The organism is Ruegeria sp. AE4, assembly GCF_056542185.1.
Window position 1 is genome coordinate 1 of record NZ_JBQFZK010000017.1, and the last position, 56,254, is coordinate 56,254.

Here is a 56,254-nt window from a genome sequence, read left to right on the forward strand (position 1 = left end):
CTCGATCTCGTCGCGCTGACGACCCAGCTCAGACCGGATCGAGCCAAAAAGCTCAGGATCGCGGTCCGACAAGGACTGGGTGAAAAATCCGGTGTCACGAAGATTGGCGTTCATTGGCGCTCCACATGGCTGGGTATAAATCTTGCGGATTTCCTATCGGAAACGCCACATTCGCAAAAGGCTTAAAGCGACGATTTGGCCTGCTGCGGCGTCAAGACTGGCCTATTGGGGAAAGGTATGTTTGTTTCGGAACCAAATGTGCAACACCGGAAACCACAAAACATGAAAAAGAGAATCGCCTTTCTCGCCAGTGAGGTCAAAGTGGCGCAAACAGCGCGTGACACCCTGGTGACCAAATATGGTAATGTGGCACCTCGGGACGCAGATGTAGTGGTTGCATTGGGCGGCGACGGCTTCATGTTGCACACTTTGTACAATGTGCAGCATCTCGATACTCCGGTTTACGGGATGAATCGCGGCACGATCGGCTTTCTGATGAATGAGTATCACGAAGACGATCTGATGGCGCGGCTGGAGGATGCCGAGGAAGAGGTTATCAACCCGTTGGCCATGCAAGCGATGGACCAATCTGGAAAACTGCACGAGGCGCTGGCGATCAACGAAGTGTCATTGCTACGCGCCGGTCCTCAGGCAGCAAGGCTCAAGATCAGCGTAGACGGCCGGGTACGCATGGCCGAACTGGTCTGTGACGGGGCATTGCTTGCCACGCCTGCGGGATCGACCGCCTATAACTATTCCGCGCATGGGCCGATTGTTCCGATTGGTGCTGACGTTCTGGCCCTGACACCCATCGCAGCGTTTCGCCCACGGCGGTGGCGTGGTGCCTTGTTGCCGAAAATGGCGAAAGTCAGGTTCGATGTGGTCGAAGCTGACAAGCGCCCGGTCATCGTGGCCGCCGATTCCGTTTCTTTCCCGGATATCGACTGGGTTGAGATCAGGTCGGAACCAGCCATTGCGCACCGTATCCTTTTCGACCCCGGCCATGGGTTGGAAGAACGTCTAATATCCGAACAATTCACGTAAAATAGGCCATCCCCAAATTTTTCTCACGCCTGTGTGAAGCAGTTCACAGGAATTCCCTTAATGATTGGCTAATGTGAACTTGTCCGGAGAACACGCCAAGGTGGGAGTGAGTGGCCACCTAAACGGTGTTTTCGAATGGTTGCGCAGATTTTGCGCTGGCGAGGGTGGGTGGTGCTACGCTCGTCATCAGAAATCCGGGCTTATTTTAGCAGCTGGACCCCGGGCACAATGACCCGGGGTCTATTTTTTGTTACATGTGATCCCAAAGCGGGAAACACATCTGTCCCACGCGAGCTTCTATCGCGGCGGCGGCATCCACGGCCAAATCCTCGCGCCAGCGCTGTGCCGCGATCTGTACATTGATAGGTTGAGGCCCTTTGGGAAGGTTGGCCAATCGTGACGGAACGCAGGCTGCAGGCAGTCCCAGAAAGTTCATCGCATAGGAATAGACAGCGCATCCCAGAACATCATGCACGCCTTCCGCGCCTTCGGTGTCCCGGTCGGGTTTGAAAAATGGCTGTGGCAGGAAAGGGGACAAGACCAGCGGGTAGTCCTGCATAAACAGGGACCATTCACGGGCATAATAGCTGCGCTTGGCCAGCATCCGGACCAATTCTGTTTCAACGATGGGCGGGAATTCCTGAAAGTAGACGTCAAAGATGTCGCGGATGGTTTTGGAACCAGCGGCTTCAATGTCAGATTTCATCAGGGTCAGCACTTCGCCCATCAAGGTCCGGTACCCGATCCGGCCACATTCAAAGACATCGGGTGGATCGACCTCTTCAACGTCGTACCCTGCATCGACCAGCGCATCGCGCGCAGTGTCGAGGGCTTTTTCGACCTCGGGGTGCAGCGCATAGCCGAAGGTGTTCTTGGTGAATGCCACCTTGATCGGCTGGTCAAAACGCTCACCGCGCCAGGGCATTGGTACGTGGAACGGATCCCGCGCATCGGTGGCGATCAGGCTGGGCATGGACAGGTGTAGATCCGCAGCCGACCGAGTGATCAGGCCCTGAACCGACATTGATTGCGCCAGCAATCCGCGTTCGGCCTTCTGACTTGGGTTCCACGCGGGAACGCGTCCCAACCCCGGTTTCACCGTAACCGCTCCGATGGCGGCTGCCGGAAAGCGCAGGCTGCCGCCAATATCGTTGCCATGGGCCAGCGCACCGACACCTGCCATCACGGCGGCAGCAGCGCCACCGGATGATCCCCCGGGTGAAATGTGCCGTCCCCACGGGTTGAACGTGCGCCCATGCAGGGGGTTGTCGGTGTCGGCCCTGAAGGAAAACTCGGGCGTATTCGTTCGCCCGATCACAATGGCCCCCGCTTTTTGCAAGTTGCTGACCACCGGCGCGTCATCCGGAGCGATTACGTCCTTCAGCGCAATGACACCGTTGGTGGTGGCGTGGCCTTTCTGATCGACATTCACCTTGATTGTTACCGGAACACCATGCAGCGGGCCGGTCGGCTGACCACGCCCCCGTGCAGCATCTAGCGACTGCGCGCGTTCCAGGGCCTCGGTGCGCAAGTCTTCGACGACCGCGTTCAGCGCGGGGTTCACCGCGTCCATGCGATCAATCGAGGCCTGAACCGCCTCGGTCGCGCTCAGATCGCCGCGTCGGGTCAAGGTGGTCAGCTCTGTGGCGCTGAGACGCCAGATATCGGTATGTGTCATGGGCCCTCACTGTCTTACAGCGACAGTAGGGGCCCAGATTCAGGTTGCAAGGGCGGACATGACATGGGCGGCCTGTGCCACCCGATGGTTACTTGGCGTAACCAATTGTCTGCAACGCTTCTTTGATCTCATCAAGGATGGCAGGATCATCAATTGTTGCAGGCATTTTGTAGTCCTGACCGTCTGCAATCGACACCATCGTACCACGCAGGATCTTACCGGAACGGGTCTTGGGTAACCTGTCGACGACAACAGCCAGTTTGAAGGCGGCCACCGGCCCGATTTTCTCCCGAACCATTTTGACGACTTCCTGAACCACATCGCCATGATCCCGTGTGGCACCAGCATTCAGGCACAGGAAGCCGACCGGCATCTGCCCCTTCAGCTGGTCCGAAACTCCGATCACCGCGCATTCAGCCACATCGGGGTGGGCAGCCAGCACTTCTTCCATCCCGCCCGTCGACAAGCGATGGCCGGCAACGTTGATGACGTCATCGGTGCGCGCCATGATGTAGAGGTACCCGTCTTCGTCAATCATCCCGGCATCGCCGGTTTCGTAATATCCGGGGAAGTGTTCAAGATAAGATTTCTTGAACCGTGCTTCGGCATTCCACAGTGTTGGCAAGGTGCCTGGGGGCAGGGGCAATTTAACCGCGATGGCACCCAGTTCACCGGCCTTCATCGGGTGACCGCCTTCATCCAGAATTTGCACGTCATAACCCGGCATCGGTTTTGCGGGCGAGCCCAGCTTGACCGGAAGCTCTTCGATACCCAGCGGGTTCCCGGCAATGGCCCAGCCGGTTTCGGTTTGCCACCAATGGTCGATCACCGGAACCTTCAGCGCGTTTTGTGCCCAGATAATTGTGTCAGGGTCGGCGCGTTCGCCTGCCAGATAGAGGGCCTGTAGATGAGACAGATCGTATTTGCCGATCAATTCGCCCTTGGGGTCTTCTCGTTTGACGGCGCGGATGGCCGTAGGTGCGGTGAAGAAGCTTTTGACCTTATGTTCCGAGATCACGCGCCAGAAGGTGCCAGCATCCGGGGTGCCGACTGGCTTGCCCTCGAACACAATTGTGGTGTTTCCGTGGATTAGGGGTGCGTAGCAGATATAGGAGTGCCCCACGACCCAGCCCACATCGGAGGCTGCCCAGAACACGTCGCCTGGATCGACGTTATAGACATTCTTCATTGTCCAGTTCAGTGCCACAAGGTGTCCGGCAGTGGGGCGCACGACCCCTTTGGGTGCACCCGTAGTGCCAGAGGTGTACAGGATATAAGCCGGGTCATTACCATCAACCGGCACGCATTCAGCCGGTTCGACACCGTATTGGAAGCCATGCCAGTTGAAATCGCGCCCTTCAATCAACTGGGCGACCTCTTGTTCCCGCTGGAAGATCACACAAAAATCAGGTTTGTGGTTGGCCAGCTCGATCGCACCGTCAAGCAGGGGCTTATAGTGAACCACGCGACCGGGTTCCATCCCACAGGACGCGGCGATGATTGCTTTGGGTTTGGCGTCGTCGATGCGCACGGCCAGTTCGTTGCTGGCAAACCCGCCGAACACGACCGAATGCACGGCGCCGAGGCGGGCACAGGCCAGCATCGCCTCAAGCGCTTCGGGGATCATCGGCATGTAGATAATGACACGGTCGCCTTTCTCGACACCCTTTGCGCGCAGCGCGCCGGCCAGAGTGGCCACGCGGTTGCGAAGCTCGACATAGGATATCTCGCGCTTGGTGTGGGTAATGGGGCTGTCATAGATGATGGCGGTTTGTTCACCGCGCCCGTTTTCCACATGACGGTCTACGGCATTCCAGCAGGTATTGACCCGCGCGTCGCTGAACCATTCGTACAAGGGCGCATTGTCGTCGAACAGTGCTTTGCTGGGGGCCTTGACCCAATCGATCCCTTTTGCAGCGTTCATCCAGAACGCTTCGGGGTCAGTTTTCCAGCTGTCATAAACGTCCTGATACGCCATCTTGTCCTCCTCACAACGGCTTGGACATTGTGTTAGGTCGCGGAAAACAACCGAGCAAGCGCGACGCATGACGACGCGTCAGTTTATCGCAAAAAATTTGCAGATCAGCGGAATATGACTTGCAAATTTTTGCAAAATTACAGTTCTAGCAGAGTTCTTGCCGCTACAGTGGAAATATTTGCAAAATTGCAAACTTTCGTGTGCAAATTTTTCGCCCCTTCGGGAATCAGCTCAACCAGCCGTTTTGGCGTAACGTGGCAGCTTGTCCTGAAGGTTCAGCCAGGGCAGGTGGTCGGCGTGGAACACGTGAAACTGTGGCGGCAGGGTCTCGGGGTTGTCCAGCGTTGCGGTGTAAAGATGAATGTTCACCGTATCGCGCGCTGTGCGATAGGCCATCTGGGTTCCGCATTTGCCGCAAAACAGACGTTCAACCCCTTCCGATGAGCGATAGATCTTTGGTGCCTGACCCAACCATCTGACCGCCTCATGCGGCAGCCCGAAAAAAGCCGTGACCGGCGCGGCGCAGTTTCGCCTGCAATCTGAACAGTGGCAATAACAGCTCCACGCGGCTTGGGCATCGCTTTCCCAATGCACGGCGTTGCAGTGGCAATGTCCTTTCATGCGCTTCCCCCCCCCTGTTGGCAGGGGCGCCAGCAAGGCTGCCCCCGGTTAACCGTAATGCGCCACGGGTGTTCCTGCAATCGCCGCCATGTTCAGCAGACCGCGCGCGGTGATGGATGGAGTAACAATATGGGCCTTGTTGCCCATGCCCATCAGGATCGGGCCAACTTCAATCCCGTCCGCCTTCATCTTCAGAATATTGCGTACACCACTGGCAGCATCTGCGTGGGCGAATATCAGAACGTTGGCCGCCCCCTCTAGTCGCGACGCTGGGAAGATACGCGCCCGCAGGTCTGCATCCAAAGCCGCATCCAGATTCATTTCGCCTTCGTAGACAAAATCGCGCGGCTGCCGATCAAGGATTTCCAGCGCCGCCCGCAGCCGTTTGCCTGATCCTTCAGCCTGATTGCCGAATTGCGACTGCGAACAGAAGGCGATCTTGGGCTCGATCCCGAACCGGCGAACATGTCGCGCGGCGCCAATGGTGGTTTCGGCCAGTTCTTCCGGCGATGGCAATTGCCGGACATGCGTATCGGCAATGAACAGGGGGCCATCTTCCAGGATCATCAGGGACAACGCACCATGCGGGCGCAGTTTGCTGTCGTCCAACACCTGTTCGACATAGTTCAGGTGCCAGCGGAATTCACCAAATGTGCCGCAGATCATGCTGTCCGCTTCGCCACGATGCACCATGATCGCACCAATGGCAGTTGTGTTGGTGCGCATGATCGCCTTGGCCAGATCTGGCGTCACACCGCGGCGCTGCATGATTTGGTGGTAGGAAGTCCAGTAATCGTAATAGCGCGGGTCGTTCTCCGGGTTAACGATCTGACAGTCCTTGCCCGGACGAATGGTCAGCCCCAGCTTTTCACATCTGGTCTCGATCACATCGGGTCGCCCAATCAGAATTGGCGTTTCCGTCGTCTCTTCGAGAATGGCCTGCGCGGCCCTCAAAACCCTTTCATCTTCACCCTCGGCAAAAACGATGCGACGGGATGCGACGGCCGCGGCCTCGAACACAGGACGCATCAGAAGGGCTGATTTGAAGACCGACTGGTTGAGCTTTTCCTTATAGGCTTCAAGGTCCTCGATAGGGCGTTTTGCGACACCGCTTTCCATGGCGGCCTTGGCAACCGCCGATGACACCACGCCCACAAGACGTGGGTCAAATGGTTTTGGGATCAGGTACTCCGGACCAAAGGTCAGTTGCTCGCCCTTATAGGCAGCCGCCGCCTCGGCGCTTGTGGTCGCGCGCGCCATCTCAGCAATACCATCCACGCAGGCAATCTGCATCGCGTCATTGATCTCGGTCGCGCCGACATCCAGCGCACCCCGGAAGATAAACGGAAAGCACAATACGTTGTTGACCTGATTGGGAAAATCACTGCGACCCGTGGCGATGATTGCGTCTGGTGCTACTGCGCGCGCGTCCTCTGGCAGAATTTCCGGCGTCGGGTTGGCCAGGGCGAAGATGATCGGGCGGCTGGCCATTTTCCGGACCATATCAGGCTTCAGAACATTTGGGCCGCTGAGACCCAGAAACAGGTCGGCCCCACCAATCACATCGTCCAGCGTCCGCAAATCCGACTTCTGCTCGAACTGTGACTTGTGCGGGTTCATATCCTCGGCCCGTCCTTCGTAGACAAGCCCGTGAATGTCGCATAGCCATATGTTTTCGCGCTTCACACCCAGCTTGACCAGCATGGTCAGGCACGCGATCCCGGCAGCCCCGCCGCCGGTCGACACGACTTTGATGTCCTCAAATGACTTTCCGGCCACATGCAGCGCATTCTTGGCCGCAGCACCGACCACAATAGCGGTTCCATGCTGGTCGTCATGGAAAACCGGGATGTTCATACGCTCCCGGCAGAGCTTTTCGACGATGAAGCAATCAGGGGCCTTGATGTCTTCAAGGTTAATGGCGCCAAATGTTGGTTCAAGGGCACAGACGATATCCGCAAGCTTTTCGGGATCGGGCTGATCGACCTCGATATCAAAACAGTCAATACCTGCGAATTTCTTGAAAAGGACGGCCTTGCCTTCCATAACCGGCTTCGAAGCGAGTGCTCCGATATTCCCCAGGCCAAGCACCGCGGTGCCGTTTGAAACCACGGCGACAAGATTGCCGCGCGCCGTGTAACGTTCCGCATTGGCTGCATCGGCCTTGATTTCAAGGCTGGCCTCGGCCACGCCGGGCGAATAGGCGCGGGCCAGATCGCGCCCGTTGGCCATCGGTTTGGTAGCCTTGATCTCAAGCTTTCCGGGTTTGGGAAATTCATGATATTCGAGCGCAGCTTGTCGCAGGCTGGGGGTGTCAGACATCGGCGATTCAGCTCCCATTGAGAATTTGATTTAGCCTTAAACTATTTTTTTGGACTTGGCTACGCTACGTAACTCTGGCGTGATGTCGCAACCGTGAATTCGGATTGATATTGTCTGAGTTCATTTTCGCCTTTTCACATTGTGACGACCAAGATCACTCTGGCAAGGCCGTTGTGACATTCAGAACTGATGACCCGGCTGGTAACGAACGAGGGATCATTAGGTTGGATGTTGGTTGCAGCGGTGTTGGGCGGTTGTCGTCACCCAGATTTGGTCGAGTTCATCACGCTGAACGGCGGAGTTTTACCTGTGATTATTGAAATGCGCTTCTTCGTTATGGAAGAAATGCCGGAGATGTTCTTTTCGATTGGCATTTTGACCTCTGTTCTGATCGGATGGCCAAAGTTGCAATTCGAAGAGAATACTGATGACCAAGACATCCGATCTGGCGAAAACGCACGCTGAGATTCGCCTGCCCACACAGGAAATTCGCGACGACATCCCTTTTTACACAAAAAAACTGGGGATGAAGATGGACATGATTTATCCCGCTGACGATCCGCGCGTCGCGGTGTTTTCGGGGTATGGCGTGCGGTTGCGCATTGAAAAAGACGCACCGGAAAGTCCGGGAACATTGCGTATCCTGACGGATGATCCGTCTGATTTCGCGGGTGGTGAACGCGTTCTTGTAGCCCCGAATGGCACCCGAATCGAAATTGAAGAACGAAATCCGCCACTGGTGATGCCAGAGACCGTGCATTCCTTTGTCGTGCGCAGGCTCAAGGACCAGGCCCCCTGGATCATTGGCCGGGCCGGGATGCACTATCGCGATCTGGTCCCGGATCGGCTGGGCGGGTCGATTATTGCCAGCCATATCCGCATTCCCGATGGTGGACCGGTTCCGGACATGGTGCATTTTCACAAGGTCGGGTTTCAGCTGATCTTTTGCATCCATGGCTGGGTGGATGTGGTCTATGAGGATCAGGGCGAGAAAATGCGTCTGACAGCGGGGGACTGCTTTATTCAACCTCCGGAAATCCGGCACCGCGTTCTCGAAGCATCTGATAATGTTCAGGTCATTGAGATCGGAGTGCCGGCTGAGCATGTCACAGAGATCGACCATGACATGACACTTCCCACTCCGCACATCCGCCCGGACCGCGAATGGCAGGGGCAACGCTTTGTCTATAATCAGGCCAAGGGTGCCGAGTGGATGCCCTTCCGCCTGCCGGGGTACATCTGCCGCGACACCACGATTGCCGAGAACACCAAGGGTGTCGCTGGGGTGCAGGTTGTGCGCAAAGGATCGGGTGATCCGGAATGGGCCAGCCATGACACCGACATTCACTTTACCTTTGTGATGGACGGCGAGGTCACCCTGGAAGGAGAGGGGCGCGATCCCTACCGGCTGGAGCAAGGGGATGCTTTTGTCATTCCACCTGGGATGCGCACACGGCTGTCCGACCCAACAGACAATATCGAATTGTTGGAAGTCACCTTACCCGGTACCTTCAACACAACGCTGGGTTAAGCGAAAAACATGGGGCAGGGGCTTCAAATTCCCCGCCCTAATACGTTAGCGTGCAAATTTCTGACCAGATGATCAAAAATGAGGAATCGCCATGTCGCTGAAAGACGCTGCCTTGTCTGTCCGGGAAAACGCCTACGCGCCATATTCGAACTTCAAAGTTGGCGCAGCGCTTCGGTCTTCTTCGGGTCATGTCTTTTCCGGGTGCAACGTCGAGAATGTGGCCTATCCCGAGGGGACCTGCGCGGAAGCAGGTGCAATTGCCGCTATGGTGGCCGCGGGCGAGCAGGAACTGACCGAGGTCTATGTGGTTGCCTCCAGCCCTCAGCCTGTGCCGCCTTGCGGCGGATGCCGTCAGAAGCTGGCCGAGTTTGGCAAGCGCGATGTAAAGGTTACTCTGGCAACCGTCGATGGTGCGGAGTTTGAGACAACCATCGGAGATTTGCTGCCGGGTGCGTTCGACGCGTCGCACATGGAGGATGTCTGAACGCATGGACGCCCGTTCAATCATAGCCAAACTGCGCAGGCACGAAGTCCCAGGCCGCGACGAGCTTATCTGGTTCGCGCAAGGGTTGGCAGACGGCAGCGTCAGCGATGCGCAGGCCGGGGCGTTTGCCATGGCCGTCTGTATGGGCGGGCTGGGTCCTCAGGGGCGTGCGGACTTGACGATTGCGATGCGCGATAGCGGCGATGTTCTCGGTTGGGATGTGGACGGGCCGGTGATCGACAAGCACTCGACCGGTGGGGTCGGGGACTGCGTCAGCCTTGTGCTGGCTCCGGCGCTGGCGGAATGTGGTGCTTATGTGCCGATGATCTCGGGTCGGGGTTTGGGGCACACGGGTGGAACATTGGACAAGCTCGAGGCGATTCCGGGGGTCAGCACTCAGATCGGTCAGGACCGACTTGCGCAGATATTGCGCGAAACGGGCGCGGCCATCGTTGGCGCGACGGGCCAGATTGCACCGGCGGACAAGCGGCTTTATGCAGTGCGGGATGTAACGGCAACAGTCGAAAGTCTGGATTTGATCACAGCGTCGATCCTGTCCAAAAAGCTGGCGGCCAGCCCGGATGCGTTGGTTCTTGACGTCAAGGTCGGCAGCGGTGCCTTTATGAAAACAATTGAGGATGCCCGTAAGCTGGCCACAGCATTGACCGAGACAGCGAACGCGGCCGGGTGCCGGACTTCGGCGGTGATCACGGACATGAACCAGCCTTTGGCCCCGGCGCTGGGCAATGCACTGGAGGTCGCGGAAGTGATGAAGGTTCTGACCGGTCCTGACGCTTCGCCACTAGTGGACATTTCTGCCGAGTTGGGCGGCGTCCTGCTGGCTGATGCAGGCATATGCAACTCGGTCGAGGAGGGGCGCGAGCAGATCGCCAGGATCGTCCGTGACGGTCGCGCTGCTGAACGGTTTGGCCGCATGATGGCAGCGGTTGGTGGTCCTGTGAAATTTGTCGATACCTGGACCCGTTTCCTGCCTGAGGCGAGCGTTATTCAGGAGGTTCCTGCCCCCAATGACGGTTACATCTCCGCCATCGACGGGGAGGCGCTGGGCCTTGCGGTCGTCGCGCTGGGTGGCGGCCGCCAGGTCGAAAGTGATGAGATCGATCCGGCCGTAGGAATATCCAACATCCTCAGGCTGGGGGATCGTGTTTCAAAAGGTTCACCCATTGCCGTGGTCCACGCTGCACGGGAAGGCGCTGCACGGCGGGCAGCGGAAACTGTGCTGAGTGCGATGACAATCAGCGATACAGTTCCAAAGCTGCCCGATCTGATCCACGAAAGGATCAGCGTATGAGCCGAGCGTTTCTTGTCGTCATGGATTCCGTCGGAATAGGCGGGGCACCTGATGCAGACCGGTTTTTCAACGGTGATGTTCCGGATGCCGGGGCAAACACGCTGGCCCATATCGCCCAAGCCTGCGCGGAAGGCCGCGCATTAGATGGGCGCACCGGCCCGTTGCACCTGCCCAACCTGGACGCGCTGGGTTTGGGCGCGGCTGTGCGGCTGGCGTCTGGAGACGCCACTCCGGGCCTCGATGCCGAACCTGCTGGACTATGGGGCTGCGCGCGTGAGCATTCGCCGGGTAAGGACACGCCCTCAGGCCACTGGGAACTGGCGGGCCTGCCGGTGCCTTGGGATTGGCATTACTTTCCAAACACGGTTCCGGCTTTTCCAGCGGAACTGAGTCGCGCGGCAGCCGAAGCTGCTGGGACCGAAGGCATTCTTGGTGACTGCCACGCGTCCGGGACAGCGATCATAGCCGAACTGGGTGCCGAACATATGCGCACCGGTTGGCCGATCTGCTACACATCCGCTGACAGTGTGTTTCAGATCGCGGCCCATGAGGAAAGCTTTGGGCTTGAGCGGTTGTTGGACATGTGCCGCGCGCTTGCTCCGCGATTGCACCAGATGAGAGTGGGGCGTGTCATCGCGCGCCCCTTTGTCGGAACGCCTGAGACGGGGTTCGAACGGACGACCAATCGCAAGGATTTCGCCATTCTGCCCCCGGCACCGGTGCTGACCAGCTGGGTGCAGGATGCAGGGCGACGGGTTCATGCAGTGGGCAAGATCGGCGACATCTTCTCGATGCAGGGGATCGACACGCTGCGCAAAGGGTCGGATGCCCAGCTGATGCAGCATCTGTCTGATCTTGTGGGCGAGGCGGAAGAGGGCAGTCTGACCTTCGCCAACTTTGTCGAATTTGACAGCCTTTATGGGCATCGCCGCGACATCAGCGGCTATGCCCGAGCGTTGGAATGGTTTGACCGCGAGATCGGGGATATACTGAAGAAACTTCGACCAGGCGATCTGTTGCTGTTAACAGCTGATCATGGCAATGACCCAAGCTGGACCGGAACAGATCACACCCGTGAACAGGTTCCGGTTCTGATTGCGGGACAGGGTGCCGGACAAATCGGGCAAGTAGATTTTACCGATATCGCGGCCAGCATTGCCCACCATCTGAACATTCCGGCGCAAGGGCCGGGAAGGAACTTTTTATGAGCGTTGCAGACCTGCCCAAAATTGAACTGCATCTTCACCACGAAGGCGCGGCACCTCCGGCTTTCATCCGCCAGCTTGCCCACGAAAAACGCGTTGACCTGAGCGGTATCTTCAAGCCAGACGGATCTTATGATTTTCGTGATTTCGCGCATTTCCTGAGCGTGTACGAAGCCGCTTGTGAAGTTCTGAAAACGCCCGAAGACTTCCGGCGGCTGACATTGGCCATTCTTGAGGAAAGCGCTGAAAATGGCGTGGTTTATTCCGAGACCTTCCTCAGCCCTGATTTTTGCGGCGGTGGCGACCTGCATGCGTGGCGGGATTATCTGAATGCCATTCAGGATGCGGCAGACGAAGCCGAGCGTGAATTCGATATCACCTTGCGCGGTGTCGTTACCTGTGTCCGCCATTTTGGTCCCGAACAAGCCAGGCGGAGTGCCCATTGTGCGGCCGAGACCGCCGGAAACTGGATCACCGGTTTCGGCATGGGCGGCAACGAAGCCATTGGCACGCAGGGCGACTTCAAATGGTCTTTCGATTGCGCCCGCGAAGCCGGGCTGCGCCTGACCACGCATGCAGGTGAGTTTGGTGGCCCTGACAGTGTTCGCGACGCTGTGCGCGATCTGGGGGTTGAGCGTATTGGGCACGGCGTCCGCGCCATCGAAGACCTTGATCTTGTTCGTGAACTGGTTGACCGGGAAATCACGCTTGAGGTGTGTCCGGGTTCGAATGTGGTTCTGGGTCTTTTCCCTGATTTTGCTGCCCACCCCATCGCGAAACTGCGCGATGCGGGCGTAAAGGTTACGATTTCCACCGACGATCCTCCGTTTTTTCACACGACCATGCGGCGGGAATATGAGATGTTGAACGCGGCTTTCGGCTGGGAGGCCGGGGATTTTGCGGCATTGAATGAGATGGCCCTGAACGCGGCCTTCTGTGATGATGACACCCGCGCGCGGGTCAAGAAAAGACTGGAGAACACATGAGCGAACACCTTACTGTCGTCGATCACCCGCTGGTGCAACACAAGCTGACGCTCATGCGGGACAAGGGCACCTCGACCGCCGGATTCCGGCAGTTGTTGCGTGAAATCACATTGCTGCTGGCCTACGAGGTCACGCGCGACATTCCCCTTACAACGCGCAATATCGAAACGCCGATGGAAGAAATGGACGCCCCCATACTGGCAGGTAAGAAAATGGCGCTGGTGTCAATCCTGCGCGCCGGAAACGGGATGCTGGACGGGGTGCTGGAACTTGTACCTTCAGCACGCGTCGGTTTCGTGGGGCTGTATCGCGACGAAGAAACGCTGAAACCCGTGCAGTATTATTTCAAAGCGCCAGAGAGCCTGAAGGACCGTTTGGTCATTGCGGTGGATCCGATGCTGGCGACCGGCAACAGCTCGGCCGCGGCCATTGACCTGCTGAAAGAGGCCGGGGCGACGGATATTCGCTTTCTGTGCCTGTTGGCGGCACCCGAAGGTGTCGCGCAGATGAAGGAAGCACACCCTGACGTGCGTATCGTCACGGCAGCGCTGGACCGCGAGTTGAACTCGAAAGGTTACATCATGCCCGGTCTGGGGGATGCCGGTGACCGGATGTTCGGAACCAAGTGATCCGGTTTATTCGCCGCAAATATTCTGTAGCCGGACCCAGTCGCGGTCCGGCAGCACCTGTTCCAGTGCCCTTCCCGCCATCGGATCCGCTTCGATCAGGCCAAGAACGGTTTCGCCGGTCACATCACGGGCATAGGCGTAGGGGGTTGAGGGAAGCGCGCTTTGCGAGAACATCGCCAGCAAGTCGTCGTCAGAAATGGCCGGACGAGGCTGTGACAGGACCTGCTCGGTATATGTGTCGATAATCTCGGGCGTCAGCCCACCGGTTGTCAGCAGCCTGAAGGCCGAGGTCGCGCCGGTTCTGTCCAGAAGGTCATCCAGCGGGTCCCAATGCGCGGCCCGCGCCCGTTCCGCAATCACATAGCCCGCTGCAACGGCAGGATCTTCGTAATCTTCTACCAAAGCACGGCTTAGCAGGACCGTGCCGCCAGGCAGGCTGAGGCTGTCCTGAACGCCTGCTGGCAGAATGATGATCTGCCGTACGCCCGTGCGCCGGGCCAATTGTTCCAGTGAATCCCGTGCATCCCGCGACGTACAGGCCTGGCCCGAGACGCGCTCGATCCGATGCAGGATCATATCGCCGATCTCTTGCCGCTTGACCTGGGGCACGACCGAGACAACGTGGTTTTGCAGTGCACCCGGCAGCCAGAACAGCAACAGGGCCAGCACGGCGGCCACGACGCCTCCGACACTCAGCCAGCGCAAACGCCCCGGGTGGGGGCGGGACCGATCAATAGCGCGCTGCAATCGGTCGATCGCTTCAAGCATCGTGGTTTCGGATTCGGCCAGCTCAAGCGTTTCATCCGGATCACCGTCCGGGTTGAATATGGCCGGAAAGGAACCAGGGTTCTGGCGTTCAAGTGCTGCCAGCGACCAGTGGGTCAGCGCCCTGTCATTGAAATCGGAAATGGTCAGGGTGGCTTCACCGATAGACACCACAACCTCGCGCCGCTGTTCATCGGGCGAGGGGCGCCACAGACCGGTGGCTTCGATCCGCTGGTACTGTTTCAGGGCCGTCATCTGGGTGGGTCTGCTCGAATTTGTTTTGCTGCAGCTTAGCATGGTGAAATCGCAGGGCGCAAACCTGTTGCGCAGTCATTGCGAATTGTGCTGGATACCCGAAAGGATCGAGACTGTCGGTCCAAGATCACAATCCGGACACGACTTCATGCAGGCGCATTCCTCATCTTCTGCTGTGCTGGCTTCGGCCCTGATGGTCAGTGCGATGGCAATTGTCGGCGTTATCGACAATGTTGTGATCCTTTTGGCTGAAACCGTCGGGCTGTGGCAGTTCCATCTGACCCGTGCGCTTTTGATGCTGCCGCTGATCGTCGGCCTGTCGTTTCTGGGGCTGGGCAGGTTGAGGCCCGTGCGGTGGGTCCCTGTCATCTTGCGCAGCGTTTTGATTACCATGGCAATGTTGTTCTATTTTGCATCCCTTGCCATGATGCCAATTGCACAGGCGCTGGCAGGGTTGTTCACCTCACCGATTTTCGTGCTGCTGATCTCCTCTCTGGTGCTCCGACAATCGATAGGGCCGTGGCGCATACTGGCCGTGCTGATTGGATTTACCGGCATCCTTCTGGTGTTGCAGCCAAACCCCAGCGATTTCGACCTGCGCACGTTAGTGCCTGTGGCCGCAGGGTTTTTCTATGCCTTCAGTTCGATCCTAACGCGTACGCATTGTTCTCAGGAAAGCACTGTGGCCATGCTGGCTGTCATGGTCATAACAATGGGTCTGGCCGGGGCGTTGGGGGTCACGTTCCTGACAATCGCGCCGGTTGTTACGGCAGACGGTGCCGAGGGGTTTGTTACGCGTGGGTGGGTCTGGGATATGGGGCCAGCCATACCGTGGTTGGTTACTCAGGCTGTCGGTTCAACAATCGCGGTTTTCATGCTGATCAAGGCATATCAAGTGGGCGAGCCGTCTTATGTGGCGGTGTTCGAGTATTCTGTTATGATCTTCGGCCCGCTTTTCGCTTTTGTGGCCTTTGGGCAAACCATTGGCGCCTTTCAGATTTCGGGCATCCTTATGATTGCGGCAGCGGGTCTGTTGCTGGGGTGGCGCGCCAGCCGATCCTCTGAACAGCAAAAAGTCGCCTGACGCTATTGGGTCGTATGCACGCCTAAGCCACACCGTTTCGTTACTTCCGTATCCGGTGAAACGCCGTGGATTCGGTGGATCGACAAAAGGCATTCGTTTCAGAAATGGCAAAAATGTCGGATGAGAGTCCTGGAGTGTCCACGAAAACCATCGGCAATTACGCGGAATTGGTCAAAATTGGGCGCAAATATGTCTGAAATGTGACGGGCCGAATTTTTGGTGTTAGCTCATTGGCATAACCGTTTTGTGCCAAAAGGGGGTAGGGCACGTGTCCGAAGTAACTAGTATTTCTGTTTATCTGGATCAGCTGCCAGAAGTTGATCGAACCAACACAAAACAGGCGGTAAATGCGCGCCGTGGCGGGTTTTTGCACGGCACCAAGATCGCCACGACTGCCGGGTGGAAGCCGGTCGAACGGATCACGGTAGGTGATTTGGTTCGAACCCTCGATCACGGGTTCAAAGAGGTGCGGCGCATCTCGATAAGCGTTGTCGTCATTCCGGCCGATGAACGCCGGGTCGAATTCCTGCCGGTCCTCGTGCCTGCCCGCGCCGTATATAACGGGCGACCTGTCTGGTTGATGCCCGAACAGGGCATGGCGCTGAACCTGTCCCGGATCAATGTCACGGCCGATGCGCCTTCGGTGGTGCCCGCGCGTTTGCTGAACGGTGCCGGTCGCCTGACGTCACAGGCACCGGGGTCGTCTTTTGAAGTGTTTTCCCTGTTTTTTGATGATGATCAGGTGATCTTTGTCGAAGGCGGATTGCAGGCTTATTGCGCGTCCGGTCGCTTCAATATGCGCGGCGCAACGACAGGAACACGGTATGAAGTCGCGACCGAAGAGGTCGCCTCCGACCTGATCCATACACTTATAAGCAGGGGTGATATGTCGGCCCTTGCCAACCCATTGGGTGCGCTGCCTGCACCCATTCCCCAGGAACCGATATTTCCGATCCGCCCGCCATTTGGGGTCAGGCGACCGGGTCGACCGGGACGCCCAAGCGCGCCGGTTCTGTTCCTGCGGCCCGAATGGCAGATCTAACCAAACACTGACAAGAACGATGCGGGCGCATGGTGACATGCGCCCGCATCATTGGATTAAGCGGCCTTTGCTTCGGGGTTGAAGCGACCGTAGAAGCTCTGACCTTTTTCTGCCATCTCGCGCAGCAGTGGCGGGCAGGCAAAGCGTTCACCGTATGTCTCGGCCAATTGATCACAACGCTCGGCCGCATAGGGTGTGCCGATGATGTCCAGCCAGCTGAACGGACCACCCGACCACGGGGCAAAGCCCCAGCCCAGAATTGCACCGACATCGCCCTCGCGAATGTCTTCCAGAACACCCTCTTCCAGTGCGCGGACGGCTTCCAGAACCTGAGCAAACATCAGACGTTCCTGCACTTCGATCAGGTCAGGCTGGTCATCGGCAAGCGGATACTTCTCTTGCAGGCCCTTCCAGTATTCGACGCGCTTGCCCTTCTCGTCATAGTCGAAGAATCCGGCATTTGCCTTGCGACCCAGACGGCCCTGTTCCTCCATCCAGAAGATCAGATCGTCCGAGGGGCTTTCCGGATAGGCATCGCCCATCGCCGCCTTTGTCGCGCGGGCGATCTTGGCACCCAGATCAATCGAGGTTTCGTCGGTCAGCTGGATCGGGCCGACCGGGAAACCCAATTGCCGCGCGGCGTTGTCGATCAAAATGGGGCTGACGCCTTCAGTGACCATGCGCGCACCTTCGTTAATGTATGGAATGATGCAGCGGTTTGCGTAGAAGAAACGCGCATCGTTGACCACGATCGGGGTCTTGCGGATCTGACGCACATAGTCCAGCGCCTTGGCCACTGCACGATCCCCGGTTTCCTTGCCCTTGATGATCTCGACCAGGAACATCTTTTCGACCGGTGAGAAGAAGTGAATGCCGATGAATTGGTCAGCCCGTACCGAGGCTTTGGCCAGATCGCTGATCGGCAAGGTTGAGGTATTCGACGCAAAGATACAGTCTTCGGGGATGATCGCCTCGACCTTCTTGGTCATCTCAGCCTTGACGCCCATGTCTTCAAAGACCGCTTCGATGATCAGGTCACACCCTTTCAGGTTGTCCAGATCCGGCGTCGCGGTGATGCGACCCAGCATGGCCTCTTTTTTCTCAGCCGTGACCTTGCCGCGCTTCATGCCTTTGTCCAGATAGGTCTCGGTATAGGCTTTGCCTTTGTCGGCAGCCTCCTGATCGCGGTCGATCAGAACCACTTCCATACCGGCCTGCGCCGATACCAGAGCGATACCAGCCCCCATCATGCCTGCGCCCAGAACGCCGATCTTCTTGACGGACTGATCCGGAACGCCTGCAGGACGCACGGCACCTTTTTCCAGTGCTTCCTTGTTCAGGAACAGCGATCGGATCATCGCACCAGACGACGGGTTCATCAGCACGGACGTGAACCAGCGCGCTTCGATTTTCAGCGCGGTGTCGAAATCGACCAGAGCGCCTTCGTAAACCGCGCTCAGCAGAGCCTTGGCCGCCGGGAAGGCCCCTTGGGTTTTGCCATTCACCATCGCCGACGCGCCAACGAAGTTCATGAAGCCTGCGGGATGATAGGGGGCGCCACCGGGCATTTTATAACCCTTCGCGTCCCAAGGCTTGACCAGATCGGCGTCCTTGGCGCTCAGCACCCATTCCCTGGCTGCTGCCATTGGATCGGCTGCGATTTCGTCGATATAGCCTGCGCCCTTGGCTTTCTTGACGTCCAGCATTTTGCCTTCCAGCAACAGCGGAGCCGCCGCAATGGCGCCAACTTTGCGGACCATACGGGTGGTGCCGCCCGCGCCAGGGAAGATGCCGACCATGATCTCGGGCAGGCCGTACTTTGCCTTTGGGTTTTCGGCTGCAAAGATACGATGGGTAGACAGGGGCAGTTCCATACCGATGCCCGCAGCGGTCCCGGGCAGAACGGTAGCAATCGGCTTGCCGCCTTTCTTGGTCTTGGGGTCCATACCCGCCAGTTCGATCTTGCGCAGCAGGGCGTGCATTTTCATCGTGCCCTCGAACAGACCCTTGGCTGGATTGTCGCCCGCCTGTTCTTTCATCACCGCCAGCAGGTTCAGGTCCATGCCGCCTGCAAATGACCCTTCTTTGCCCGAAGTAACAATGATGCCTTTCACCTCATCGTCGGCCAGCGCCTGATCGATGCAATCGCTCAATTCTGCCAGCCCGTCAAAGGACATCACGTTCATGGTCTTCCCGGGCACGTCCCAGGTGATCGTGGCGACGCCGTCTGCGTCTTTGCTCAGAGTGAAATCAGTCATTGTCATCTCCAATCTGGTCAGCCGTCAGCGGGCTGCCATCCTTGCGGGTGAAGGAGAATCCGTTCTCATCAACCTTCACCATCATGTCCATGTCGCTGTAATAGCCGGTCTCGGTCGGGGTCCGTGTGCCCACCACCAGAAAGGTCATGGGCGCATCGGTGTTGTTCACAAGGTGATGGCCGTTGGCCTCACCTGCGGGCCAGGCGGCGCAATCGCCGGGCTGCATCTCGTGCTCGCCATCATCATCGACCAGCGTGCACGAGCCGCTGAGGATTATGGCAAACTCGTCCTGCTTCATGTGGTAATGGCGCAGCGATGACAGGCCCTGCGGATCCAGCCGCACGATGTTGACCCCGTATTGGGTCAGCCCGCCCGCATCGCCCACGCGCTGCGCAAAGCGACCTGTGGTCGCTTCGGCCAGCTTGCCGGGATAGGCCGAGCCGCCCTGAAACGGGATCTGAGAAAGATCCAGCTTAGGCATCAGACACGCTCGATAATGGTAGCCGCACCCATGCCGGATGCAATGCAAAGCGTGGCCAGACCGGTTTCCTTGTCCTGACGCTCAAGTTCATCCAGCAGCGTACCGATAATCATCGCACCCGTGGCACCCAGCGGGTGACCCATCGCGATCGAGCCACCGTTGACGTTGACCAGTGCGGGATCGACATCAAATGCCTGCTGGAACCGCAGCACGACCGAGGCGAAAGCTTCGTTCACTTCAAACAGGTCCAGATCGCTGATCTTCATGCCATTGTCGGCCAAAATCTTCTCGGTCACCGGAACCGGGCCAGTCAGCATGATGGTCGGATCAGTGCCAATCTTGGCGGTTGCTTTGATGCGGGCACGCGGCTTGAGGCCGTATTTCTCGCCAAATTCCTTGTTGCCGATCAGAACAGCAGCGGCTCCGTCCACGATGCCCGAGCTGTTGCCGGCGTGGTGGATGTGGTTCACGCGCTCAAGATGGGGGTATTTCAGCATCGCAACCTTGTCGAAGCCAGGCATCTGTTCGCCCATCATAGCGAATGACGGGTTAAGCGCACCGAGGCTCTGCATGTCAGTGCCGGGGCGCATGTATTCGTCGCGGTCAAGAATGGTCAGGCCGTTCTGATCCTTGACGGTGATCACGGATTTCTCGAACCGGTTGTCGGCCCAGGCTTCCGCAGCACGTCTTTGCGATTCAACCGCCAGCGCATCCGCGTCATCACGGGTAAAGCCATACTCGGTCGCGATGATGTCGGCCGAGATGCCCTGAGGCACGAAATAGGTCTCCATCGCCAGCGAGGGGTCAACAGCGATTGCTGCACCGTCGCTGCCCATGGCCACGCGACCCATCATCTCGACACCGCCCGCAATATAGGCATCGCCCGCGCCGCCTTTCACCTGGTTTGCGGCCAGGTTTACGGCCTCCATGCCCGAGGCGCAGAAACGGTTGATCGCGAGACCCGGGATCGACTGGTCGAGGTCGGATGCCAGAACGGCCGAGCGCGCAAGACAGCCGCCTTGCTCCATCACTTGCGTGACGTTTCCCCAGATCACGTCTTCGACGGCGTGACCTTCCAGGTTGTTGCGCTCTTTCACCGCGTTCAGGGTCAGGGCGGACAGGCGCACCGAGGTTACCTCGTGCAGGCTGCCATCCTTGCGGCCCTTGCCGCGCGGCGTGCGCAGGGCGTCATAGATATAGGCTTCGGTCATGGGTTTTCTCCTCAAGCTCGATCCGACGGGTTGCCGGGCATCAGGTCATAGGGGTGCTTCCAACCGGGCTGTTCGGACAAGCGGGTCAGCCAGGCGTCGATATGGGGCCAGTCGGCACGGTCAAAACCGAATGGTTCAGGGTAATACAGATAGCCGCAGCAGCTAAGGTCGGCGTTGGTCACACCATCACCAACGATCCAGTCGCGGCCGTCCAGGTGGTTGTTCAGGATTTCATAAGCCGCCTTCAAACGTCCTTTATTGAATGCAATGACATCAGGGTTGCGGTGCTGCACGGGTAGGAAATTGATCAGGAACCGCGTCAAACCTGCCATTGAGCTGAGTTTGTGATTGTCCCACAAAACCCAACGCAGAATATCGTAGTCTTCTTCCCGGTCCTTGCCACCGAACTTGCCGGATTTCTCCGTGACATAGGCCTGAATCGCACCGGATTGGCTGGTGTGAAAATCTCCATCGACCAGAACTGGTGCTTCACCCAACTCGTTTACGTCAGCACGATATTCCGGCGTGCGGGTTACACCTTTGAAGAAATCGACAAAGACCGGTTCCCACTCCAAACCGGACATTTCCAGAGCCAAAGCAGCCTTGTAGCTGTTTCCACTTTCTCCGAAGCAATGAAGTTTGATGGTCATGTGCTCGCCCCTCCCAAGGCGCATGTGGCTAGGCCGGATTTGAGTATTTTTGAAAAGATGAAGGGCAGTAGGTAACGTTTCATCAACCATCTTCGTATTCAGTGGTCGTGCGGTACAGGCTGGAGAGCCGATGACCGCAAAAGGTGAAGTCGTTCCTGTCCTGATGGCGAGTGTGCCCGGTGGCAGGGACGCATCGCCGCTTCATCTTTTCACAAATACTCCCGCCGGAGGCGTCCGGCATTCAAATTAAAGTCGCCGTTGAGTTTTCTCCGCAGCAGTTCACCTCTTCCGTGCCTCAAGTTCGGAATTGAAGATGCGCAGGCGGTGGGTCAGGTTCTCCTCATCAATCACGCTGTTGAAATTCTCGAACAAGAAAGACAGCGCCTCACCTTCGTCCAGACCGGCATCACGCGCGAACGCTTTGAGTTTGCGATACCCATCTTCAGTCATCGCAACCGGAAAGCGGCGGGTCAGGCGAAAACGTTTTGGCATTTGGTCTCCTCCGGTAAGCTGGGTCCGGGCGGTGTTGCCCGGACCCAGACTGAGATCAGAAGTTCGCCGCGTCCAGTGCCATTACCGTGTCCGCGCCGGTCTGGATTCGCGCCAGATGCATCGCTGTCGCGGGCAGGCGGCGGGCCATGTAGAAACGGCCGGTGGCAATCTTGGCCTCGTAGAATTCTTTGTCCGAGGCTCCACCATCCAGCGCTTCCTGAGCCGCTTTCGCCATTTGCGCCCACATCAGGCCCAGGCAAACATGGCCGAACATGTGCATAAAGTCATAGGAACCGGACAATGCGTTATTCGGGTTCTTCATGCCTTCCTGCATGAAATACATGCCAGCGGCCTGAAGATCCTTGGATGCGGCTTTCAGCGGTTCGATGAACGCCTTGTCGTATGCTTCGTTCTGGCCCGCGTTTTCCTTGCAGAAGGTTTTGACCATCTCGAAGAACGCCATGACGTGCTTGCCGCCATCCTGCGCCAGCTTGCGACCCACAAGATCAAGCGCCTGAACGCCATTTGCACCTTCGTAGATCATCGCGATGCGGGCGTCGCGGGTATATTGCGACATGCCCCATTCTTCGATGTAGCCATGGCCACCATAGACCTGCTGCGCCTGAACGGTCATGTCGTAGCCTTCGTCGGTCAGGAAGCCTTTGATGACCGGGGTCAGCAGCGAGATCAGCCCGTCCGCATCCTTGTCTCCCGCGCGGTGCGCCTTGTCGATCATGGTCGCGCCCCAAAGGATGAACGCGCGCGCGCCTTCGGTAAAGCTTTTCTGATCCATCAGGTTGCGACGGATATCAGGATGCACGATCAGAGGATCGGCCGGACCATCCGGGTTCTTGACACCGGTCACATCGCGACCCTGCAAACGGTCCTTGGCGTATTCCAGAGCATTCTGATAGGCCGCTTCGGCTTGCGACAGGCCCTGCATGCCCACCCCCAGACGCGCTTCGTTCATCATGGTGAACATGGCGCGCATGCCCTTGTGCTCTTCGCCCAGCAGCCAGCCGGTGGCTTCGTCATAGTTCATGACGCAGGTCGAGTTGCCGTGGATACCCATTTTCTCTTCGATCTTGCCGACCGATACGCCGTTGCGCTCGCCCAGGCTGCCGTCTTCGTTCACAATGAACTTGGGCACAATGAACAGCGACACGCCTTTGATGCCCTCGGGGCCACCCGAGATCTTGGCCAGCACCAGATGGACGATGTTGTTTGCCATGTCGTGGTCGCCAGCCGAGATAAAGATCTTCTGGCCGGAGATCTTGTAGCTGCCGTCACCCTGCGGTTCTGCTTTGGTGCGCATCAGGCCCAGATCGGTGCCACAATGCGGTTCGGTCAGGTTCATGGTGCCGGTCCATTCACAGCTGACCATGTTGGGCAGGTATTTGTTCTTCTGCTCGTCTGTTCCGTGCGCCAGAATGGCCGAGGCTGCGCCATGGGTCAGGCCCTGATACATGGTGAAAGCCTGGTTGGAGCCCGAGAACATCTCACCCACGGCTGTGCCGATCACGTAAGGCATGTTCTGGCCACCATACTCTTCCGGCATGTCGAGGCCAGTCCAGCCACCTTCCTTCATCTGCTCGAAGGCGTCTTTGAACCCGGTAGGGGTGTACACAATGCCGTTTTCCAACCGGCACCCTTCGGTGTCACCAACAACGTTCAAAGGATGCAGGACGTTGGTGGCAACCTTGCCTGCTTCTTCCAGAACTGCGCCGGTGAATTCGGGCTCCAGTTCGTCATAGCCGGGGATGTCCGACTGCGAGACTTTCAGAACATCGTGCAGAATGAACTGCATGTCTTTGGTTGGCGCGTTGTAAACGGGCATGTGAAGCTCCCTTAATTCATATGTCCGGAAGGCAGGGCGAGGTTACTCGGCCGCCTTCTTTTCCTGTTTCATCGAGGCGATGACTTTCTCGCCCCAGCGCAACTGCTCTTTCAGATCGTCGATGGCCTGCGTCAGCTCTTCGCGGCGCGATTCCATGTCAGCCAGACGCTCGCACGCGATTTCATATGTGCGATTCATCTGGGTGACCTGTTGATCGCCCACATGGTAGAGATCCAGCAGCTGTCGAATTTCCTCGAGGCTGAACCCGAATCTTTTGCCGCGCAGGATCAGCTTCAGCCGCGCCCGGTCACGTTTGGTGAACAGACGTTTTTGGCCTTCGCGGATCGGGAACAGTAGTTCCTTTGCCTCATAGAACCGCAAGGTGCGTGGTGTGACATCATAGGTCTCGCACATCTCGCGGATGGTCATCACATCTTCGGTCATTCGTCATACTCTCGTCACTGGCGTCATGAAACATGAGTTGCGCAGTTGGTGGGTGCTTTACAACATGTGAGTGACGTTTACGTAATCCAGACGCTGCGTCACTTTGAAGTTGACGTAACATCCGTGCACGTAAGGGGCTTTCGGCGTAATTTTGTTACCGTTACGTCAACTGATTTCCGGCATGAATAAACGGGTGCCTTGAAGGGGATGCGCACCGGTTTCGACAGGTTCTGCCACCTGCAATGCTTGATTATGAAATATCGGAAAAGGTTATTCCAGCGACTTGGCCGTTTGGTCGCGCAGGCTTTTGAGTTCGTCCATTGCCTCATCCAGTTGCTGTCGCTGCTGCTGAAGCTCACTCATCTGGCGGTCCGCCATTTCGACAAAGGTGGCCATCTGGGCCTCGTTTCCCTGATCTTCATAGATCAGTAGCCATTGGCGAATCTCTTCTAGAGGAAAACCAAACTTTCGGCCGCGCATGATCAGTTTCATCCGCGCGCATTCCCGGGGCCCGTAAAAGCGCGAACGCCCTTCGCGGTCCGGTTGCAAAAGCTCGATATATTCGTAGTAGCGCAGGGTGCGCGGCGTCACGTCAAACTCGGCGCACATTTCTTTGAATGACAAACGGTTGTTGGACATTCCCGGTCTCCTCGTCAGCAACCTAGGCGGTCCCGATCCCAAGCGCAACAGGTAGGCTTGCTCTTTACCGGAACACCGGCTCATAAAGGCGGTGCAGAGAACAGGACGCATACTTATGGTCGATAAGACAGTTTTAGCCCGCCAGTTTATCGAGGCGATCCCCCATGCGCGGGCATTGAACCTTACGCTCACGCAGATCGGCGAGGGTGAGGCAGAGATAACTCTGCCCTACAACAAAGACCTGATCGGGGATCCGCGTACAGGGGTGATTCATGGGGGCGCGATATCCACGATTCTGGACACCTGTTGTGGCGCTGCGGTGATGAGCCACCCATCGGCCCCCGGAGGAACCGCAACAATCGATCTGCGGATAGACTATATGCGCGCGGCGACGCCAGGTCAGACGATTACTGCACATGCCGTCTGTCACCATATCACGCGAAACGTTGCCTTCGTGCGGGCCACCGCAATGGACAACGACACGGACCTGCCGGTGGCGACAGCCTCAGGGTCCTTTACGGTTGAAGGGAAGTAATATGCCAAGACCTCGTCCCGAGCCGATGCAGGTGGTCAAGCAGCGCCGCGATGCAGCCCTGCGTGCGCTTGTCGACGGCGTACCGTATATACGTTTCCTGAACATCAGTTTTGACAGGCGCGGGGATGAGCTGACCGGCGTTTTGAATTTCGATGACAAGCTGATCGGCAATCCGTTTCTGCCTGCAATTCATGGCGGCGTGACCGCTGCCTTTTTGGAGGTAACAGCCGTTATCACGCTGAGCTGGGAACACATGTTCCCAAGTATTGAAAGCGGAGAGATCGATGCAGAGGCAATCGTGTCAGACGAAAGCATCCGGTTTCCCAAGACAATCGACTTTACCGTCGACTATCTGCGTTCGGGCTTGCCGCGAGACGCCTATGCGAGGGCGTTTATCAGCCGGTCCGGGCGGCGTTACGCCTCGGTACGGGTTGAAGCCTGGCAGGACAATCATGCGAAACTGTTTGCGCAGGCCTCCGGGCATTTCCTGATGCCGCAACCGCCTCGGGGCAAGAGCTGACCATGCAGGACGCCTCGGCGCCCATCACGCATCGACGGGTACTGAAGATCGCTGTGCCGATTGTCCTGTCGAACGCCACCGTTCCGATTCTGGGGGCAGTTGATACCGGCGTTGTCGGCCAGTTGGGGCAGGCTGCGCCTATTGGTGCGGTCGGGATCGGTGCAGTGATCCTGTCAACGATCTACTGGATCTTCGGTTTCTTGCGGATGGGAACCACCGGGATGGCGGCGCAGGCACGCGGGGCAGGCGACGCTGTTGAAACCCGGGCATTGCTGATGCGCGGCCTGATGCTTGGCGGCGCGGCCGGGCTGTTCTTTTTCCTCACGCAAGTGGCTGTGTTCGCCGGTGCATTCGCCCTTTCCCCGGCAAGTCCCGAGGTCGAAACGCTCGCCCGCGCCTATCTTGAGATTCGAATTTGGGGGGCGCCAGCAACTATCGCGCTTTATGCGGTTACCGGATGGTTGATTGCGGTTGAACGCACGCGTGGGGTTTTTGTTCTTCAGGTCTGGATGAACGGATTGAACATCGTTCTGGACCTGTGGTTTGTGCTTGGTCTTGGCTGGGGTGTCGAAGGGGTTGCCATTGCCACTTTGATTGCGGAATGGACAGGTCTGGCGCTGGGCCTTTGGCTGTGTCGGGATGGGTTCGAAGACGGAATCTGGCGCGACTGGGCCCGCATATTTGATGCCGCTCGGCTGCAACGGATGTTGCAGGTCAACGGCGATATCATGATCCGGTCGGTTTTGCTGACCGGATCCTTCACGACTTTTCTTTTCGTCGGTTCGGATCTCGGTGATGTCAATCTGGCGGCCAATCAGGTCTTGCTTCAGTTTCTAGAAGTCACAGCTTTCGCGCTGGACGGGTTCGCCTTTTCCGCCGAGGCTTTGGTCGGAAGCGCGGTGGGTGCCAGAGACAGGTATCAGGTGCGCCGTGCGTCTGTCATGACCTCGCAATGGGGTGTTGGGGGTGCCCTGTTACTGGGTGCGGTTTTCTTCGTCGCCGGACCGGCGTTGATCGACGTCATGTCGACCTCACCGCAGGTGCGTGAGGCGGGGCGTGAGTTTCTCGTATGGGCCGCGTTGGCACCCGTTATTGGCGTGGCAAGCTGGATGTTTGACGGAATCTACATAGGCGCTACCTGGACCCGGGCAATGCGCAGCGCGATGTTCCAATCGGTTGTGTTCTATCTGGTTGCGCTGTTTATTCTGGTGCCAAGCTTCGGAAATCACGGCCTGTGGGCCGCGTTGATGGTGCTTAATATCGCGCGCGGCGTGACTTTAGGATGGCGCTATCCCAAGCTCGAGGCGCAGGTGGCCTAGAGCAGCGTAAGAAGGTTTTCCGGTGGACGCCCGATGGCGGCTTTATCCCCCGCAATGGCAAGCGGACGCTCAATCAGGATCGGGTTTTCGGCCATGGCCCGGATCAGGGCGTCGTCTGGCGAAGCCTTTGTCAGCCCCAGTTCCTTGAACCGGGATTCTCCGGTACGCATCATCTCAACGGGCGAAAGCCCCAATGCGGATTGTGCCGCTCGCAGCTCATCGATTGATGGTGCATCCTCAAGATATTTGCGCACCGTGACCCGTGCGCCATTCTCTTCCAGCAACGCAAGACCGGCGCGGGACTTTGAACAGCGCGGGTTGTGCCAATATTCGATCATAGCCAGTCCTCTCGTTTGCTGCCGACGGCTTGGGCTACATTCTCAAAGCCGTCGCGGGCCAGCAGTTCATCCAGCCCGTTCGCAATGTCAGCCGCCAGAGAAATGCCGCCATACACCATCGCCGTATAGAACTGCACAGCAGATGCCCCGGCGCAAATCTTGGCATAGGCCTGTTCCGCATTGCTGATGCCACCCACGCCGATCAGGGGAATGTCACCTCCGGTCAACTGGCTGAGCCGTGCCAGAACACGTGTTGATTTCTCGAACAGCGGTGCGCCGGACAATCCGCCGGTTTCACCTTTGTGCGAACTGCGCAACCCGTCACGCGACAGGGTGGTGTTGGTGGCGATCACGGCATCCACACGGGTCTCGCGCGCAACATCGGCAATGTCCTGCAACTCGGCATCGGTCAGGTCCGGCGCGATTTTCAGGAAGATGGGCAGTGGGCGAGGCAGCGCATCACGGGTTTCAATCACACCGTTCAAAAGCGCGCTTAGCGCCGCCTTGCCCTGCAAATCCCGCAGCTTTTCCGTATTCGGGGATGACACGTTGACCGTGGCAAAATCCAGATGCGCGGCACAATGCGCCAGCACCTTTACGAAATCACACGCGCGATCCTCGCTGTCCTTGTTGGCGCCCAGATTCAGGCCGATCACCGCATTTTGGGGGCGATCAGCAAGCCGTTTTTCCATCACCTCCATGCCTTCGTTGTTGAAGCCAAAACGGTTGATCGCCGCTTTGTCCTCGGTCAGGCGAAACAGGCGTGGTTTGGGGTTTCCCGGTTGCGGGCGCGGTGTGACGGCCCCGACTTCGATGAAACCGAACCCTGCGCGCGACAGCGGCGTCAGAACTTCACCGTTTTTGTCGAAGCCCGCGGCCAATCCTACCGGGTTAGGCAGGTCCAACCCGGCAAGGCTTGTTTTCAGGCGCGGCGTTGTCACCGGCCCCGGCGCAGGCGCAAGCCCCGCCTTCAAAGCCCTGATCGACATCCCGTGGGCGGTTTCGGGGTCCATGCAGTGCAGGGCTGCAAGCCCGAATTTCTCGGTCAGTTTCATCCGAACGCTTTCCTGCTTTCGCTTGATCCGCACCGGATCAGGCGCGAGGTCTCTACCGCAGCCTGCCGATGGACCACCGCCGCCCGGTAGGCCGGATCGGTCACCATTTCAAGAAACGCATATGCAGTCGGATAGCGTGCGATAAAGACGGCATCCCATACCTCATCAGCCGGTCCGATCAGTGTCGTTTCAAAGACACCCCGCCATAGGATGCTTGCCCCGATACGGCCAATGATTGGGGCGGTTTCAGTCCCGTATTTCTGATAGGCCTGCGCCCCGGTCAACCCTGCGCCCGCCAATTCATGTGATTTGGGATACTGCGCCTCGGCGCGGAACTTCACCAGATTGAGCATTTCGATCGGCTGGTCGCGGTCCAGGGCCTTGAACGCCTCGAACTGGCCGCGATCCGGATCGACATAAGATATCATGCCATGTCCTCGGGAAACTGATGTGCCGTGCCGACAAAAGGCAGGGGTCGCGCCCAGACAACGTCGCTTAACCTGATCTGACGATACAGATGTGGAAACAGGGCGTCTCCTCGCGACACTTCCCATTTCAGGTCATCGCCCATGGCATCGGCATCACAGGCCAACAGCGTAAGCCCTTCAACGCCCGCAAAATGCTTGGCAGCGGTTTCAGCAGCTTGTTCAGCGGTAGAAAAGTGAACAAACCCGTCTGACACGTCAATGGGTGCTCCGTCTGTGGCGCCCAGACTTTGCAGTTCAGCCCATTCGACGGCTCGGAAAATCTTGTAGATCAGCATGATGACCTGATGCCCCGCACAGCGCTTGGAATCAAGCTGGATTTCTCCTTTGACTCTCGGTCGACATAAGCGCACGATCCCCGGCAATAATAACAGGGAGTTCCAAGATGTTGACCCGATTTTTAACTTCGGTCGCGGTGGTGGGCCTGACGGCGGGTGCCGCAGCAGCCGATTACAAGCTGACAATTCTGCACACCAACGATTTCCATTCGCGCTTTGAGCCGATCAACAAATACGACAGCGGTTGCGGTGAGGAAGACAATGCAGAAGGCAAGTGCTTTGGCGGATCGGCGCGCCTAGTAACGGCAGTTGCCGACGCGCGCGCACGGGCAGAAAATTCGATTCTGGTGGATGGAGGTGACCAGTTCCAGGGGTCCCTTTTCTATACCTATTACAAGGGCAAGGTCGCAGCCGAGTTCATGAACAAGCTGGGCTATAATGCCATGACCGTCGGCAACCACGAGTTTGATGACGGCCCCGAAGTGTTGCGGGGGTTCATCGACTCGGTCGACTTCCCGGTCCTGATGTCCAACGCCGATATTCACGACGAAGAGCTTTTGACAGACAGGATCAAGAAATCGACCGTTATCGAAGTAGGCGGCGAGAAGATCGGCTTGATCGGCCTGACCCCAATCGACACGGATGAGCTTGCCTCGCCCGGCCCCAATGTCACGTTTTCGGACCCGGTGCCAGCTGTGCAGGCCGAAGTCGATAAACTGACAGGTGAGGGTGTCAACAAGATCATCGTTCTCAGCCATTCCGGCTATGGCGTCGATCAGCGTGTCGCACAAGAGACGACTGGTGTTGACGTGATCGTCGGCGGGCATTCGAACACGTATCTTTCGAATGTGTCGGATAAGGCGGCAGGTCCGTACCCAACAGTGGTAAACGGCGTACAGATCGTTCAGGCCTATGCTTATGGCAAGTTTCTGGGCGAATTGAACGTCACTTTCGATGACGATGGCAAAGTGATCGAGGCAGCTGGCGAGCCTTTGATCATGGACAACGCAGTGACCGAAGATCAGGCCGCGCTGGACAGGATCGCGGAACTGGCGGTGCCTTTGGATGAAATCCGCAACAAGGTTGTTGCAAGCGCTGCAGAAGCCATTGAAGGGGATCGTTCAATTTGCCGCGTGCAGGAATGCCAGATGGGTAACCTGGTTGCGGATGCGATGCTGGCGCGTGTGGCGGATCAGGGCGTTCAGATTGCCATTGCTAACTCGGGTGGGTTGCGGGCTTCTATCGATCCCGGTGATGTTACCATGGGCGAGGTTCTGACGGTGTTGCCTTTCCAGAATACACTGTCGACCTTTGAAATCAGCGGACAGGGTGTCATTGACGCACTCGAAAATGGCGTAAGTCAGGTGGAAGAAGTGAAAGGCCGATTCCCGCAGGTCGCCGGTCTTAGCTTTACCTGGGACCCAAGCGTGGCACCGAACGAGGGGCGCGTCAGCGAGGTGATGATTGCCGAGGGTGACGGTTTTATTCCGATCGACCCGAACAAGACCTACCTGGTCGTCACCAACAACTACGTCCGCAACGGTGGTGACGGGTACAAGATGTTCGAAGGCGATGACAAGAACGCCTATGACTTCGGCCCGGACCTTGCGGATGTCACCGCGGAATACCTGGCGGAAAATGCGCCCTATCAGCCCTATGTAGACGGGCGTATCAAACAGAAGTAACTTGGTTTACGACAAAGACAAAAGCCGCATCCCTGTGATGCGGCTTTTTTGTTTGGGAACGGATCAGCTGAAATCATATTCCGGCCAGAGTTTCGGATCGAACCCGTCCAGCATCGGTTTGATGTGCTCAGCAACCCCGCGCCAGCCGCCGATAGACTTGGTCGAGATCTTGTTGCGCACCTGATCGATGCTTGCCGTACGTACCTGTTTGGTGTTTTTCTCGGGGTGCATCATCGTTTCGGTCCACTCCAAATCGCAGAACGCAGCGACCTGCTGGCTGTAGGTTTTCGGGTCGGCCACCAGTTCTTCGTAAGGTACCGTCAGAATACGATTTCCGAACACGGTATCCCAATGCGCCATATAACGACGATACATATTTGCCGAATGGGCGATGGCTTGCATATTCGAGGCATAGCGCATTCCGCCCGCAGGAAAACATCTGATCCATTTGGACAATCCAACATCACGCGGATCGCGCAGCATGTTGATAATCTTTGCCTTTGGGAAGGCAGACAGCAGGAATCCAATACGTTGATAATTGTGCGGCATCTTGTCGACAAAGGCGACAGAGTCGCCCGGAATGGGCGGCATCAATTCGAGGAATTCCCGCGCAAGCTCGGACGCTTTGGCAGCGTCATACTTCTGGCCTTTTTTCTCATACTCACGCGACAGATCGGCCCCCAAAGTCAGTTCGCCGCAACCGGAAATTCCGGGGGCTGAACTCAGCATCATTTCCATCAATGTCGTGCCCGAGCGGGGTTGACCCAGTACAAAGATCGGTGCTGGCCCCTCGGCAAAGCCGGACTCTGGTGCATCGGAATCGACAGGGAACAAGCTGGTGATCCGGAACAGTTTTTCCTCTTCATCCGCCGGGACATAGGGGTTGCCTTGGTGCTGAATTTCATTGGCCCGCGCATAATGCGGCATGGCGGCATTCAACCCGTCTAACTTTGAAATCAAATGCGCCTTGGCGAACTGGAGCTCCAGCTTATCACCTCCCTTTTCGGAGATGGCTTTATTTACGGCTTCCAGCAGTTCCGGAGCTTCTTCTGTGGTTGCAATTGCCGATAATTGCAGCAAAGCCGACATATGCTCGGGTTCGTTTTGAAGAACGCGCCTCAGTATTGCCTTGGACTCGTTCTTTTCACCCGTTTGGTGAAGGTTTACAGATTTAATAAGGGCAATCTTTGTGTTCTCGGGGTCCAACTCGTAGGCGCGGGCGACATCCCGCGAGTTTTCATCGTCAAAGCCGATATTGGCGTAAGCTCTGGCACGTTTTGCAAGAAGGTCCACATTGTCTGGATCGCTCTCCAGCTTCTTGCTCGCATGTTCGATCATCATGCGCCAGTTGGTGCCTTTGAGGTGAATTTCATCCAACACGCGGTTCAATTCCTGGTTGTTGGGGAATTGCTCCAGCTTTTGTTCGGTATAGTCCAGGGCTTTGGGAATTTGCCCGGTCTGCATCAATGCATTCGCCAGGTTTTCGACAAACTGCAGGTCGTCCGGTTTCATCCGCGAGGCTTCAACAAAATGCGGAATTGATTTCTTGTATTGCTTCATCTCGGTCAAAACAAAGCCGGCGATGGCATGATAATCCGAGTCTTTTGGGAATTTCTTGACACCCAGCTGGGCCTTTTTCAAAGCTTGCGGCAGCTTGCCTGCTTCCAGAAGCGCCAGTGCTTTGCTCTTGAGGGATTGCGTTGTCTGGTATTCCATGTGACCCCGTGAGATCCTGTGCCTGTATCAAGAATGTATCGGTGGTTCATTACCCATGTGCGGACGGTTTGCAATAACTCTTCCCAACGACGCAATGGCGCAGCTGTTTTCGGCGCGCCCGGCAAATGCGCTACCTGTGGTGCCGAATTTCAATGTTTGTCCGACAAATCAGGTACATGTCGTGCGTAGCGGCGAAACAGGCCGCCATCTGGATGCGCTGCGCTGGGGATTTCTGCCACATTGGTACAAGACCGAAACGGCGGGGCCGTTACTGATCAACGCCCGGGCCGAGACCCTGGCGGACAAGCCCGCCTTTCGCGATGCCTGCCGGACGCGCCGCTGCCTGATCATAGCGACTGGGTTCTATGAATGGACAAAAACGGAACAGGGAACGCGCCTGCCTTGGTATATCCACCGTCAGGACAAAGCTCCCATTGCCTTTGCCGGGGTCTGGCAGGACTGGGGCCCTGAAAGCGAACGGCAGGGCACCTGTGCTATCGTGACGACGGCTGCCAGCAAAAGGCTTGAGGTCATTCATCAGCGAATGCCCTTGATCGTAGAACCCAATGACTGGCCATTGTGGTTGGGTGAAGCCGGAAAAGGGGCCGCACGGCTGATGCAGCCGGGGAACGAGGATGTGTTGACCTTCCACCGGGTCGGGCCTGCGGTGAACTCGAACCGGGCCAGCGGGCCAGAGCTGGTCGAACCTTGTGACGCGTGACCTTTTCTTTGGAAACGCGGCAAGCTAGACCTTCGGCATGGCTCTGAAATTTCCTGACCTGACCCAACTTTACGCGCACAGGTATGATACCGTGATCGACGTTCGCAGCCCTGCCGAGTTTGCCGAAGATCATCTGCCGGGTGCAATAAACCTGCCTGTGCTGAACAACGAGGAACGCGCCCGGGTCGGAACCATTTATGTACAGGACAGCCCCTTTCTGGCGCGCAAGCTGGGCGCTGCTTTGGTGTTCCGCAATGCAGCCAATCACATCGAACACCACCTCAGCCATCATGACGGAGCGTGGCGCCCCTTGGTCTATTGCTGGCGCGGTGGACAGCGTTCCGGATCATTCACATGGATGTTGCAGCAAATTGGCTGGCGCGCCGAAGTGGTTGACGGTGGCTATCGTACCTACCGTCGATTGGTGAACGCTTATTTGTACGATGATCCTTTGCCACATCGACTGATCGCGCTGGATGGCTACACGGGCACCGCAAAGACCGATCTTTTGGCTCTGTTGCACGCACGAGGCGTACAGGTTCTGGACCTTGAAGCGCTGGCCAACCATCGCGGGTCCTTGCTGGGCGAAAGGCTGGGGGGGCAGCCAAGTCAGAAGGGGTTTGAATCTGCCCTGTCTGCTGCGCTGTGTTCAATGGATCCGGCGCGTCCAGTCGTGGTCGAAGCGGAATCATCCAAAATTGGCAGCTTGATCCTGCCGCCCAGCCTTTGGAACGCGTTGTGCAAGGCTCCGCGTGTGAACATTACGGCTTCAATTGAAGCCCGTTCTGCCTATCTGGTTCGGGCTTATGACGACATTCTGTCTGACAGTGACCGATTGCGGGACCGGTTGTCACCGCTGCGGTTCCATCGCGGGCATGAGGTCGTTGACGGATGGCTGCGATTGATTGATGCGGGTCAAAAACAGGCGCTGACACGGGCCTTGATGGAACAGCATTATGATCCCGCATACGCCAAATCCCGGCAATCCCGCCCGGTGCAGGTATTGGCCAGTTTTGATGTGGAAACTTTGGACAACACGGGGCTGAGCAACGCGGCCGCGCAAATTGAAAGCCTTCTGGATCAGCTTTGAAGGCGCAAACCCGGTGTGTCGGTCAGCTGGCCAATGATCATTGCCGTATATCCCGCGTCCAGAAGATCTTGCAAAAGGGTTTCGGCGTCCCTCGCATTCACGGCGGCCAGCAAACCCCCGGCTGTTTGCGGGTCAAAAAGCAGCGCCGCCTTGCCCCCGGACGGAAGATCGGGCGCAATCGCGTTGTTGTCGGCAAAAATCGTTGACCGGACCCCCTGATCCGTCAGCGCAAGCGCGCCGTCCATCACCTTTACCGCGTCCAGTTCAAGCGTAGCGCCGCAATGCGATGCGTCGCAGATGCCTTGCAGATGCCCGGCCAGACCAAACCCGGTCACGTCGGTCATCGCATGGGCGTTGGCCAAAATGCGGGCTGCATCGCCCTGGGGCTGTGTCATATGTTTGTAGGCTGCCGCGACCCAGGCCCCTTCGGCAAGACCAGCCATTTCCGCCGCCATCAGAACACCGCTTCCCAAGGGTTTTGTCAGGATCAGGCGATCCCCCGGCTGACCACCCGCCAATGTAATCGGAGTAGCCTTGCACAGGCCAGTCAGCGTGAAACCGACAGTCATCTCATCGCCCATTGAGCTGTGCCCGCCCACGATTTCCGCGCCCGCAGCCCGCATGACGTCACTCGCGACTGACATGATTTCGGACATTGTGCGGCTTTGCAGGGCGGCAGACATGCGCGGCAGGATGATTGTTGCCGTGGCCGCCTGAGGTGCGGCCCCCATGGCCCAGATATCCCCCAGGGCGTGAACGGCAGCGATCCGCGTCATAAGGGCGGGATCGTTGGTGAAAGCCCGCAGGTGGTCGGACGTCATGACTTGCTGCGCCCCGCCTGTTTGCAAAAGCGCGGCATCGTCGCCGGGTAGGGCGGTGATGTCGGTACGAGCAGGGGCGGGGAGGGATTTCAGGGCGAGTTGCAATGCGTCGCGCCCGACCTTTGCTCCACATCCGCCGCACATGGGCTTTTCACCCAAAACCTCATCAAGCCCGGTTGCCCGGTCGCGTGGCAGGGCGGGCGGTGTCATTTGCGGCAGGTCGCGAAACTTGTTCATAAAGGTCTGGTCGATATGGTTCTTCCATGTCCACATCAACGGGCCGCTGAACGATGTTCCCAAACGCTCGGCCAGTGCTGACTTGCCACCCAGTGAGATCAGTTTGAGATAATCTTTTTGCGGTGTGTATTTTCGCATCTGTCCCGCGCCGAGCGCTGCGCGAAGATTATCGTACAAAACCGGCGCTTCGCGCACCGCATAGACACCAGCCTTCGGTCTGGGGTTGTCCGTAAGATGGGCGCAATCCCCGGCGGCAAACACAGCCGGATCACTGGATTGCAGGTAGCCGTTCACTCGGATGTGTCCGTCCTGAAGGTCAAGCCCTGTGTTTGCGATCCAGTCATAGGCGCGGGCTCCGGCGGCACCGGTCACGAAACCAGCCGGAATTGTGCGCCCGTCCTGTAGTTCCACGTGATCCTGCCCGATCCGGGTGATCACCGCGTTTTCAATCACCTCCACACCAAGGTCATGCATTGCAATCCGGATTGTTGCCGCCGCCTTGGGTTTGGTTGCAGTCAGGGCCGAGGCCCTATCGATCAGGGTAATCTGTGCCGCCCGCCCCCTGGCCTTCAACGCATGTGCCATCGCCATGACCAGTTCGACGCCCGCGACGCCGCCACCGATCACAGCGACCGAGGCCGGGCCTTGACCCTTTAGATACTCGGCCCATTTCGCAGCAAAAGGTCCCAGCGGCTTGGCTGGCACTGCATGTTCCGCAAAGCCTGGCAAGGCGGGCATGTCCGACGTGATCCCTACATTGACCGAAGCCACGTCGAAGCCTACCGGAGGATGCCCGAGGACATGCACTTCGTGTGTTTCGGTATCGATGCCATTGACCGTGCCCAAGATCACCCGCGCACCTGCGAAACGGGCCAGTCTGACAAGATCGATATCCAGCTCCCACCGGTCGTAATGTCCGGCGACATATCCGGGCAACATCCCGGAATAGGGAGCGGTGGGGCCGGGGTTGATCACGGTTACCCGCGCGCCGGGCAAAGGGCTCATTCCCCATTTGCGCAGCAGCAGAGCATGGGTGTGGCCGCCGCCAATTAAAACCAGATCACGGGTCAGGGGCAGCGGAGATGTGTGCATTTGTGTTAATTCGCGCTGTGGTCCGGAACATCCTCGACCTGCTCGACAGCGTGGGTGGCCCAAAGCTCATCCTCGCCAGCATCGGGCAGGTCGCTGGGCAGTTCATGACGGTGAATATGCCATTTTGCAATGAACAGGGCCGTGATCGGAGCCGTCAGGAATAAAAACAGCGTGATCAGAAGCTCGTGCAGCGACAGTTTGCCTTCCAGCAGAACGGAATGGGTGATCGAAGCCAGCAACACCCCACCCACGCCTAAAGTTGTCGCCTTGGTCGGTGCGTGAAGGCGGGACATAGGGTCATTCAGCTTGATCATGCCGAAGGACCCGACAAACCCGAAAACACCCGAGATTATAAGGAAAACGGCGATCAGCAGCTCTGCAATGAATGTCATATCACCCTCATTCGATGATGTTGCCGCGCAGCATGAAGCGCGCATATGCCACGGTCGAGACGAAGCCAAGCATCGCGATGATCATGGCCGCTTCAAAGAAAATCTCGGTCCCTTTCGACAGGCCATAAAGGATCATCAGGGCAATCGTGTTGATGACCATTGTATCCAGAGCCAGAACCCGGGTCCCAACGCCGTCCGCGGTAATGATCCGCCACAGACACATCATGATCGCCGCGCCAAAACAGGCAAATGCAAAGTAGATAGCGTATTCGATCATTCGAAAATCTCCTTCAGGCGACGTTCATAGCGCTGCTTGATTTCGTCGCGCACCTGATCCGGGTTTGGTGCATCCAGGCAATGGACCAGCAGATTGTGCCCCTGTGCTGACAGGTCGCAACTGACGGTGCCGGGTGTCATCGTGATGGTCCCGGCCAGCACGGTTATGGCCTCGGGTGTCCGAAGCTCCAGTGGAATGCACACCCAGTTGGGCCGCCGGTCTTCATTGCGTTTGAACAGGACGATGCGGGCCACGGTCACGTTCGCGACGACAATATCCCACAGCACTACGATCATGTATTCGGCGACCATTGGCCAGTTGCGCAGCTTGGGCCTGTCGGGCCAGTAGGGTTGTGTGACAAAGGGAATGATGATCCCAAGGATCAGGCCAAAGACCAGAGAATTCAGCGACGGCTTGTTCGCCAGCAGGATCCAGACGATCGTCAACAAAATGGTCAGGTGCGGGTGCGGAAATATCCGGTGTAGCAGTTTCATCACTCGGCCCCTCCCAATACGGCAGAGATGTAGTTTTCAGGCGTAAACAGCTGCCCTGCGGTTTGGCTTGTATATTCCAGCGCAGGGCCCGCGAACAATGTTAGCAGGATCAGGCCGGCTACGGCGCCAAACACGGCAGTAAAGGCCAGACCGGGTTGTGGTTCAGGTGCGACCGGTGCGGGGGCAGCTTCATTTTCCGCTGGCTCTGCTATCGGAACAGCCTGAGTGTCGTAGCTTTTCCAGAAAATCAAAGTTCCGGCTCGGGCCAAGCCAATTATTGTGACGAATGAGCTGATCAGAATCACGGCCCAGACCGTCGTGGCATCCGAAGCATCGCGCGAGGCGTCCAGCACAAGCAGCTTGCCTATAAAGCCGGACAAGGGCGGCATTCCCGCCATCGCAATCGCCCCCACGAAGAACAGTGCGGACACCAAACCGCTTTGCGGCATCGGTGGCGTCGGCGCGATGGCCCCGCCGCGCCGCGCCATCACCAGATCGGCAACCAGGAACAGCAGGGCTGTCGCCAGCGTCGAATGGAAGACATAGTACAGCGCCGCGGCTGTCGCATCAGGCGTGAATTGCGAGATCGCGATCAACAGGGTGCCCATGGATGCAATCGCGCAGAACGCCACCATGCGGGCGATATGTTTTGACCCCAGAATGCCGATAGCCCCGACAGCCAATGTGACAAGTGCAGCAGGTTGCAACCACTGACCCACCAGACCCTCTGTCGCTGCGACATCGGGGCCAAAGGCCAATGTGAACATCCGCAGAATCGAGTAAGCCCCGACCTTGGTCATGATTGCAAACAGGGCCGCGACGGGCATTGGCGCATTGGCATAGCTGGCAGGTAGCCAGAAATGCAGGGGCAGAACGGCGGCCTTGATGCAAAAGACCAAAAGCAAAAGGACTGCGCCAACCCGCAACAATGCCGTATCCTCGGCCGGGATTTCGGCAACCCTTATGGCGATATCCGCCATGTTCAGTGTCCCGGTCACACCATAGATCGTGCCCAACGCAAACAGGAACAAGGTCGATCCCAACAGGTTGTAGGCCACATATTGCACACCCGCCTTCAACCGTACCGCACCGCCACCATGGGTCATCAGACCGTAAGAGGCGATCAGCAGAACTTCAAAAAACACGAAAAGGTTAAAGGCATCTCCGGTCAGGAATGCGCCGCAGACACCCATAAGCTGAAAATGGAACAGGGCGTGGAAGTGTTTGCCCCTATCATCCCAGCCCGAAGCTATTGCATAGAGGACAATCGGTAAGGCCAGCAGCGCGGTTAGTAGAACCATCATGGCCGACATTCGATCCAGTACCATGACAATGCCAAACGGGGCGGGCCAGTTTCCAAGCTCGTAAACCTGAATATCTCCGCCCGAAGCCTGCGCCGTGATTGTCAGCGCAATCCCAAGCAAGGCCACAACACCGGCAACGGAAAAGATGCGCTGCAGATCCAGATGGTATCGCAGGACCATGATGCTAAACGGAGCCAGGATCGCGGGCAGGACGATCGGCGCAACGATCCAGTGGTTCATGCGTCTTCTCCTGCTGCGTCCACGCTGTCCTGCGCTGTCATGTCGATATGGTCATCCTTGGAGGACAGGTACGCGCTGAGCGAGATCATCACGATCACCGCGGTCATTCCAAAGGAAATCACAATTGCGGTCAGCACCAGCGCCTGTGGCAGAGGATCGGTGTAAGCGACGTCCTTGTATTTGTTCAGAACCGGGGGGGCGTTCAGCGCAAGACGCCCGGTCGCGAACAGGAACACGTTGACCGCGTAAGTGATCAGCGACAGGCCCAGAATGACAGGGAACGTCCGGCGGCGCAGGATCAGGAATATTCCGGCAGCGGTCAAGATACCGACGGCAGAGGCTACGAGCGCTTCCATCAGGCCTGCTCCTTCTCTTGTTCTTGTTCCGGTGGAGAGTCCCGCAGGGGATTGATATCCATCGGGAATTCCTGTGCCATTCCGGGCTGCCACGCAAAGCGGGACAGGCTGTCGAGTGCCAGCATGACCGCACCCAGAACCGCAAGGAACACGCCCGTGTCAAACAGCATGGCGGTGGCCCATTCGAATTCCTCAAGCGGGGGCCAGTGGAGATAGCCAAAATCACTGGTCAGGAAGGGGCGTTCATTGAACCAGGCCCCCAGACCCGTGGCCGCAGCGATCAGCACGCCCCAGCCAATGGTGCCGTGGTAATAAAACCGCTGCCGCTCAATCGCCCAAGTATAGCCGCTGGCCATGTATTGCATCAGATAGGCGATAGCGACGATCAGCCCGGCGATAAATCCGCCGCCGGGCTGGTTGTGCCCACGGAAGAAAATATAGGCTCCGACCATCAGCGCAATCGGCATCATCACGCGGGTCGCCACAACCATCATCAGCGGGTGTGAATCACCGGACTGGGGCCAGTGCGGTTTGCGATTCAGCAGGTAACTGCGGACATTGGTGCTTAGCACGGATTCCGTCAGCGCAAAGATAATCAGCGCGGCAATGCCCAGCACGATGATCTCGCCAAACGTATCAAAACCACGGAAATCGACGAGGATCACGTTGACCACATTGGTGCCGCCACCGCCCTTGTAGGAATTGGCCAGATGGAATTCTGAAATCGTTGGGAATGCAAAATCGCGCATCATCATGGCGTAAACCAGCGCGCCAGTACCAAGACCGGCAATGACGGAAATCGCGGCATCCCGCCATCGCCGTGCCGCGCTGCTGTCCCATGGCGTCTCGGTCGGCAGGAAGTTCAGCGACAGCAACAAAAGGATCATCGTTACCACCTCGACCGAGATTTGCGTCAGGGCAAGGTCAGGAGCGGAAAGATAGTTGAACGCGATGGAAACGATCAGGCCCACGACGCCGATCAGCACCAGCGACAACAGGCGGTTCCGGTGGAACCACATGATACCAAGCGTTGCGCCCACCAGACAAATCCAGCCGATGATCGGAATGATCTGCGCTGGCAGCGGAACGCGGGTTTCCACACCGATGGTTCCCGTCGAATAGGCGTAATAACCAAGACCCACGGTGAAGGCCACGAAGATGATCGCATAGCGGCTGAGAACACCGTTATGCATCTCATCGGTGATCCAGCGGCTTAGCCTGGTCAGCGCGTCGATGATCGCCTCAAAGATTACCTTGGCCTCGGGCCGAGGCAGGGCATTCCAGACCTGCTCGCCGCGTTTGTGCAGCGCCAGCAGGAACAGGCCGCCCAATGTCGCAACAACTGACATGTAAAGTGCGGGCGTGAAGCCATGCCACAGTTTGAGCGAGTAATACGGCAGCTTTTCGCCGCCTATCACCGCGCTGGTAACCACGGCGATCAGCGGGCCAACGAGTGCTGCGGAATTCAGGCCGATCAGGACGACCAGCACCACCAGCAATGCGGGTGCCAGCCACAGCCCAACAGGCGGATCATGCGGATGGGTGGGATAGTCTTCGCGCTGGGGTCCAAGGAAAACATGGCTGACGAAGCGGAAAGAATAAGCGGCCGAAAACAGCGCTGCCAGAAGTGCCAGCCCCGGAACCAGATAATGTGAATGCAACCAGGTGGTATGCACAGTCTCTTCCAGCATCATCTCTTTCGACAAAAAGCCATTCAGCGGCGGCAGACCCGCCATGGACAGGGCCGCGATGGTGCCGATAGTAAAGGTGATCGGCATCAGGTGGCGCAGGCCACCCAGCCGTTTCAGGTTCCGCGTACCGGTCTCGTGATCCACGATTCCGGCGGTCATGAACAGCGCGGCCTTGAAGGTCGCATGGTTGATGATGTGGAAAATGGCGGCCACGGCGGCAATTTTAGTGCCAAAGCCCAACAGCATGGTGATCAGGCCCAGGTGGGATACGGTCGAAAAGGCCAGCAGCGCCTTCAGGTCATCTTTGAACAGCGCGATGACCGCACCCAGCAGCATGGTGATCAGACCAGTTGTGGCCACGATGTAGAACCAGGCATCTGTTCCCGCCAGAACCGGCCACATTCGCGCCATCAGGAACAGACCGGCCTTCACCATGGTGGCCGAATGCAGATAGGCCGATACCGGCGTCGGCGCGGCCATGGCATGGGGCAGCCAGAAGTGAAACGGGAACTGTGCCGACTTGGTGAAAGCGCCCAGCAGGATCAGGATCAACGCCGGCAGGTAGTAGGGGGACGCCTGTATCAGCGCCTTGTTCTGCAAAATGACACTCAGGTCATAAGATCCAACGATATTGCCGAGGATCAGCATCCCGGCGATCATCGCCAACCCGCCCGAGCCGGTAACGGCCAAAGCCATGCGCGCGCCCTGTCGGCCATCGGGCAGATGTTTCCAATAGCCGATCAGCAGGAATGAGCTGAGCGATGTAAGTTCCCAGAAAACAATCAAAAGTAGGATGTTGTCGGACAGGACAATACCAACCATCGCCCCCTGAAACAGCAGCAGGTAGGTATAGAACTGTCCCATCGGATCTTCGCGCGACAGGTAGAACCGTGCGTAGAGAATGATGAGCAATCCAATGACAAGGATCAGCAAGGCGAAAAGAAATCCCAGCCCGTCCAGCATAAAATTCGCGTTCAGGCCCAACCTCGGTATCCAGTCAAAACGGGCAGTCACGACGTCTCCGCGCATGACTGAAGGGATGTGGATCAGCAGCCCCATCAGGGCCAGAAATGTGGTCAACCCGGCTGCGGATGCGGCGGCATTTCGGCCCGCGCGGATCAGCAGTGCGGGAAATACAGCACCAAGGAAGGGAAGGGCCGCAATAAGGAATAGGGACAAGTGCGATACTCCGGTCTGGGCGGTCAGGGTGAGGTCAATTTTGTAAGGATATTTTGCCGACTGTCCAGAGATGGCAACTTTTTTGCCGGGCTCCAATGGATCACCAATGCATTGGTGGCATTGCGCATTAATGACGCGATCTTGATCTGCAAGCTGTGTTTCACCGCGCAACTTGCTGTCTGGTTGTGATAGAACCAGTGTCAGCGAACAGGAGGCTGAGGTGTGGCCGAAAAAATGAAACGATCCCGACGGTGGCTATTGATTGGTGGCGGTGCCGCGATTGCTGCCGGGTTTGCGATCAGGCAATACAGACTGATCCCCGAGGATCACAGCGGCGGCCGGATCAGTGTGGCCGACGCCCATGAGCAGGCTGTGGACGGGCGCGTTCTGCTGGTTGATATCCGCACACCGCGCGAGTGGCGCGCCTCGGGAATTGGCGAGGGCGCGGTACCGCTGGACATGCGGCGCGAAGATTTCGTCGACGTTCTGACACAAATGACCGGTGGTGATCAGGCTGTTCCCGTGGCGCTGATCTGCGCCCGTGGGGTGCGGTCCGCGCGCCTCAGCAATCGTTTGATTGAAGCCGGATTCACAAATATCATCGACGTACCCGAGGGTATGTTGGGCTCGGCGGCCGGGCCGGGATGGGTAAGGACCGGTTTACCGGTCCGTAAATACAGTGAGGATGCAGGATGATCAGGGAAATCAGCCTGGCAGCAGTATTTGCCTTCACCGCGCAGTTGGCCTTGGCGGATTGTGCTGATCAGGGGGAAATTTGCGAAACCTCTTTGGGCGCGTATCACATCGAATTGCCCGGTGCGGAAAACCCGCCGTTGTTGGTGTTTCTGCACGGGTATGGCGGCAGTGGATCTGGCACGATGCGAAATCGCGGGATGGTCGAACCTCTGCTGGCGCGGGGGTATGCTGTGATGGCACCGGAAGGTTCGGACAGGCCCAACCGGGGCGGCAGAAAAAGCTGGAATTTTATTCCTGGATTTGGCGAACGGGATGAAACCGCCTTTCTGTCCGAAGTGGTTCAGGACGCGGAAAACCGGTTTGGAATCAATGCGGACCGGGTCATGCTGGGCGGGTTTTCGGCTGGTGGCTTTATGGTCAACTATCTCGCCTGCAAGGCGCCCGAGACATTTTCGGCATATGTTCCGGTGTCCGGAGGATTCTGGAGGCCACACCCGGAAACCTGCAAGGGTCCGATCCGGATGTTTCATACCCATGGCTGGACGGACAACGTGGTGCCGCTTGAGGGGCGCGTACTGGGCGGTGGCCGGTTTCAGCAGGGCGATATCTATGCCGGGTTCGAAATCTGGCGCGAGGCAAATGGCTGCGTCGATCACAAACCGGCCGGCTTTAGCACAACGGGGAATTTCATGCGCCGCCGCTGGACCACCTGTGCCAAAGGCAGCGCGCTGGAGTTTGCCTTGTTCCCGGGCGGTCATACAGTTCCAGCCGGTTGGGCTGATATGGTCGTGGATTGGTACGAAGGGCTTCCCGGCAGCTGATCACTCTGCCGGGGTCATGTTGATCTTGCCTTCAACCAGTTGCTTCAGCTCGGCTCGGTAACGGCGGGCCGACCGGGTGATGGCAGGTTCGCGGAAATCCTCGCGCATTCCGACCATCCGGCGTGCGGCACCGGCCGAAACACCGCTGAGTGCCGATAGCGGAATGGCAAGGGCGAGACTGATGGCAATCGGAGCCAGCCAGATCGAGACCAGCCCGGACAGGATACCAACACTCAAGGCTATGCCACTGACGGTTTCCAATGCGTGACACAGAAGCAGCGTGCGCAATCCGTAACTGCCACCGTCGCGTGCTTGCGGCGACCAGCCCCGCTGAATGCCAAGTGCTGTCCGGAAAACGGCGATCATCTGTTGCACCATTAGGATCGGCGCATACAGGATCGACAGAATGACCTCGGCCAGAAACGAGGTCAGGAACTTGAGGCCGCCTCCGAATTCGGAGTAGCGCACACCGCTTAGCGGCAAAGCCAGAACTCCCAGCACCTTGGGTGCCAGCAGCATTGCATACATCACAAGAATGATCAGAACGTGCCGGGTTTCCGACATTTCCGGCCATTGCGGGAACAGCGGATTATCGGGGCTGAAGTAATGCAGGACAGAGGCGTCTTTGCCCTGACCAATCAGTGCCCACATCAACAGCAGCGCAAACCACAACGGTGACATCAGGTATCCTACGGCACCGTGGAACATATGAAAACGCGAGACGGCCCGGAATCCAGTCGAGCCCAGCAGTTTCAGGTGTTGCAGGTTGCCCTGGCACCAACGCCGATCCCGCATCGCATGATCGATCAGTGTGGGGGGCGTTTCCTCGTAAGATCCCCGAATGCGCGGCAGGAACCGCACCGCCCATCCGGCACGGCGCAGCAATCCAGCCTCGACGAAATCGTGGCTCATGATCAGCTTGTCCTGACCGTTGAACGCACGCAGCTTGGGCAGTCCGGCACTGGTGGCGAAAGCCTTGGTGCGGATTATGGCGTTGTGGCCCCAATAATTGCCCTCTTGTCCGCACCAGCGCGCCAACCCTTCGGCAAAGGCGATGCCATAGACCCCATTGGCGAATTGTTGCATACGGGCAAAAACCGATTGCGCGCCGATCAGTTGCGGATAGCTCTGGATCAGCCCGGCACCGGGATCACGCGCCAGCGCATCGGTCAGCCGATGTATGGCGCGACCGGTCATAAGGCTGTCCGCATCCAGAACCAGCATCGCGTCCCAGTCTGCGCCCCAGCGACTGACCCAGTCGGCGATGTTACCCACCTTGCGGTCGGTGTTCTGCTCGCGGCGGCGGTAATACAACTCCAGCCCCGGGGCGAGCGTGGTGCGCAGGGCTTCGACGCTGGCTTGTTCCTGTGCCGCGATTTCAGGGTCGCGTGTGTCGGACAGGATGAACATGGCATAGTGATGCTGCCCACCGCGTGCCTGCAAATCTTCAAGCATGGTGCGGGCGTTGCCCAGTACGTTCCATGGCACTTCGTTGTATACCGGTGTCAAAAGGGCCACGCGCAGGGGCTGTGCTGTGCGCTTGCGCTGCGGACGATCCTGTCGCGACAGCGAAACCATACCCAGCAGAACGGTGCAGACCGTGAACGAAATCCAGAAGAAGTTGAACGAGATTAGCGCCAACAGGATGCCCTCGATCAGATTGATCCCCTGGGCGCTGAACCAGTCGCTCATGATCCACAGCAGGCCCAATGTCGCCACCATCGCCGGTGAAAACGCAAGCGCGCGCCAAAATCCAGCCGCGCCCGTGTCTGTGCCCGACGGGGCATCGGCATCGTGGAACCCCACGCTGAAATTCTGCGCGGGCATCGCCAGAGGTGCTTCAGGCGGCATGATATGCAGATCGCGGTTCATATGGTCCATCGGTAAAGCCACACCTCAGAGGCGGGCTGTTTGTCTTTCAGCAGTTGCGCGCGCAATTCGACATGATCGCGCCCATCAGGCTGGAACGAAAACGCCAGACGCAATCCACCCGTATCCGGGTTGCGTTGCAGAACACCGTCCGAGGTCTCGGCATGAGGGGAATCCACGAAGACACTGATCGCCTCGATATCATCGAACAAATCGCTGCCTTCGAAATCGATGACGGCCAAACGCCCCTCACCGAAGGTGTTTTCGCCCATGGCGGTGTTGGTCACCCGTGGCATCGGAGTGCGCTGAGGCTCCTCACCCCAGATCAGACGATAGGACAGGTCAACCCGACTGCCTGCCGCATAGGGCTCTGCCGGACGCCAATAGGCGACGATGTTGTCATAGATTTCCTGATCGGCCGGTATCTCGACCAGTGTAACGGTGCCTTTGCCCCAGTCATCCCGAGGCTCGACCCACAGGCCCGGGCGCTTGTGATAATTCGCCTCAAGGTCGGCATAGTCCGAAAACTCGCGCTTGCGCTGCATCAGCCCGAAGCCGCGCGGGTTCTCGTCAACGAAAGACGATATTTGCAGGCGGGCCGGGTTTGCCAGTGGACGCCACAACACCTCGCCCGCGCCATTGCGGATCAACAGCCCGTCGCTGTCATGGACGGCCGGACGGAAATCGTCGAACCGGCTGTGGTTGGTCTGGTCGAACAGAAACATCGAGGTGCCCGGCGCGATACCTACATGAGGTAGGTCTTCGCGGGGAAACAGCGTGGCCTCGACGTCGATAATGCAATCCGCCCCCGCCGTGACATTGAAGCGATAGGCCCCAGTCACGCTGGGACTGTCCATCAGCGCATGTACGACCATATTCCGATGGCCGGGCTTGGGGCGCTCCAGCCAGAAACGGATGAACTCAGGAAATTCCTCGCCATCCGGGTCGCCTGTTTTCAGGGCGAGACCGCGTGCCGACAGACCGTAGACCTCGTCCAGACCAATAGCGCGGAAATAGCTGGCACCCTGCCAGACGCAGAACTCATCCGTCTTGCCGGGTCGGTGCATCTCGGTCCGCAGCCGTAGGCCTGAAAAGCCCAGAGTCTCGTCGATGGGCAATTGCGGCACATCTTCGGATTTGTCGAACATCCCCAGATCGAAATCGACTGGTGTTGTCATGCCATTTTCGACTGTTTCCACCTTGATGGTCCGGGGGAAATACAGGCCCGGTGTGAAGAAATCGACGTTGAATGGCGTTTCGGTTTCGTACCACAACGCCCGGTCCAGCCGAAAACGGATCGAGCGATATTGTTCGTAAGTCAGATCCTGCCATTCTTGGGGAACCATTTCGCGTTCCGCATAGGGGCGGCTGGCCAGTTCGCGGGCCAGTTCGATCACGTGGTCGCGGTCAAAGGGGACTGCGCCCCCGGTCGCATAGGCCGATGGGGCAAAGGCCAAGGCAGTCGTCGAGACTAGGAATGCGCGACGGGTGAAATTCATCTCTTCAATTTCCAGGGTTGAGACTTAAACCAAGCTGCCAGATAGGCCACACCGATGATCATGGCAAAGCCAATTATGTTGGCGACAAAGACGGTGGCAACATCCCGCCCAGCTTGATCGAGGGCAACGCCGATAAGTCGTGCTGCTGCCATGGAAAATACAAACACCGCAAGGGATTGCTGACCGACTTTGGTGATGACAGTCAGAAGGAATTGCCAGACACGCGCGCCTATTCCGTGACCCGTCGCTATCAGGCGGTGACCATGTTCGCCTGCCGCGACCCAGCCCAGATAGGCCAGTGACAGAAAATGGACATATCGCAGCGCACCAAACTCGGTCTTGTCGCGCAATTCGTCGGTCAGTGGCCAGATCTTTCGGATCGCAGCGCCCAACTCAGGCGCAGCGCTGTTAACCCAGAGGAAGACCTTCCAAGACCCAAACGGAGCTGACAGGATCAGGAACAAGGCAGCCGCCCAGACCAGAGATTTCGATACTGGTGGAGCGGGAATCCATCCGCGCATCAAGGCAAATCCGGTGAAGAACAGCAATTGCCAGCCAAACGGGTTGAAAAACCATTGCCGATCCGACCACGGCTCGGCCGGAAGGGCCAGCGCGCCGGTCTGAGTGATGCACCAGATGGTCACAGATGCAGCCGCCATCAGCCAGAAACTGACACGGTACAGCGCGATGTAGAGCGGCATCAGCGCCAGTACCACCAGATACATCGGAAGGATGTCAAAGTAGTTCGGTACATAAGTCAGGGTAAAGATCCCCACCATCTGCGGGGCGGGATCATTGAAGAAATGCTGAAGGTTCAGGGACGAGACATAGGTTTTCCCGAACGCGCCGGTTAGGTCCAGCGCTGCCATTGTCATGGCGACAAAGAAGAACAGGGCAATATGGGCCCAATAAACCTGCCAGATGCGATAGGCCACTCGGGCCGTGCCCATCCACCAGCCCTTGTACAGGAACGCCCCGCCAAAGGCGATGGCCGAGGCCATGCCCGAACAGAACACGAAAATCTCGGTTGCGTCCGAATACCCAAAGCGCGCCGGGATCCAATTCGCCCAAGGATCATTGGGAATGTGGGCGATCAGGATGATGAACATCGCGATGCCGCGATAGAAATCCAGTCGCGGGTCACGCGTGCGAGCGGGGGCCGCAGCCGGGGCTGCGACGGGTGCAAAATCAGCAGCGGGCGATATGGTCGCCATACGGTCTCTGTCCTTCTTGGTCGTCTTGTTATTCGGCGGGGACGCTTTGCATGTCTCCGCCGTCGCGTGCCGCATCAATCAGGGCGCGGCGCGCGATGGCATAATTGTCTTCACCCCCGGCGCGCTTGGCGCGACGGTCATCCAGAATGCGTTCAACCGCATCAAGACGACCGGCCCGAAGCCCGGAATCGATGGTAATGCGTTCAAATACATCACGTTGCGCGTGACTGCCACCAGCCAGTTGCATTGAACCGCGCGCTGCCAACAGGTGATCAAATGCCGTGCCATAATGGCCGTCACCAAAGGCTTCAAGGCCCATGGCGGCCGCGACACCGGGATCAGCCATACGGCGGGTGGTGTCGTCATTGGCACGCGCTGCATCCTTGCTCATGCGGTTCAGCATTTTGGCTGTGGCGTCGACGCGATTGTCGCCTGTCAGTGCCAAAAGGTAATGCAGATCGGCGAAGATCAGGCAGCCGTCTTCGGTGCGTGCGGCACTCAGGTCAGCCAGTTCTTCCCAGCGATTTCCGACATTTACGCCTTCTAATTCAAGCCGCATCAGAAGCGAAGTTCCGTTCGAGATGTCGCGGTAATCGTCGGTTTTGTCCTTGCGGACGTGGTTGTCATACAGGTCCATCACCTGATCGACCTGACCCAGATCCAGATGCATCAGGGCCTTGTGCCACCAGACGTGATAGCGGAAGTTGTTGCAATGGGCCCAGGCCGCCTCGCGCCCGGCCAGCCAGTCAAGGCCCAGCTGCGCGTTGCCGGTCATTTCATGGACATGGGCCACCGCGTGCAGACCCCAGGCATCATCGGACACCATCCAAAGCGCCTGACGTCCCGCGATTTCGGCCTTTTCGTAGGCTCCGGTTTCTTCCAGCGCGAAGGAATGGCAGCCCAGCAGATAACCCCGACCGGGGTGATCGGGTTCATATGCAGGCATAACCCGTTCGATCGAACGGCGCATTCCGTCCGGATCGCCCAGAACGAAACGGGTCGCGTGGCTGAGTTTCATCGCCAACGTATCCTGCGGATGGTCGCGCAGGACCGCTTCGAACTTTTGCACCGCCTGTGTCAGTTGGCCCGCAAGATACAGCCCCAATGCATCGACAAACAGCCGCTCGCGCGTCGAGACGGGCTGCCGTTTCATCGCAGCATTGGCTGCTGCCAAAGCCTCGACCGCAACCGCCATCATCTCTCGTCGACCGAGAAGGGCCATGAACAGGCCTTTAACGGCATGGCCCAAAGCAAAATTGGGCTCAAGCTCCAACACTTTGCCCAGATGTTGGGGCGTAACCGCGGCATGTGCCATGAACCCAAGCAGAACACCATTCCAGGCTTCGACAGCTTCAGGCTGCGCCAAGGTGTTCATCTGTCCAAAAATGTCTTGTTTCATACTTGGGTCCAATCTGATTGCGGTATTTGACACTGTTTGATGTAACAGAGTGTGCGAGAGCGGCGTATCAGTATCGACCCCGCTCTCGAATTGGTGAAATGTCGTGTGTGAAAAAGTCGAAAAAATCCGCCGATTCAAAGGCATGTTTCAGCAACTTGCCGCCTAGTTGTGCAAGTGTTTCAATCGTCGAACGGGTTTTCAGCGTTTAATACCCAGTCAGTGTCCGCCCCGCAGGTGGGTGGTGCGCTGCGATATGTTACAGGCGTACGTGACAGGTTAAGGGGATTCCCGATCAGGTTCACCTTACCGGGCTGGGCCTGCATCGAAATCTGCATATTTCGTGCTGCTACCTGTTCCGTGTCAAAAACCTGATCCAGCGTCTGGACCGGACCAACAGGCACTTTCACGTCTTCAAGACCGGAAATTACGGATCGCGTATCCAGCCGTTGAACAGCCGGCCGAAGAATGGCGTTCAGCGCATCACGGTGTTCCAGTCGCGCCGGGTTGGTCACGAATCTGGGGTCGTCGGCAAGTTCGGGTTGTCCCAGGAAACCGCACAGTTTTTTGAATTGGCCATCATTTCCAACCGCCAGAATGACATGCCCATCGGATGTCTCGTAAACGTCATAAGGCACGATATTGGGGTGCCCGTTTCCGCGGCGTTGCGGAACGTTGCCAGAAGTCAGGTAATTGACGCCCTCGTTGATCAGCCATGCGATCTGAGAATCAACCAGTGCCAGATCGACCTGCTGACCTTCACCGGTCAGGTCGCGGTGGCGCAGTGCGGCCAGAATACCAACGCTCGCATACATTCCGCACATCACATCAGCGATTCCGACCCCCACTTTCATCGGCGCGCCTTCCGGGTCGCCGGTCAGGGACATGATCCCTCCATAGCCTTGCGCCATCAGGTCATAGCCGGGCTTGCTGGCATTTGGTCCGGTTTGGCCGTAACCCGAAATCGAGCAGTAAACGAGGCTGGGGAACTCCTGCGACAGGGTGGCATAGTCCAGCCCGTATTTCGCCAGACCGCCGGGTTTGAAATTCTCAATCAGAATATCCGCGTGTGAGGCCAGCCGTCGGATTTCCGCCTGACCTTTCTCAGTCGCGATATCCAGCGCCACGGATTTCTTGTTTCGGTTCGCTGACATGAAATAGGCGCTCAGGTCCGAGCGGTTGCCGTCGGCATCGGTGACATAGGGCGGACCCCATTGCCGCGTGTCGTCGCCCCCGGTGGCAGGGTTTTCGATCTTGATGACGCTTGCGCCCAGATCACCCAGCAACTGCGTGCAGGTCGGCCCGGCCAGAATACGGCTGAGGTCCAGAACCTTGACGCCCTTCAGGGGGCCCTCAGATGCGGCCATCGTATCCTCCACGGTCGATTTCAGCGGCGATGACGGTAAATGTCTCGGCCTTTACAGCAGCTTCAAGTGCTGCACGCAACTCTGCCCGGTTGCGGACAGTGTGGCCGTTCCCACCAAATGCACGGCCCATGGCGGCGAAGTCATGGTGGCCGAAATCCACGCCATTCTTGCCCATCTGCCGCTGCCGCTGTTTCAACTCGATAAGGGCAAGGCTGGCATCTACGAAGACAAGAAAGATCGGATTGCCGCCCATTTCAGCCGCCGTCGACATTTCCCCGGCGACCATCAGAAACCCGGCATCACCCGAAAAGCTGATCACCGGGCGGTCGGGCTCGGCCAGTTTCAGACCAATGGCCATTGGGACAGCACAGCCCATGGTGCAGAGCGCCGAGGATTGGATCAGCCCACGTTCTTCGCGGCAGTCCCACATCTGGCTCAGCAGAATGCGATGCGCGCCGCTGTCGGCGGTTGCCAGCGTTTCGGGGGGCAGGGTAGCGCGCGTTTCGGCGATGACCGCTGCGGGTCCCCAGTCCTCATCGGTGGGAAAGGCCTGTGCCAGAGCAGATTTGACCTGCGCGGGCTCACCACCCGGCCACGTTGCGCGGGCAGGGTTTCCCTTGGCGATGGCCTCCAGCGTCTCGCCCGTGTCGGCCACCAGATTAAGACCCGCCTGATGCATGTAGTGGTCATTGATCACCGCTGATATGTCGATGACGCGCTTTTCTTCGGGGTCCCAGATTTCGCGCCAGCCGGGGCGCATTTCGATCGGGTCATACCCCAGACACAGCACCAGATCGGCGTGTTCGACCAATGGGACAAGGTGCTTGTCTGCCAAAGGCGACAGGCCCGCGCCGCCCAAACACAAAGGGTGATCTTCGGGAACAACACCCTTGGCCTTGTAGGTGGTAACAAATGGAATTCCGAAATGTTCCAAAAACGCCTGCACCACACTGCGCGAGTCGTCATAGAGGACATCGAGACCGATAATGGCGATGGGGCGCTCGGCCTCGGCCACCCAGCGCCTGGCTTTTTCCAGGCATTCGCCATTGGGGCTGACAGGCGCGACCTTGGCCAGACGGCGGCGTTTCACACCCGTCACCGGCGTATCGGCGACCGAGATCGGAACATCGATATGGACCGGGCCCGGCCGCGGTTGCGTGGCCAGTGACACCGCCTTGTCTGCGATGATATCCGCGCCCTTGGCCGTCAGTGTAAACGTGCCCTTGGTGATGGAACGGTAAACCTGGCTGTGGTCCATAACCTGATGGGTGTAGGTCAGCGCTTCGTCCGCATCGACGCAACCGGTCAGAACGATCATCGGAACACGGTCCTGCAACGCATTGGCCACCACGTTGATGCCGTTCATCGCGCCCGGACCCAAAGTGGCGACCAGAATCGCAGGCGCGCCGTCGCGGTGATGCACGGCCTCGGCCATGAATCCGGCCGAGTTTTCATGTTTTGTCAGATGAAAAGTGATGCCCGCCTTTTCAAGCGCATCCACCAGTGTCAGCACCTCACCCCCCGGCATTCCAAAGGCGTGGCGGCACCCCGCTTCGTACAGGCGTTGGGCCAGAAGATCGGCGGCGCGCGGCGTGGGGTCTTGCATCAGTCATGCTCCGAGATAACCGTTTCGAAGCAGATTGCGGAGGACGCCACCAGACGCAAGGCGGATCACGTCAGTGTGACTATTTGACTGCGTCTTCAGCGACGGATTGAAAAGTTTTATCCAGTTCCGCGGCAATGTCCTGCAAGGCTTGCCCGCCTTCCGCCATGTAAGGGTCAAACACGAAACTGGGGGTCTTGTAAGACAGGGTTGCGGTTCCGTCCTCGTTCTCGGTGACATAGAAACGGATCGGTGCTTCGATCATCGCATTGGTAGAGGTTTCCAGCACCCTTACGGCGTAATCGTTGTTGAACGCGCCAATCACCATGTTACCCGGAATGGTGATCCCTCGTGCCGCAGCTGCCTTGGTGGGTCCAGCCTGCGTCACCACTATCAATCCGTTGTCCTTGATCGCAGCCTTGGTTGCATCGACCAGTTCCGAGTAGATCTTGTCCGCGGGAAACACGGTCCAACCGGTTGGGGCGTCCTGTGCCCAAACGGGTAAAGCGATCAGGCAGAGCAAGGGAATGAGGGCTTTCATTGTCACGTATCCTGTATTGAGGTGCAACCTGTGTGCCAGACCTGACCGACCCGCGACATCACAAACCCGTGTTCATGTGCCCGTGCGTTACTTCCGTCGAGCCTTCAATAGGTAGATATCCATGATCCAGCCATGTTCGGCGCGGGCTTTCGCCCGGGTCTCAAGGATATTCTGCGCAACCTCATCCAGCGGGCCACTGATCAGAACCTCTTCTTTCATACCCACATAGGCGCCCCACCAAATGTCATAACTTGCCAAATCAAGGGTTTGGAACGAGCATTCGCCGTCCAGCATCACAGCGACGTTCGAGGCCGCATCAGGCCAGCCTTCATCCCGGATACGACGACCGGTTGTGACAACGTAGGGCGCGCCCAGATCATTGATCGGAATCGCATGGGCGGCGGTCAGCGCCTGCAAGGCGGTGATGCCGGGGATAACCTTGGTATTGGGTTGCGGGTTCAACCGGGCAGCGATGCGCAGTGAGCTGTCATAGAGGGACGGATCCCCCCAAATCAGCAGCGCGACATGCTGCGCCTCTGGATGAGCGGCTATGGCCGCTTGCCAGCGCAGGGCGATGGCGTCGTGCCATTCATCGACACCGCGCAGGTAGCCATCGTCGGCCCGGCGCTGGGGAATATCGAAATAGGCAATCTGCGGCGGCGTTTCGGCGACACGCTCGATGATCGCTTCACGCAGCCCGGCCAGATCAGCCTTGTTTTCCCCCTTGCGTGGAATCAGGATCAAATCCGCCGCCCGGATCGCCTGCGCGCCCTGAAACGTTACATGATCCGGATTGCCGGTACCGATACCGATCAAGCTCAGATCATTCATCGTCGAACTCCGCCAGCGGACCATAAAGGATCAGCGCCGGTGCTTTGCCAATCTCGGTTTTCAGCTGCTCTGCCAGCGCGCCAATCGTGGCGCGTTGCAGCTTTTGGTCGGGGGTCGAGACGGATTCGGCCATAAGCGCCGGAGTATCCAACGGCAATCCTTGCGTGTGCAGGGCTTCGACCAGCAGGGGAAAGGTGCGCTTGCCCATGAAAACGACGGTCGTGGCCTGCGGATCGGCCAGCGCCCTCAGGTTCAGGTCGTCGGGCAACTCACCACTGACGTCATGACCGGTCACGAACTGAACCCGCCGGGCCGTAAGCCGACGCGTCAATGGAATGCCTGCGGCCGCTGCCGCTGCCACTGCCGAGGGGACACCGGGAATGATCTCATAGGCGATACCGGCTGCGCGCAGGGCGACAAGCTCTTCCTCGAGCCGTCCGAACATACCGCCGTCGCCGGATTTCAGGCGCACCACATGCTGACCGGATTGCGCGTAATCCACCAGCAATCGGCTGACATGGTCCTGCTTGGGGGACGGACGACCAGCCCGCTTTCCGACGCCAACCAGATCCGCATCGTCGCGCGCATGGCTCAGGATCGGGCCGCTGCTGAGATCGTCGAACAGGATCGCATCGGCCTTTTGCATCCGGTCCACCGCCTTGAGTGTCAGCAGTTCCGGATCACCGGGGCCAGAGCCGATGAAAGAAACAAAGCCGCTCATGCCGACGCCTCCGCAATCAGGTGAAAGAACGTGCCAGTGACATTGCCACGCAGTGATCCGGTTTGCGGACCTTCTTCCCCTTCGGCGTCAAACACGCGTGCCAATGGGGCGTCCGGTTGATCCACGATCGAGGAATAGTGGAACTCGTGCCCGCGCAAGGCTGCGCCTTTGGCAAAGCCGGGCATGGGGGCCAACAACTCGGCTTTTCTGTAGCCAAGATTGAACTTGCGCTTCTGGTAGGATGTGACGAGCCCCAGCAAGCCGGCCATTTCATGTTGCACGCCGTCCTTGTCGATCAGCGCCTGACCAAGCGCCATGTAGCCGCCGCATTCTCCGTGCACCGGTTTTGTTTCCGCATGTTTACGCAGTCCACTCAGAAAGGTGGTGGCCGCCGCCAATGCTCCGGCATGCAATTCGGGATACCCGCCAGGCAGCCAGACCAGATCGGCATCCGCCGCCGGAGGTTCGTTCGCCAAGGGGGAAAAAGGCAAGATCTCGGCACCCGCATCGTGCCACCCCTGCAAAAGGTGGGGGTAGGTAAAGGAAAAGGCTGCATCACGGGCCAGCGCGATTCGCTGGGCGGGGGGGCGCGGCAGCGCGGCTGACGATGGCCCGCCGGGGCCTGAGGAAGCTGCCCGCTTGATTGCGTCGAGGTCCACATGTTCTCTCAAGAACGCAGCATAGCCTACAATGGCGCTTTCCAGATCGGGGTGTTCAACCGCCTGAATAAGTCCCAAGTGCCGCTCGGGCAGGGTCAAGTCACCACGCCGGGGCAGGACGCCCAGAACAGGCAGGCCCGCGCGCTCCATCCCCAGACGGGTCAGGCGTTCATGGCGGGGGCTGGCGCATCGGTTCAGGATCACTCCGGCAAAGGGCAGGTCAGGATTGTACATCCTGAACCCCAGCGCCGTTGCCGCCGCTGA

53 protein-coding genes (1 of these 53 cut by a window edge) are annotated in these 56,254 nt (G+C 58.1%); 18 read left to right on the plus strand and 35 right to left on the minus strand.

Going from position 1 to position 56,254, the window contains the following annotated elements; all coding sequences use genetic code 11:
- Positions 1-237 precede the first annotated feature (237 nt).
- Entirely contained in the window at positions 238-1,044 is an 807-nt protein-coding gene (locus ACR0EK_RS16790; protein WP_480484271.1) for an NAD kinase, read from the plus strand.
- Between the two features lie 250 nt (positions 1,045-1,294).
- Here the strand turns inward: ACR0EK_RS16790 and ACR0EK_RS16795 are convergent, their stop codons facing one another.
- From ACR0EK_RS16795 to ACR0EK_RS16810, 4 genes are all read right to left on the minus strand, one after another.
- The gene (locus ACR0EK_RS16795) at positions 1,295-2,722 is read right to left on the minus strand and encodes an amidase family protein (RefSeq protein ID WP_480484270.1); all 1,428 of its coding nucleotides are present in this window, start codon (positions 2,720-2,722) and stop codon (positions 1,295-1,297) included.
- An 88-nt stretch (positions 2,723-2,810) separates the two neighbouring features.
- A complete protein-coding gene (gene prpE, locus ACR0EK_RS16800) occupies positions 2,811-4,700 on the minus strand; it encodes a propionate-CoA ligase PrpE (RefSeq protein ID WP_480585192.1) in 1,890 nt (629 codons plus the stop codon).
- Positions 4,701-4,931: 231 nt separating this feature from the next.
- Positions 4,932-5,321 (minus strand): GFA family protein, encoded by a 390-nt coding sequence (locus tag ACR0EK_RS16805; protein ID WP_480898025.1) that lies wholly within the window; start codon positions 5,319-5,321, stop codon positions 4,932-4,934.
- A gap of 48 nt (positions 5,322-5,369) precedes the next feature.
- Entirely contained in the window at positions 5,370-7,643 is a 2,274-nt protein-coding gene (locus tag ACR0EK_RS16810; RefSeq protein ID WP_267365814.1) for an NADP-dependent malic enzyme, read from the minus strand.
- A 189-nt stretch (positions 7,644-7,832) separates the two neighbouring features.
- Between ACR0EK_RS16810 and ACR0EK_RS16815 the strand changes: the two genes are divergently transcribed.
- The 7 genes from ACR0EK_RS16815 to upp all read left to right on the plus strand — a co-directional run bounded on the left by ACR0EK_RS16815 (position 7,833) and on the right by upp (position 13,790).
- Entirely contained in the window at positions 7,833-8,108 is a 276-nt protein-coding gene (locus ACR0EK_RS16815; protein WP_267365812.1) for a hypothetical protein, read from the plus strand.
- Positions 8,071-9,174: a cupin domain-containing protein gene (locus ACR0EK_RS16820; RefSeq protein WP_480898027.1), complete on the plus strand. Its 1,104-nt coding sequence runs from the start codon at positions 8,071-8,073 to the stop codon at positions 9,172-9,174. Before ACR0EK_RS16815 ends, ACR0EK_RS16820 begins: the two co-directional genes overlap by 38 nt.
- A gap of 91 nt (positions 9,175-9,265) precedes the next feature.
- Positions 9,266-9,658, plus strand: a complete 393-nt coding sequence (locus tag ACR0EK_RS16825; RefSeq protein WP_267365809.1) for a cytidine deaminase — start codon at positions 9,266-9,268, stop codon at positions 9,656-9,658.
- A 4-nt stretch (positions 9,659-9,662) separates the two neighbouring features.
- The gene (locus tag ACR0EK_RS16830) at positions 9,663-10,970 is read left to right on the plus strand and encodes a thymidine phosphorylase (protein ID WP_480967957.1); all 1,308 of its coding nucleotides are present in this window, start codon (positions 9,663-9,665) and stop codon (positions 10,968-10,970) included.
- Complete coding sequence (locus tag ACR0EK_RS16835; protein WP_480967958.1) at positions 10,967-12,178, plus strand: phosphopentomutase; 1,212 nt, start codon at positions 10,967-10,969, stop codon at positions 12,176-12,178. The genes ACR0EK_RS16830 and ACR0EK_RS16835 overlap by 4 nt, the downstream gene beginning before the upstream one ends.
- Positions 12,175-13,161 carry an adenosine deaminase gene (locus ACR0EK_RS16840; protein WP_480967959.1) on the plus strand — a complete coding sequence of 329 codons (987 nt, stop codon included), beginning with the start codon at positions 12,175-12,177 and terminating at the stop codon, positions 13,159-13,161. The genes ACR0EK_RS16835 and ACR0EK_RS16840 overlap by 4 nt, the downstream gene beginning before the upstream one ends.
- Positions 13,158-13,790, plus strand: a complete 633-nt coding sequence (gene upp, locus ACR0EK_RS16845) for a uracil phosphoribosyltransferase (protein ID WP_480967960.1) — start codon at positions 13,158-13,160, stop codon at positions 13,788-13,790. The genes ACR0EK_RS16840 and upp overlap by 4 nt, the downstream gene beginning before the upstream one ends.
- Before the next feature lie 6 nt (positions 13,791-13,796).
- Here the strand turns inward: upp and ACR0EK_RS16850 are convergent, their stop codons facing one another.
- Positions 13,797-14,810 (minus strand): hypothetical protein, encoded by a 1,014-nt coding sequence (locus ACR0EK_RS16850; protein WP_267367575.1) that lies wholly within the window; start codon positions 14,808-14,810, stop codon positions 13,797-13,799.
- A gap of 148 nt (positions 14,811-14,958) precedes the next feature.
- Here ACR0EK_RS16850 and ACR0EK_RS16855 point away from each other — a divergent pair, with 148 nt between their 5' ends.
- Both ACR0EK_RS16855 and ACR0EK_RS16860 read left to right on the plus strand, forming a co-directional pair.
- Entirely contained in the window at positions 14,959-15,894 is a 936-nt protein-coding gene (locus ACR0EK_RS16855) for a DMT family transporter (RefSeq protein WP_480967961.1), read from the plus strand.
- A 268-nt stretch (positions 15,895-16,162) separates the two neighbouring features.
- Positions 16,163-16,936 carry a Hint domain-containing protein gene (locus ACR0EK_RS16860; RefSeq protein WP_480898037.1) on the plus strand — a complete coding sequence of 258 codons (774 nt, stop codon included), beginning with the start codon at positions 16,163-16,165 and terminating at the stop codon, positions 16,934-16,936.
- 56 nt (positions 16,937-16,992) lie between these two features.
- On the opposite strand, the gene ACR0EK_RS16865 is transcribed toward ACR0EK_RS16860, so the two are convergent.
- The 8 genes from ACR0EK_RS16865 to ACR0EK_RS16900 form a co-directional block, all read right to left on the minus strand.
- Positions 16,993-19,194: a 3-hydroxyacyl-CoA dehydrogenase NAD-binding domain-containing protein gene (locus ACR0EK_RS16865; RefSeq protein WP_480558310.1), complete on the minus strand. Its 2,202-nt coding sequence runs from the start codon at positions 19,192-19,194 to the stop codon at positions 16,993-16,995.
- On the minus strand, positions 19,187-19,675 hold the full coding sequence (locus ACR0EK_RS16870) for a cupin domain-containing protein (RefSeq protein WP_267364657.1): 489 nt from the start codon (positions 19,673-19,675) through the stop codon (positions 19,187-19,189). The genes ACR0EK_RS16865 and ACR0EK_RS16870 overlap by 8 nt, the downstream gene beginning before the upstream one ends.
- A complete protein-coding gene (locus tag ACR0EK_RS16875) occupies positions 19,675-20,886 on the minus strand; it encodes an acetyl-CoA C-acetyltransferase (RefSeq protein WP_209503248.1) in 1,212 nt (403 codons plus the stop codon). Before ACR0EK_RS16875 ends, ACR0EK_RS16870 begins: the two co-directional genes overlap by 1 nt.
- A gap of 11 nt (positions 20,887-20,897) precedes the next feature.
- Positions 20,898-21,536, minus strand: a complete 639-nt coding sequence (locus ACR0EK_RS16880) for a glutathione S-transferase family protein (RefSeq protein ID WP_480546470.1) — start codon at positions 21,534-21,536, stop codon at positions 20,898-20,900.
- Positions 21,537-21,815: 279 nt separating this feature from the next.
- Positions 21,816-22,028, minus strand: coding sequence for a hypothetical protein (locus ACR0EK_RS16885; protein ID WP_209503252.1), 213 nt, complete (start codon positions 22,026-22,028; stop codon positions 21,816-21,818).
- Between the two features lie 55 nt (positions 22,029-22,083).
- A complete protein-coding gene (locus ACR0EK_RS16890; protein ID WP_480967962.1) occupies positions 22,084-23,865 on the minus strand; it encodes an acyl-CoA dehydrogenase C-terminal domain-containing protein in 1,782 nt (593 codons plus the stop codon).
- Between the two features lie 42 nt (positions 23,866-23,907).
- Complete coding sequence (locus ACR0EK_RS16895; RefSeq protein ID WP_209503256.1) at positions 23,908-24,309, minus strand: MerR family transcriptional regulator; 402 nt, start codon at positions 24,307-24,309, stop codon at positions 23,908-23,910.
- A 270-nt stretch (positions 24,310-24,579) separates the two neighbouring features.
- Positions 24,580-24,948: a MerR family transcriptional regulator gene (locus tag ACR0EK_RS16900; protein ID WP_480485170.1), complete on the minus strand. Its 369-nt coding sequence runs from the start codon at positions 24,946-24,948 to the stop codon at positions 24,580-24,582.
- 115 nt (positions 24,949-25,063) lie between these two features.
- Between ACR0EK_RS16900 and ACR0EK_RS16905 the strand changes: the two genes are divergently transcribed.
- The 3 genes from ACR0EK_RS16905 to ACR0EK_RS16915 are packed head-to-tail and all read left to right on the plus strand — an operon-like array spanning position 25,064 to position 27,322.
- Entirely contained in the window at positions 25,064-25,483 is a 420-nt protein-coding gene (locus ACR0EK_RS16905) for a PaaI family thioesterase (RefSeq protein WP_209503260.1), read from the plus strand.
- A 1-nt stretch (position 25,484) separates the two neighbouring features.
- The gene (locus tag ACR0EK_RS16910) at positions 25,485-26,003 is read left to right on the plus strand and encodes a PaaI family thioesterase (RefSeq protein WP_267364663.1); all 519 of its coding nucleotides are present in this window, start codon (positions 25,485-25,487) and stop codon (positions 26,001-26,003) included.
- Between the two features lie 2 nt (positions 26,004-26,005).
- Positions 26,006-27,322, plus strand: a complete 1,317-nt coding sequence (locus ACR0EK_RS16915) for an MATE family efflux transporter (protein ID WP_480898040.1) — start codon at positions 26,006-26,008, stop codon at positions 27,320-27,322.
- On the opposite strand, the gene arsC is transcribed toward ACR0EK_RS16915, so the two are convergent.
- The 4 genes from arsC to ACR0EK_RS16935 are packed head-to-tail and all read right to left on the minus strand — an operon-like array spanning position 27,319 to position 29,478.
- Complete coding sequence (gene arsC / locus ACR0EK_RS16920) at positions 27,319-27,660, minus strand: arsenate reductase (glutaredoxin) (RefSeq protein ID WP_480869641.1); 342 nt, start codon at positions 27,658-27,660, stop codon at positions 27,319-27,321. The two genes, ACR0EK_RS16915 and arsC, sit on opposite strands and share 4 nt — an antisense overlap.
- Entirely contained in the window at positions 27,657-28,715 is a 1,059-nt protein-coding gene (locus ACR0EK_RS16925) for a quinone-dependent dihydroorotate dehydrogenase (RefSeq protein ID WP_480898043.1), read from the minus strand. The genes arsC and ACR0EK_RS16925 overlap by 4 nt, the downstream gene beginning before the upstream one ends.
- Positions 28,712-29,143, minus strand: coding sequence for a DUF1330 domain-containing protein (locus ACR0EK_RS16930; RefSeq protein WP_480538200.1), 432 nt, complete (start codon positions 29,141-29,143; stop codon positions 28,712-28,714). The genes ACR0EK_RS16925 and ACR0EK_RS16930 overlap by 4 nt, the downstream gene beginning before the upstream one ends.
- Positions 29,140-29,478, minus strand: coding sequence for a DUF952 domain-containing protein (locus ACR0EK_RS16935; protein WP_209503272.1), 339 nt, complete (start codon positions 29,476-29,478; stop codon positions 29,140-29,142). Before ACR0EK_RS16935 ends, ACR0EK_RS16930 begins: the two co-directional genes overlap by 4 nt.
- Positions 29,479-29,585: 107 nt before the next feature.
- Here ACR0EK_RS16935 and ACR0EK_RS16940 point away from each other — a divergent pair, with 107 nt between their 5' ends.
- Complete coding sequence (locus ACR0EK_RS16940; protein ID WP_480484248.1) at positions 29,586-31,163, plus strand: bifunctional metallophosphatase/5'-nucleotidase; 1,578 nt, start codon at positions 29,586-29,588, stop codon at positions 31,161-31,163.
- A gap of 63 nt (positions 31,164-31,226) precedes the next feature.
- On the opposite strand, the gene ACR0EK_RS16945 is transcribed toward ACR0EK_RS16940, so the two are convergent.
- Positions 31,227-32,879 carry a tetratricopeptide repeat-containing sulfotransferase family protein gene (locus ACR0EK_RS16945; RefSeq protein ID WP_480967963.1) on the minus strand — a complete coding sequence of 551 codons (1,653 nt, stop codon included), beginning with the start codon at positions 32,877-32,879 and terminating at the stop codon, positions 31,227-31,229.
- Between the two features lie 55 nt (positions 32,880-32,934).
- Between ACR0EK_RS16945 and ACR0EK_RS16950 the strand changes: the two genes are divergently transcribed.
- Both ACR0EK_RS16950 and mnmH read left to right on the plus strand, forming a co-directional pair.
- Positions 32,935-33,600 carry an SOS response-associated peptidase gene (locus tag ACR0EK_RS16950; RefSeq protein ID WP_480558296.1) on the plus strand — a complete coding sequence of 222 codons (666 nt, stop codon included), beginning with the start codon at positions 32,935-32,937 and terminating at the stop codon, positions 33,598-33,600.
- A gap of 37 nt (positions 33,601-33,637) precedes the next feature.
- Entirely contained in the window at positions 33,638-34,690 is a 1,053-nt protein-coding gene (gene mnmH / locus ACR0EK_RS16955) for a tRNA 2-selenouridine(34) synthase MnmH (RefSeq protein ID WP_480967964.1), read from the plus strand.
- Here mnmH and selD read toward each other — a convergent pair.
- The 7 genes from selD to ACR0EK_RS16990 are packed head-to-tail and all read right to left on the minus strand — an operon-like array spanning position 34,681 to position 42,773.
- On the minus strand, positions 34,681-36,840 hold the full coding sequence (gene selD, locus ACR0EK_RS16960; RefSeq protein ID WP_480967965.1) for a selenide, water dikinase SelD: 2,160 nt from the start codon (positions 36,838-36,840) through the stop codon (positions 34,681-34,683). The two genes, mnmH and selD, sit on opposite strands and share 10 nt — an antisense overlap.
- A 5-nt stretch (positions 36,841-36,845) precedes the next feature.
- Positions 36,846-37,232 carry a Na+/H+ antiporter subunit G gene (locus ACR0EK_RS16965; protein ID WP_209597047.1) on the minus strand — a complete coding sequence of 129 codons (387 nt, stop codon included), beginning with the start codon at positions 37,230-37,232 and terminating at the stop codon, positions 36,846-36,848.
- A gap of 7 nt (positions 37,233-37,239) precedes the next feature.
- On the minus strand, positions 37,240-37,509 hold the full coding sequence (locus ACR0EK_RS16970; protein ID WP_209503286.1) for a K+/H+ antiporter subunit F: 270 nt from the start codon (positions 37,507-37,509) through the stop codon (positions 37,240-37,242).
- Complete coding sequence (locus tag ACR0EK_RS16975; RefSeq protein WP_209504851.1) at positions 37,506-38,003, minus strand: Na+/H+ antiporter subunit E; 498 nt, start codon at positions 38,001-38,003, stop codon at positions 37,506-37,508. The genes ACR0EK_RS16970 and ACR0EK_RS16975 overlap by 4 nt, the downstream gene beginning before the upstream one ends.
- A complete protein-coding gene (locus ACR0EK_RS16980; protein WP_480898048.1) occupies positions 38,003-39,547 on the minus strand; it encodes a monovalent cation/H+ antiporter subunit D in 1,545 nt (514 codons plus the stop codon). The genes ACR0EK_RS16975 and ACR0EK_RS16980 overlap by 1 nt, the downstream gene beginning before the upstream one ends.
- Complete coding sequence (locus tag ACR0EK_RS16985; RefSeq protein ID WP_209503290.1) at positions 39,544-39,903, minus strand: Na+/H+ antiporter subunit C; 360 nt, start codon at positions 39,901-39,903, stop codon at positions 39,544-39,546. The genes ACR0EK_RS16980 and ACR0EK_RS16985 overlap by 4 nt, the downstream gene beginning before the upstream one ends.
- Complete coding sequence (locus ACR0EK_RS16990; protein ID WP_480898050.1) at positions 39,903-42,773, minus strand: monovalent cation/H+ antiporter subunit A; 2,871 nt, start codon at positions 42,771-42,773, stop codon at positions 39,903-39,905. Before ACR0EK_RS16990 ends, ACR0EK_RS16985 begins: the two co-directional genes overlap by 1 nt.
- Before the next feature lie 234 nt (positions 42,774-43,007).
- On the opposite strand from ACR0EK_RS16990, the gene ACR0EK_RS16995 reads away from it, so the two are divergent.
- A complete protein-coding gene (locus tag ACR0EK_RS16995) occupies positions 43,008-43,469 on the plus strand; it encodes a rhodanese-like domain-containing protein (protein ID WP_480869691.1) in 462 nt (153 codons plus the stop codon).
- Positions 43,466-44,290, plus strand: coding sequence for a CE1 family esterase (locus ACR0EK_RS17000; protein ID WP_480898054.1), 825 nt, complete (start codon positions 43,466-43,468; stop codon positions 44,288-44,290). Before ACR0EK_RS16995 ends, ACR0EK_RS17000 begins: the two co-directional genes overlap by 4 nt.
- Here the strand turns inward: ACR0EK_RS17000 and mdoH are convergent, their stop codons facing one another.
- The 10 genes from mdoH to ACR0EK_RS17050 form a co-directional block, all read right to left on the minus strand.
- The gene (gene mdoH / locus ACR0EK_RS17005) at positions 44,291-46,162 is read right to left on the minus strand and encodes a glucans biosynthesis glucosyltransferase MdoH (protein WP_480898486.1); all 1,872 of its coding nucleotides are present in this window, start codon (positions 46,160-46,162) and stop codon (positions 44,291-44,293) included.
- The gene (locus ACR0EK_RS17010) at positions 46,159-47,658 is read right to left on the minus strand and encodes an OpgD/OpgG family glucan biosynthesis protein (RefSeq protein ID WP_480772920.1); all 1,500 of its coding nucleotides are present in this window, start codon (positions 47,656-47,658) and stop codon (positions 46,159-46,161) included. The genes mdoH and ACR0EK_RS17010 overlap by 4 nt, the downstream gene beginning before the upstream one ends.
- Entirely contained in the window at positions 47,655-48,872 is a 1,218-nt protein-coding gene (locus ACR0EK_RS17015; RefSeq protein WP_480772919.1) for an OpgC family protein, read from the minus strand. Before ACR0EK_RS17015 ends, ACR0EK_RS17010 begins: the two co-directional genes overlap by 4 nt.
- A 28-nt stretch (positions 48,873-48,900) precedes the next feature.
- Positions 48,901-50,271 (minus strand): tetratricopeptide repeat protein, encoded by a 1,371-nt coding sequence (locus tag ACR0EK_RS17020; protein WP_480772918.1) that lies wholly within the window; start codon positions 50,269-50,271, stop codon positions 48,901-48,903.
- 179 nt (positions 50,272-50,450) lie between these two features.
- On the minus strand, positions 50,451-51,635 hold the full coding sequence (locus ACR0EK_RS17025; RefSeq protein ID WP_480772917.1) for a CaiB/BaiF CoA transferase family protein: 1,185 nt from the start codon (positions 51,633-51,635) through the stop codon (positions 50,451-50,453).
- Positions 51,622-53,241 carry a thiamine pyrophosphate-binding protein gene (locus ACR0EK_RS17030; protein ID WP_480772916.1) on the minus strand — a complete coding sequence of 540 codons (1,620 nt, stop codon included), beginning with the start codon at positions 53,239-53,241 and terminating at the stop codon, positions 51,622-51,624. Before ACR0EK_RS17030 ends, ACR0EK_RS17025 begins: the two co-directional genes overlap by 14 nt.
- Positions 53,242-53,320: 79 nt before the next feature.
- Positions 53,321-53,779, minus strand: a complete 459-nt coding sequence (locus ACR0EK_RS17035; protein WP_480898063.1) for a DUF302 domain-containing protein — start codon at positions 53,777-53,779, stop codon at positions 53,321-53,323.
- Positions 53,780-53,866: 87 nt separating this feature from the next.
- Positions 53,867-54,610, minus strand: coding sequence for a precorrin-6A synthase (deacetylating) (gene cobF / locus ACR0EK_RS17040; protein WP_480898065.1), 744 nt, complete (start codon positions 54,608-54,610; stop codon positions 53,867-53,869).
- On the minus strand, positions 54,603-55,331 hold the full coding sequence (cobA, locus tag ACR0EK_RS17045; protein ID WP_480898067.1) for a uroporphyrinogen-III C-methyltransferase: 729 nt from the start codon (positions 55,329-55,331) through the stop codon (positions 54,603-54,605). The genes cobF and cobA overlap by 8 nt, the downstream gene beginning before the upstream one ends.
- Positions 55,328-56,254, minus strand: partial view of a cobyrinic acid a,c-diamide synthase CobB gene (locus tag ACR0EK_RS17050; protein WP_480898489.1) — the 3' portion only. Its footprint extends 396 nt past the window's final position; 927 of the gene's 1,323 nt are visible here — the last part of the coding sequence; its start codon lies off the right edge, out of view — the gene reads right to left on this strand; the stop codon is at positions 55,328-55,330. Before ACR0EK_RS17050 ends, cobA begins: the two co-directional genes overlap by 4 nt.

What these genes read in the sequence shown, in the direction of transcription:
- ACR0EK_RS16790 (WP_480484271.1), top strand. Translation starts at nt 238, where the DNA reads ATGTTTGTTTCGGAACCAAATGTGCAACACCGGAAACCACAAAACATG.
- ACR0EK_RS16795 (WP_480484270.1), bottom strand. Translation starts at nt 2,722, where the DNA reads ATGACACATACCGATATCTGGCGTCTCAGCGCCACAGAGCTGACCACC.
- prpE (WP_480585192.1), bottom strand. Translation starts at nt 4,700, where the DNA reads ATGGCGTATCAGGACGTTTATGACAGCTGGAAAACTGACCCCGAAGCG.
- ACR0EK_RS16805 (WP_480898025.1), bottom strand. Translation starts at nt 5,321, where the DNA reads ATGAAAGGACATTGCCACTGCAACGCCGTGCATTGGGAAAGCGATGCC.
- ACR0EK_RS16810 (WP_267365814.1), bottom strand. Translation starts at nt 7,643, where the DNA reads ATGTCTGACACCCCCAGCCTGCGACAAGCTGCGCTCGAATATCATGAA.
- ACR0EK_RS16815 (WP_267365812.1), top strand. Translation starts at nt 7,833, where the DNA reads ATGACCCGGCTGGTAACGAACGAGGGATCATTAGGTTGGATGTTGGTT.
- ACR0EK_RS16820 (WP_480898027.1), top strand. Translation starts at nt 8,071, where the DNA reads ATGACCAAGACATCCGATCTGGCGAAAACGCACGCTGAGATTCGCCTG.
- ACR0EK_RS16825 (WP_267365809.1), top strand. Translation starts at nt 9,266, where the DNA reads ATGTCGCTGAAAGACGCTGCCTTGTCTGTCCGGGAAAACGCCTACGCG.
- ACR0EK_RS16830 (WP_480967957.1), top strand. Translation starts at nt 9,663, where the DNA reads ATGGACGCCCGTTCAATCATAGCCAAACTGCGCAGGCACGAAGTCCCA.
- ACR0EK_RS16835 (WP_480967958.1), top strand. Translation starts at nt 10,967, where the DNA reads ATGAGCCGAGCGTTTCTTGTCGTCATGGATTCCGTCGGAATAGGCGGG.
- ACR0EK_RS16840 (WP_480967959.1), top strand. Translation starts at nt 12,175, where the DNA reads ATGAGCGTTGCAGACCTGCCCAAAATTGAACTGCATCTTCACCACGAA.
- upp (WP_480967960.1), top strand. Translation starts at nt 13,158, where the DNA reads ATGAGCGAACACCTTACTGTCGTCGATCACCCGCTGGTGCAACACAAG.
- ACR0EK_RS16850 (WP_267367575.1), bottom strand. Translation starts at nt 14,810, where the DNA reads ATGACGGCCCTGAAACAGTACCAGCGGATCGAAGCCACCGGTCTGTGG.
- ACR0EK_RS16855 (WP_480967961.1), top strand. Translation starts at nt 14,959, where the DNA reads ATGCAGGCGCATTCCTCATCTTCTGCTGTGCTGGCTTCGGCCCTGATG.
- ACR0EK_RS16865 (WP_480558310.1), bottom strand. Translation starts at nt 19,194, where the DNA reads ATGACTGATTTCACTCTGAGCAAAGACGCAGACGGCGTCGCCACGATC.
- ACR0EK_RS16870 (WP_267364657.1), bottom strand. Translation starts at nt 19,675, where the DNA reads ATGCCTAAGCTGGATCTTTCTCAGATCCCGTTTCAGGGCGGCTCGGCC.
- ACR0EK_RS16875 (WP_209503248.1), bottom strand. Translation starts at nt 20,886, where the DNA reads ATGACCGAAGCCTATATCTATGACGCCCTGCGCACGCCGCGCGGCAAG.
- ACR0EK_RS16880 (WP_480546470.1), bottom strand. Translation starts at nt 21,536, where the DNA reads ATGACCATCAAACTTCATTGCTTCGGAGAAAGTGGAAACAGCTACAAG.
- ACR0EK_RS16885 (WP_209503252.1), bottom strand. Translation starts at nt 22,028, where the DNA reads ATGCCAAAACGTTTTCGCCTGACCCGCCGCTTTCCGGTTGCGATGACT.
- ACR0EK_RS16890 (WP_480967962.1), bottom strand. Translation starts at nt 23,865, where the DNA reads ATGCCCGTTTACAACGCGCCAACCAAAGACATGCAGTTCATTCTGCAC.
- ACR0EK_RS16895 (WP_209503256.1), bottom strand. Translation starts at nt 24,309, where the DNA reads ATGACCGAAGATGTGATGACCATCCGCGAGATGTGCGAGACCTATGAT.
- ACR0EK_RS16900 (WP_480485170.1), bottom strand. Translation starts at nt 24,948, where the DNA reads ATGTCCAACAACCGTTTGTCATTCAAAGAAATGTGCGCCGAGTTTGAC.
- ACR0EK_RS16905 (WP_209503260.1), top strand. Translation starts at nt 25,064, where the DNA reads ATGGTCGATAAGACAGTTTTAGCCCGCCAGTTTATCGAGGCGATCCCC.
- ACR0EK_RS16910 (WP_267364663.1), top strand. Translation starts at nt 25,485, where the DNA reads ATGCCAAGACCTCGTCCCGAGCCGATGCAGGTGGTCAAGCAGCGCCGC.
- ACR0EK_RS16915 (WP_480898040.1), top strand. Translation starts at nt 26,006, where the DNA reads ATGCAGGACGCCTCGGCGCCCATCACGCATCGACGGGTACTGAAGATC.
- arsC (WP_480869641.1), bottom strand. Translation starts at nt 27,660, where the DNA reads ATGATCGAATATTGGCACAACCCGCGCTGTTCAAAGTCCCGCGCCGGT.
- ACR0EK_RS16925 (WP_480898043.1), bottom strand. Translation starts at nt 28,715, where the DNA reads ATGAAACTGACCGAGAAATTCGGGCTTGCAGCCCTGCACTGCATGGAC.
- ACR0EK_RS16930 (WP_480538200.1), bottom strand. Translation starts at nt 29,143, where the DNA reads ATGATATCTTATGTCGATCCGGATCGCGGCCAGTTCGAGGCGTTCAAG.
- ACR0EK_RS16935 (WP_209503272.1), bottom strand. Translation starts at nt 29,478, where the DNA reads ATGCTGATCTACAAGATTTTCCGAGCCGTCGAATGGGCTGAACTGCAA.
- ACR0EK_RS16940 (WP_480484248.1), top strand. Translation starts at nt 29,586, where the DNA reads ATGTTGACCCGATTTTTAACTTCGGTCGCGGTGGTGGGCCTGACGGCG.
- ACR0EK_RS16945 (WP_480967963.1), bottom strand. Translation starts at nt 32,879, where the DNA reads ATGGAATACCAGACAACGCAATCCCTCAAGAGCAAAGCACTGGCGCTT.
- ACR0EK_RS16950 (WP_480558296.1), top strand. Translation starts at nt 32,935, where the DNA reads ATGTGCGGACGGTTTGCAATAACTCTTCCCAACGACGCAATGGCGCAG.
- mnmH (WP_480967964.1), top strand. Translation starts at nt 33,638, where the DNA reads ATGGCTCTGAAATTTCCTGACCTGACCCAACTTTACGCGCACAGGTAT.
- selD (WP_480967965.1), bottom strand. Translation starts at nt 36,840, where the DNA reads ATGCACACATCTCCGCTGCCCCTGACCCGTGATCTGGTTTTAATTGGC.
- ACR0EK_RS16965 (WP_209597047.1), bottom strand. Translation starts at nt 37,232, where the DNA reads ATGACATTCATTGCAGAGCTGCTGATCGCCGTTTTCCTTATAATCTCG.
- ACR0EK_RS16970 (WP_209503286.1), bottom strand. Translation starts at nt 37,509, where the DNA reads ATGATCGAATACGCTATCTACTTTGCATTTGCCTGTTTTGGCGCGGCG.
- ACR0EK_RS16975 (WP_209504851.1), bottom strand. Translation starts at nt 38,003, where the DNA reads ATGAAACTGCTACACCGGATATTTCCGCACCCGCACCTGACCATTTTG.
- ACR0EK_RS16980 (WP_480898048.1), bottom strand. Translation starts at nt 39,547, where the DNA reads ATGAACCACTGGATCGTTGCGCCGATCGTCCTGCCCGCGATCCTGGCT.
- ACR0EK_RS16985 (WP_209503290.1), bottom strand. Translation starts at nt 39,903, where the DNA reads ATGGAAGCGCTCGTAGCCTCTGCCGTCGGTATCTTGACCGCTGCCGGA.
- ACR0EK_RS16995 (WP_480869691.1), top strand. Translation starts at nt 43,008, where the DNA reads ATGAAACGATCCCGACGGTGGCTATTGATTGGTGGCGGTGCCGCGATT.
- ACR0EK_RS17000 (WP_480898054.1), top strand. Translation starts at nt 43,466, where the DNA reads ATGATCAGGGAAATCAGCCTGGCAGCAGTATTTGCCTTCACCGCGCAG.
- mdoH (WP_480898486.1), bottom strand. Translation starts at nt 46,162, where the DNA reads ATGAACCGCGATCTGCATATCATGCCGCCTGAAGCACCTCTGGCGATG.
- ACR0EK_RS17010 (WP_480772920.1), bottom strand. Translation starts at nt 47,658, where the DNA reads ATGAATTTCACCCGTCGCGCATTCCTAGTCTCGACGACTGCCTTGGCC.
- ACR0EK_RS17015 (WP_480772919.1), bottom strand. Translation starts at nt 48,872, where the DNA reads ATGGCGACCATATCGCCCGCTGCTGATTTTGCACCCGTCGCAGCCCCG.
- ACR0EK_RS17020 (WP_480772918.1), bottom strand. Translation starts at nt 50,271, where the DNA reads ATGAAACAAGACATTTTTGGACAGATGAACACCTTGGCGCAGCCTGAA.
- ACR0EK_RS17025 (WP_480772917.1), bottom strand. Translation starts at nt 51,635, where the DNA reads ATGGCCGCATCTGAGGGCCCCCTGAAGGGCGTCAAGGTTCTGGACCTC.
- ACR0EK_RS17030 (WP_480772916.1), bottom strand. Translation starts at nt 53,241, where the DNA reads ATGCAAGACCCCACGCCGCGCGCCGCCGATCTTCTGGCCCAACGCCTG.
- ACR0EK_RS17035 (WP_480898063.1), bottom strand. Translation starts at nt 53,779, where the DNA reads ATGAAAGCCCTCATTCCCTTGCTCTGCCTGATCGCTTTACCCGTTTGG.
- cobF (WP_480898065.1), bottom strand. Translation starts at nt 54,610, where the DNA reads ATGAATGATCTGAGCTTGATCGGTATCGGTACCGGCAATCCGGATCAT.
- cobA (WP_480898067.1), bottom strand. Translation starts at nt 55,331, where the DNA reads ATGAGCGGCTTTGTTTCTTTCATCGGCTCTGGCCCCGGTGATCCGGAA.